At 30.3% G+C, this 57671-nt stretch carries 55 protein-coding genes, 1 pseudogene and 1 riboswitch (1 of these 57 running past the window's edge); of the genes and pseudogenes, 5 read left to right on the top strand and 51 right to left on the bottom strand.

Going from position 1 to position 57671, the window contains the following annotated elements:
• The 24 genes and pseudogenes from eno to BET03_RS12070 all read right to left on the bottom strand — a co-directional run.
• On the bottom strand, window positions 1-783 hold the 5' portion of the coding sequence (eno, locus tag BET03_RS12185) for a phosphopyruvate hydratase (RefSeq protein ID WP_120170576.1). It extends 507 nt beyond the left edge of the window; the window shows 783 of its 1290 coding nt (coding positions 1-783); the start codon lies at window positions 781-783; its stop codon lies off the left edge, out of view.
• A 77-nt stretch (window positions 784-860) separates the two neighbouring features.
• Window positions 861-2393: a 2,3-bisphosphoglycerate-independent phosphoglycerate mutase gene (gpmI, locus tag BET03_RS12180; protein WP_120170575.1), complete on the bottom strand. Its 1533-nt coding sequence runs from the start codon at window positions 2391-2393 to the stop codon at window positions 861-863.
• A gap of 16 nt (window positions 2394-2409) precedes the next feature.
• Window positions 2410-3156, bottom strand: coding sequence for a triose-phosphate isomerase (gene tpiA / locus BET03_RS12175; RefSeq protein WP_120170574.1), 747 nt, complete (start codon window positions 3154-3156; stop codon window positions 2410-2412).
• A gap of 13 nt (window positions 3157-3169) precedes the next feature.
• Window positions 3170-4363, bottom strand: a complete 1194-nt coding sequence (locus BET03_RS12170) for a phosphoglycerate kinase (protein WP_120170573.1) — start codon at window positions 4361-4363, stop codon at window positions 3170-3172.
• Between the two features lie 87 nt (window positions 4364-4450).
• Window positions 4451-5464 (bottom strand): type I glyceraldehyde-3-phosphate dehydrogenase, encoded by a 1014-nt coding sequence (gene gap, locus BET03_RS12165; protein ID WP_120170572.1) that lies wholly within the window; start codon window positions 5462-5464, stop codon window positions 4451-4453.
• 44 nt (window positions 5465-5508) lie between these two features.
• Complete coding sequence (locus tag BET03_RS12160; protein WP_120170571.1) at window positions 5509-6534, bottom strand: sugar-binding transcriptional regulator; 1026 nt, start codon at window positions 6532-6534, stop codon at window positions 5509-5511.
• 238 nt (window positions 6535-6772) lie between these two features.
• Window positions 6773-8103, bottom strand: a pseudogene (gene rpoN / locus BET03_RS12155) (RNA polymerase factor sigma-54).
• A gap of 220 nt (window positions 8104-8323) precedes the next feature.
• Window positions 8324-9268 carry an ABC transporter permease gene (locus BET03_RS12150; protein WP_183108856.1) on the bottom strand — a complete coding sequence of 315 codons (945 nt, stop codon included), beginning with the start codon at window positions 9266-9268 and terminating at the stop codon, window positions 8324-8326.
• Window positions 9258-10394, bottom strand: coding sequence for an ABC transporter permease (locus tag BET03_RS12145; RefSeq protein ID WP_120170569.1), 1137 nt, complete (start codon window positions 10392-10394; stop codon window positions 9258-9260). Before BET03_RS12145 ends, BET03_RS12150 begins: the two co-directional genes overlap by 11 nt.
• Entirely contained in the window at window positions 10384-11892 is a 1509-nt protein-coding gene (locus BET03_RS12140) for an ABC transporter ATP-binding protein (protein ID WP_120170620.1), read from the bottom strand. Before BET03_RS12140 ends, BET03_RS12145 begins: the two co-directional genes overlap by 11 nt.
• A gap of 132 nt (window positions 11893-12024) precedes the next feature.
• Complete coding sequence (locus BET03_RS12135) at window positions 12025-13065, bottom strand: BMP family lipoprotein (protein WP_120170568.1); 1041 nt, start codon at window positions 13063-13065, stop codon at window positions 12025-12027.
• Between the two features lie 190 nt (window positions 13066-13255).
• Window positions 13256-14440 (bottom strand): glycine/sarcosine/betaine reductase complex component C subunit alpha, encoded by a 1185-nt coding sequence (gene grdD, locus BET03_RS12130; RefSeq protein WP_120170567.1) that lies wholly within the window; start codon window positions 14438-14440, stop codon window positions 13256-13258.
• 11 nt (window positions 14441-14451) lie between these two features.
• On the bottom strand, window positions 14452-15990 hold the full coding sequence (gene grdC / locus BET03_RS12125) for a glycine/sarcosine/betaine reductase complex component C subunit beta (protein ID WP_120170566.1): 1539 nt from the start codon (window positions 15988-15990) through the stop codon (window positions 14452-14454).
• 87 nt (window positions 15991-16077) lie between these two features.
• Window positions 16078-17388 (bottom strand): glycine reductase complex selenoprotein B, encoded by a 1311-nt coding sequence (grdB, locus tag BET03_RS12120; RefSeq protein ID WP_120170565.1) that lies wholly within the window; start codon window positions 17386-17388, stop codon window positions 16078-16080.
• Window positions 17389-17421: 33 nt separating this feature from the next.
• Window positions 17422-17898 (bottom strand): glycine/sarcosine/betaine reductase complex selenoprotein A, encoded by a 477-nt coding sequence (gene grdA / locus BET03_RS12115; protein ID WP_120170564.1) that lies wholly within the window; start codon window positions 17896-17898, stop codon window positions 17422-17424.
• A gap of 28 nt (window positions 17899-17926) precedes the next feature.
• Window positions 17927-19213, bottom strand: coding sequence for a glycine/sarcosine/betaine reductase component B subunit (locus tag BET03_RS12110; RefSeq protein ID WP_120170563.1), 1287 nt, complete (start codon window positions 19211-19213; stop codon window positions 17927-17929).
• A 116-nt stretch (window positions 19214-19329) separates the two neighbouring features.
• Window positions 19330-19647 carry a thioredoxin TrxA gene (gene trxA / locus BET03_RS12105; RefSeq protein WP_120170562.1) on the bottom strand — a complete coding sequence of 106 codons (318 nt, stop codon included), beginning with the start codon at window positions 19645-19647 and terminating at the stop codon, window positions 19330-19332.
• 13 nt (window positions 19648-19660) lie between these two features.
• Window positions 19661-20611 carry a thioredoxin-disulfide reductase gene (gene trxB / locus BET03_RS12100; protein WP_120170561.1) on the bottom strand — a complete coding sequence of 317 codons (951 nt, stop codon included), beginning with the start codon at window positions 20609-20611 and terminating at the stop codon, window positions 19661-19663.
• Between the two features lie 105 nt (window positions 20612-20716).
• Window positions 20717-21091, bottom strand: coding sequence for a GrdX family protein (locus tag BET03_RS12095; protein WP_120170560.1), 375 nt, complete (start codon window positions 21089-21091; stop codon window positions 20717-20719).
• A 148-nt stretch (window positions 21092-21239) separates the two neighbouring features.
• Window positions 21240-21348: riboswitch (glycine riboswitch) on the bottom strand.
• 110 nt (window positions 21349-21458) lie between these two features.
• Entirely contained in the window at window positions 21459-22571 is a 1113-nt protein-coding gene (locus BET03_RS12090; protein ID WP_120170559.1) for a DUF362 domain-containing protein, read from the bottom strand.
• Window positions 22572-22628: 57 nt separating this feature from the next.
• The gene (locus BET03_RS12085) at window positions 22629-23483 is read right to left on the bottom strand and encodes a DegV family protein (protein WP_120170558.1); all 855 of its coding nucleotides are present in this window, start codon (window positions 23481-23483) and stop codon (window positions 22629-22631) included.
• Window positions 23484-23583: 100 nt separating this feature from the next.
• Window positions 23584-25188, bottom strand: a complete 1605-nt coding sequence (locus tag BET03_RS12080; protein ID WP_120170557.1) for a Na/Pi cotransporter family protein — start codon at window positions 25186-25188, stop codon at window positions 23584-23586.
• 134 nt (window positions 25189-25322) lie between these two features.
• On the bottom strand, window positions 25323-25793 hold the full coding sequence (gene trmL, locus BET03_RS12075) for a tRNA (uridine(34)/cytosine(34)/5-carboxymethylaminomethyluridine(34)-2'-O)-methyltransferase TrmL (protein ID WP_120170556.1): 471 nt from the start codon (window positions 25791-25793) through the stop codon (window positions 25323-25325).
• Window positions 25794-25916: 123 nt separating this feature from the next.
• Window positions 25917-26846, bottom strand: a complete 930-nt coding sequence (locus BET03_RS12070; RefSeq protein WP_120170555.1) for a DUF362 domain-containing protein — start codon at window positions 26844-26846, stop codon at window positions 25917-25919.
• Window positions 26847-27031: 185 nt separating this feature from the next.
• Here BET03_RS12070 and BET03_RS12065 point away from each other — a divergent pair, with 185 nt between their 5' ends.
• Entirely contained in the window at window positions 27032-27541 is a 510-nt protein-coding gene (locus tag BET03_RS12065; RefSeq protein WP_279230402.1) for a superoxide dismutase family protein, read from the top strand.
• An 85-nt stretch (window positions 27542-27626) separates the two neighbouring features.
• Here BET03_RS12065 and BET03_RS12060 read toward each other — a convergent pair whose 3' ends face one another.
• The 7 genes from BET03_RS12060 to BET03_RS12030 form a co-directional block, all read right to left on the bottom strand.
• Window positions 27627-28448, bottom strand: coding sequence for a Cof-type HAD-IIB family hydrolase (locus tag BET03_RS12060; RefSeq protein ID WP_120170554.1), 822 nt, complete (start codon window positions 28446-28448; stop codon window positions 27627-27629).
• Between the two features lie 13 nt (window positions 28449-28461).
• On the bottom strand, window positions 28462-29727 hold the full coding sequence (locus tag BET03_RS12055; RefSeq protein WP_120170553.1) for an ABC transporter ATP-binding protein: 1266 nt from the start codon (window positions 29725-29727) through the stop codon (window positions 28462-28464).
• A 16-nt stretch (window positions 29728-29743) separates the two neighbouring features.
• A complete protein-coding gene (locus tag BET03_RS12050) occupies window positions 29744-30802 on the bottom strand; it encodes a FecCD family ABC transporter permease (RefSeq protein WP_120170552.1) in 1059 nt (352 codons plus the stop codon).
• A 19-nt stretch (window positions 30803-30821) separates the two neighbouring features.
• Window positions 30822-31781, bottom strand: a complete 960-nt coding sequence (locus BET03_RS12045; protein WP_120170551.1) for an ABC transporter substrate-binding protein — start codon at window positions 31779-31781, stop codon at window positions 30822-30824.
• 16 nt (window positions 31782-31797) lie between these two features.
• On the bottom strand, window positions 31798-32340 hold the full coding sequence (locus BET03_RS12040) for a cob(I)yrinic acid a,c-diamide adenosyltransferase (RefSeq protein ID WP_120170550.1): 543 nt from the start codon (window positions 32338-32340) through the stop codon (window positions 31798-31800).
• A 138-nt stretch (window positions 32341-32478) separates the two neighbouring features.
• Window positions 32479-33780, bottom strand: coding sequence for an esterase/lipase family protein (locus BET03_RS12035; RefSeq protein ID WP_183108855.1), 1302 nt, complete (start codon window positions 33778-33780; stop codon window positions 32479-32481).
• Window positions 33781-33900: 120 nt separating this feature from the next.
• On the bottom strand, window positions 33901-35238 hold the full coding sequence (locus tag BET03_RS12030) for a nucleobase:cation symporter-2 family protein (RefSeq protein WP_120170548.1): 1338 nt from the start codon (window positions 35236-35238) through the stop codon (window positions 33901-33903).
• A 407-nt stretch (window positions 35239-35645) separates the two neighbouring features.
• Between BET03_RS12030 and BET03_RS13725 the strand changes: the two genes are divergently transcribed.
• Window positions 35646-35783: a hypothetical protein gene (locus BET03_RS13725; protein WP_183108854.1), complete on the top strand. Its 138-nt coding sequence runs from the start codon at window positions 35646-35648 to the stop codon at window positions 35781-35783.
• 79 nt (window positions 35784-35862) lie between these two features.
• On the opposite strand, the gene BET03_RS12025 is transcribed toward BET03_RS13725, so the two are convergent.
• From BET03_RS12025 to lepB, 13 genes are all read right to left on the bottom strand, one after another.
• Window positions 35863-36480: a cyclase family protein gene (locus BET03_RS12025; RefSeq protein WP_120170547.1), complete on the bottom strand. Its 618-nt coding sequence runs from the start codon at window positions 36478-36480 to the stop codon at window positions 35863-35865.
• The gene (locus BET03_RS14085) at window positions 36473-36652 is read right to left on the bottom strand and encodes a hypothetical protein (protein WP_243096936.1); all 180 of its coding nucleotides are present in this window, start codon (window positions 36650-36652) and stop codon (window positions 36473-36475) included. Before BET03_RS14085 ends, BET03_RS12025 begins: the two co-directional genes overlap by 8 nt.
• Before the next feature lie 544 nt (window positions 36653-37196).
• Window positions 37197-37715: a methylated-DNA--[protein]-cysteine S-methyltransferase gene (locus tag BET03_RS12015; RefSeq protein WP_120170545.1), complete on the bottom strand. Its 519-nt coding sequence runs from the start codon at window positions 37713-37715 to the stop codon at window positions 37197-37199.
• Window positions 37716-38390 carry a DUF2225 domain-containing protein gene (locus tag BET03_RS12010; protein ID WP_120170544.1) on the bottom strand — a complete coding sequence of 225 codons (675 nt, stop codon included), beginning with the start codon at window positions 38388-38390 and terminating at the stop codon, window positions 37716-37718.
• A 24-nt stretch (window positions 38391-38414) separates the two neighbouring features.
• Window positions 38415-39788, bottom strand: coding sequence for a VanW family protein (locus BET03_RS12005; protein WP_243096935.1), 1374 nt, complete (start codon window positions 39786-39788; stop codon window positions 38415-38417).
• A gap of 102 nt (window positions 39789-39890) precedes the next feature.
• Window positions 39891-41909, bottom strand: coding sequence for a cell division protein FtsA (locus BET03_RS12000; RefSeq protein WP_120170543.1), 2019 nt, complete (start codon window positions 41907-41909; stop codon window positions 39891-39893).
• Window positions 41910-42032: 123 nt separating this feature from the next.
• Window positions 42033-42680: an endonuclease III gene (gene nth / locus BET03_RS11995; protein WP_120170542.1), complete on the bottom strand. Its 648-nt coding sequence runs from the start codon at window positions 42678-42680 to the stop codon at window positions 42033-42035.
• A gap of 16 nt (window positions 42681-42696) precedes the next feature.
• Window positions 42697-43005 carry a DUF503 domain-containing protein gene (locus BET03_RS11990; RefSeq protein ID WP_341466510.1) on the bottom strand — a complete coding sequence of 103 codons (309 nt, stop codon included), beginning with the start codon at window positions 43003-43005 and terminating at the stop codon, window positions 42697-42699.
• Window positions 42998-43933, bottom strand: a complete 936-nt coding sequence (locus tag BET03_RS11985) for a DMT family transporter (RefSeq protein WP_120170540.1) — start codon at window positions 43931-43933, stop codon at window positions 42998-43000. The genes BET03_RS11990 and BET03_RS11985 overlap by 8 nt, the downstream gene beginning before the upstream one ends.
• A gap of 472 nt (window positions 43934-44405) precedes the next feature.
• Window positions 44406-45596 carry a glycine C-acetyltransferase gene (locus BET03_RS11980; protein WP_120170539.1) on the bottom strand — a complete coding sequence of 397 codons (1191 nt, stop codon included), beginning with the start codon at window positions 45594-45596 and terminating at the stop codon, window positions 44406-44408.
• 160 nt (window positions 45597-45756) lie between these two features.
• Window positions 45757-46254: a metallophosphoesterase family protein gene (locus BET03_RS11975; RefSeq protein ID WP_183108853.1), complete on the bottom strand. Its 498-nt coding sequence runs from the start codon at window positions 46252-46254 to the stop codon at window positions 45757-45759.
• Complete coding sequence (gene queG / locus BET03_RS11970; protein WP_120170538.1) at window positions 46232-47368, bottom strand: tRNA epoxyqueuosine(34) reductase QueG; 1137 nt, start codon at window positions 47366-47368, stop codon at window positions 46232-46234. Before queG ends, BET03_RS11975 begins: the two co-directional genes overlap by 23 nt.
• A 12-nt stretch (window positions 47369-47380) precedes the next feature.
• Window positions 47381-47950 carry a signal peptidase I gene (lepB, locus tag BET03_RS11965; protein WP_120170537.1) on the bottom strand — a complete coding sequence of 190 codons (570 nt, stop codon included), beginning with the start codon at window positions 47948-47950 and terminating at the stop codon, window positions 47381-47383.
• Between the two features lie 75 nt (window positions 47951-48025).
• Here lepB and BET03_RS11960 point away from each other — a divergent pair, with 75 nt between their 5' ends.
• Window positions 48026-48751, top strand: coding sequence for a tRNA lysidine(34) synthetase (locus BET03_RS11960; RefSeq protein ID WP_120170536.1), 726 nt, complete (start codon window positions 48026-48028; stop codon window positions 48749-48751).
• Here the strand turns inward: BET03_RS11960 and BET03_RS11955 are convergent, their stop codons facing one another.
• The 6 genes from BET03_RS11955 to BET03_RS11930 all read right to left on the bottom strand — a co-directional run bounded on the left by BET03_RS11955 (window position 48752) and on the right by BET03_RS11930 (window position 54129).
• Entirely contained in the window at window positions 48752-49486 is a 735-nt protein-coding gene (locus tag BET03_RS11955; protein ID WP_120170535.1) for a ZIP family metal transporter, read from the bottom strand.
• A 167-nt stretch (window positions 49487-49653) separates the two neighbouring features.
• Window positions 49654-50388, bottom strand: a complete 735-nt coding sequence (locus BET03_RS11950; protein ID WP_120170534.1) for an ABC transporter permease — start codon at window positions 50386-50388, stop codon at window positions 49654-49656.
• Window positions 50381-51301 (bottom strand): ABC transporter ATP-binding protein, encoded by a 921-nt coding sequence (locus BET03_RS11945; protein WP_120170533.1) that lies wholly within the window; start codon window positions 51299-51301, stop codon window positions 50381-50383. Before BET03_RS11945 ends, BET03_RS11950 begins: the two co-directional genes overlap by 8 nt.
• A gap of 109 nt (window positions 51302-51410) precedes the next feature.
• Window positions 51411-52433, bottom strand: a complete 1023-nt coding sequence (locus BET03_RS11940) for a sensor histidine kinase (protein ID WP_207666074.1) — start codon at window positions 52431-52433, stop codon at window positions 51411-51413.
• Window positions 52430-53137, bottom strand: coding sequence for a response regulator transcription factor (locus BET03_RS11935; protein ID WP_120170532.1), 708 nt, complete (start codon window positions 53135-53137; stop codon window positions 52430-52432). The genes BET03_RS11940 and BET03_RS11935 overlap by 4 nt, the downstream gene beginning before the upstream one ends.
• 167 nt (window positions 53138-53304) lie before the next feature.
• Window positions 53305-54129 (bottom strand): deoxyribonuclease IV, encoded by an 825-nt coding sequence (locus BET03_RS11930; RefSeq protein ID WP_120170531.1) that lies wholly within the window; start codon window positions 54127-54129, stop codon window positions 53305-53307.
• 160 nt (window positions 54130-54289) lie between these two features.
• Here BET03_RS11930 and BET03_RS11925 point away from each other — a divergent pair, with 160 nt between their 5' ends.
• Together BET03_RS11925 and rodA are read left to right on the top strand one after the other, a co-directional pair.
• A complete protein-coding gene (locus BET03_RS11925; protein ID WP_120170530.1) occupies window positions 54290-55702 on the top strand; it encodes an aminotransferase class V-fold PLP-dependent enzyme in 1413 nt (470 codons plus the stop codon).
• A gap of 54 nt (window positions 55703-55756) precedes the next feature.
• Window positions 55757-56869 carry a rod shape-determining protein RodA gene (rodA, locus tag BET03_RS11920; RefSeq protein ID WP_120170529.1) on the top strand — a complete coding sequence of 371 codons (1113 nt, stop codon included), beginning with the start codon at window positions 55757-55759 and terminating at the stop codon, window positions 56867-56869.
• Between the two features lie 87 nt (window positions 56870-56956).
• On the opposite strand, the gene BET03_RS11915 is transcribed toward rodA, so the two are convergent.
• Complete coding sequence (locus BET03_RS11915; protein ID WP_120170528.1) at window positions 56957-57535, bottom strand: GerMN domain-containing protein; 579 nt, start codon at window positions 57533-57535, stop codon at window positions 56957-56959.
• Window positions 57536-57671 lie beyond the last annotated feature (136 nt).

Below are 57671 nucleotides of genomic sequence, written 5' to 3'. Positions count from 1 at the left end.
TTCACCTTCTAGTTTATATACATTTTCTTCTTTGTCATATAATTCTGTAGAAGCAACGTCTAATGCAAGAAGAACTTCTTCACCTGGCTTATAACCAGCTTTTTCTATAGCTTCTACAATTGTGGATAATGCTTCTTCATTAGAGCTTAAGTTTGGTGCAAATCCACCTTCATCACCAACAGCTGTATTTAAGCCTTTTCCTTTTAATACTTTCTTAAGATTATGGAATATTTCAGCACCCATTCTTAAAGCTTCTTTAAAGCTTTTAGCTCCTACTGGCATTACCATAAACTCTTGAATATCAACGTTGTTATCTGCATGCTTACCACCATTTAAGATGTTCATCATTGGAACTGGAAGAGTTCTTGCACTAACTCCACCTATGTATTGATATAATGGCATTCCTAATGCATTTGCAGCAGCTTTAGCAACTGCTAGTGAAACACCTAAAATAGCATTAGCCCCTAATTTTCCTTTATTATCTGTACCATCTAGTTCTATCATTTTTTTATCTATACCCACTTGATCTAATGCATCCATACCAATAATTTCTGGTGCAATTACATTATTTACATTTCCTACAGCCTTAGTAACACCTTTTCCTAAATATCTGTTTTCATCCTTATCTCTTAATTCTACTGCTTCAAAAGCTCCTGTTGAAGCACCTGATGGTACTGCAGCTCTTCCTAATGCACCACTTTCAGTCCATACTTCCACTTCTACAGTAGGGTTTCCTCTTGAATCTAATATTTCTCTAGCATAAACATCAGCAATTATTGTCATCATAATCTCCTCCTTGTTATTTTCTAAATTGTATATTAAGGGTAATTAGCTAGTATATACTAGCTAACTAGCCAATATTATCTTGTTATTAAAGACTTACCAGTCATTTCTTCTGGGATTTGTGCACCCATCATATCTAATATGGTAGGTGCTACATCTGCAAGGATTCCTTCCCTTAACTTTACATTTCCTTCACCAATTATTATACACGGCACTTTATTTGTTGTATGGGCAGTTAAAGTTTTTCCTGAATGTTGATCTATCATTAACTCTGAGTTTCCATGGTCAGCAGTAATTAACACTTTTCCATTAACTTTTTGTATTTCTTCTACAATCTCACCTAAGCATGAATCAACTGTTTCGATTGCCTTTATTGCTGCATCTAATTTTCCAGTATGACCTACCATATCTGGATTAGCAAAATTTAATACAATTAAACCATAATTTTCTTCTCTAATTCTTTTAATAACCTCATCCTTAACTTCTATAGCACTCATTTCTGGTTTTAAGTCATATGTTGCAACTTTTGGAGAAGGAATCAATACTCTATCTTCACCTTCATTTGGCTCTTCTACTCCACCATTAAAGAAGAATGTCACATGGGCATACTTCTCTGTTTCTGCAATTCTTAATTGCTTAACCCCTAAGCTACTTACATATTCTCCTAAGGTATTCTCATGTTTCTGAGGTTTATATGCTATATTCATATTTTCAATAGTTTTATCATACTGGGTCATACCTACAAAATGTACATTTACTTTCTTATCTCTATCAAACCCTTCAAAATTTTCATCTACAAAAGCCCTTGTTATTTGTCTAGCTCTATCTGGTCTAAAGTTAAAGAATATTATAGAATCACTGTCATCTACAGTTGTTACTGGTTTTCCATTTTTAGTTACAACTGATGGAATGACAAATTCATCTGTTACATCTTCACTATAAGACCTATTTACTGCTTCAATAGCTGTTGCAACTTCTATACCCTTACCTAATACTAATGCATTATATGCCTTTTCAGTTCTGTCCCATCTCTTATCTCTATCCATTGCATAGTATCTACCAGCAACTGTTGCTATTTCACCAATGCCAATTTCATTTAACTTTTCTTCTAACTCTTCAATATATTTTTTAGCACTTTTCGGTGGAACATCTCTACCATCTAAAAAGCAATGTACATATACTTTTTCAATTCCATGCTTTTTAGCTAGATTTAAAAGTGAGTATAGATGTGTATTATGACTGTGAACTCCGCCATCTGATAGTAACCCCATAATATGAAGCTTAGAGTCCTTTTCCTTTACATTATTAATTGCTTTAAGGAACTCTTTATTTTCATAAAATTGACCATTGTCTATTGACTTATTTATCCTAGTGTAATCTTGATAAACTATTCTTCCAGCACCTATATTTAGATGGCCAACTTCAGAATTTCCCATTTGTCCTTCTGGCAATCCTACGTTTAGTCCACTTGCTTCTAAAGTAGTATTAGGATAATTTTTAATTAATCTATCAAAATTTGGTGTGTTAGCTTTACTTATAGCGTTTCCTTCGTATTCTTCGCCTATTCCCCAACCGTCTAAAACTATTAGAGCTACTAATTTGTCAAACATTTTTTTCCTCCTTGTTTTAGAAATTTACTATTTCTGTAAAGGCATCTGCTTTAAGGCTTGCTCCACCTACTAGAGCTCCATCAATATCTGCTTGATTCATAATATCTGTTACATTATGAGGCTTTACACTACCTCCATATTGAATTCTAACCCTTTCTGATACATCTATACCGTATTTTTCTTCTATAGTCTTTCTGATAAATGCACACATTTCATTAGCATCTTCACTTGAAGCAGTTTTTCCAGTACCAATAGCCCAAATTGGTTCATAGGCAATAACTATCTTAGTAACATCATCTTTTTCTACTCCATCGAAAGCCTTAAGGACTTGGTTTTTCACTATATCCTTCTCAATACCTTTTTCTCTTTCTTCTAGTGTCTCACCAACACAAACTATTGGGTTTATTTCATGTTTTAATGCAGATTTTATCTTTTTATTTACTGTTTCATCAGTTTCATTAAAATATTGTCTTCTCTCTGAGTGGCCTATAATAACATAATCTACTCCGATATCCTTAAGCATTACAGGTGATATTTCTCCAGTAAATGCACCACTTTCTTCCCAATGCATATTTTGTGCTCCAAGCTTTATTTTGCTATCTTTTATTTCTTCTTTAATATCTTTTAAAGCTATAAAAGGAACACATACAGCCACTTCTACATCTGTTTTTTCCGCTACTTCCTTAAGTTCTTTTACTAACACTAAACCTTCAGAAATAGTTTTATTCATTTTCCAGTTTCCAGCTATAAATGGTCTACGCATTATAAAATCCCCCTTATTTATCTTCAATAGCCGCTATGCCTGGTAATGTCTTTCCTTCAAAGAACTCTAATGATGCTCCTCCACCTGTAGATATGTGAGTCATCTTATCATTATATCCTGTTTTTTCAACAGCAGCAGCACTGTCTCCTCCACCTACAATTGTAACAGCACTTGACTCTGCCATAGCCTTTGCTATGCTCTCTGTACCTTTTGCAAAGTTTTCCATCTCAAATACACCCATTGGTCCGTTCCATACAACAGTTTTAGCATTCTTAATTTCTGCTTCAAATAACTCTATAGTTTCTTCGCCAATATCTAATCCCATCATATCTTCAGGAATTTCATCTACTTTTACTGTCTTAAATTCTGTATCATTTTTAAATTCCTTTGCAACTACAGTATCAACAGGTAGTAAAAGTTTTACACCTTTTTCCTCTGCCTTTTCCATTAATTTCTTTGCTAAATCTATTTTATCTTCTTCTAAAAGTGATTTTCCTATTTCATATCCCTTTGCCTTTAAGAAAGTATAAGCCATTCCGCCACCAATAAGTAATGTATCTACTTTTTCCATTAAATTCTCTATTACACCAATTTTATCAGATACTTTTGCTCCTCCTAAAATAGCAACAAATGGTCTCTCTGGGTTAGACATAGCTTTACCCATAACTTCTATTTCTTTCTTTATTAAGTATCCAGCAGCTGTTGGAAGATGCTCACTTACACCAACATTTGAAGCATGTGCCCTATGAGCAGTACCAAAAGCATCGTTTACAAAAACATCCGCTAATGAAGCTAACTCTTTAGCAAACTCTGGATTGTTTTTCTTTTCTTCTTTTCTAAATCTTGTGTTTTGAAGTAACACTACATCTCCTTCTTTCATATTTTCAACTGCTTTTTTAGCTTCATCCCCTACAACTGTATCCTCATCTGCAAAAGTTACTTCTTTTCCTAATAATTCTGCTAATCTCTTTGCAACTGGCTCAAGGCTTAATTCTGGCTTAGGCTCTCCCTTTGGTCTACCTAAGTGTGACATTAATATTACTTTTCCACCATTTTCTATTATATACTTTATAGTTGGTAATGCACTTTTTATTCTTCTATCATCAGTTATATTCCTATCATCATCCATAGGTACGTTAAAGTCACATCTTACAAGTACTTTTTTCCCTTTAACTTGAATATCTTCAACTGTCTTTTTATTTAACATGTTTTTCCCTCCTTCAGAAGATATTAAAATGTGATAAAAGGTTAAAGGCCGGTTTTGCAATAATACGCAAAACCGGTCTTCTGTCTATTATAGTCCTTTGCTTGCAATATATTTAGCTAGGTCAACTACTCTTGCTGAGTATCCCCACTCATTGTCATACCAAGATACTATCTTAACCATTTTATCTATAACCATTGTTGATAATCCATCTACAATTGATGAACGTGGGTCTTTTCTATAGTCTATTGATACAAGAGGCTCTTCTGAGTATCCAAGGATTCCTTTTAATTCTCCTTCTGCTGCTTCTTTTAATATTTTGTTTACTTCTTCAGCTGTAGTTTCTTTTTCTACCTCAAAAGTTACATCTACTACTGATACTGTTGGAGTTGGAACTCTCATTGCCATACCATTTAGCTTACCTTTTAGTTCAGGTAATACTAATGCAACAGCTTTAGCTGCTCCTGTTGTTGTTGGAATAATAGATTCAGCTGCAGCTCTTGCTCTTCTTAAGTCTTTTTGATGAGTTCCATCTAATATTCTTTGGTCATTTGTGTATGAGTGTACTGTAGTCATTAAACCTTTTTTAACACCTAATTTTTCAAGTACCACTTTTGCAACTGGTGCTAAACAGTTTGTTGTACATGAAGCGTTTGAAACAATGTGATGGTTAGCTGGATCATAATCTTCTTCATTTACTCCCATAACTACAGTTACATCTTCACCTTTAGCTGGAGCTGAAATAATTACTTTCTTTGCTCCTGCTTTAATATGTTTTGAAGCTCCTTCTCTGTCTCTGAAAACTCCAGTTGATTCAATAACAATGTCTACTCCTAAGTCTCCCCATGGTAAGTTTTCTGGATCCATTTCACTATAAACTCTTATTTTCTTTCCATTAACTACTATGTATTCACCTTCAGTATCTACTGTTCCTTCAAACTTTCCAAAGCATGAATCATACTTAAATAGGTGAGCTAACTCCTCTACCTTACCAGGGTTGTTAATTGCAACTACATCTAGCTCCTCTACTTTGTCTTCCATCATAACTCTTAAAACATTTCTACCAATTCTTCCAAAACCATTAATAGCTACTTTAACTGACATTTTATTACCTCCTTAGTTTATTTTTTAGCTACTTTATTAGTAGCCTAATTGACTATACTTAAGATTTTTTTTGCTGCTCCTTCATCTGTAATTAGAGTCATATCATTTCTTAATGTTGATATGGCAATTATAGCTTCTGCCTTAGTTGTACCACCTGCAACCCCTATAACTGTATCAATTTCTTTAAAATCACATAGAGAAAGTCCAACAGTACTAGACTCCCAAACTTTTTTTCCTTCAGTATTAAAATAGTATCCAAAGGCTTCAGCAACTGCTCCTCTTTCCATTAGCTTATCTATAACTTCCTTTCTTAGCTTTCTACGTTTTGCCATAACATCTGCTCTACCTATTCCGAAAACTAATACATTTATATTTTTTATTGTTTTTATAACATTATTAATTTCTGGTACCTGTAATAAAGTCTCTAGTGCTTCCTTTCCAATATTGTCTGGGACATGGAGTAGTTTATATTTACCTCCAAGCCTTTGTGCTAATTTTGCTGCAATATTATTAGACTGGGTTTCAACATATTTGCCAAGGCCTCCTCTTGCAGGGAGTACAAGAACATCTTTTTTATCCTTTAAAGGTGGGATTTCTTCTACAACATTAGCCATAGTAGTTCCACCAGTTACACCTATGATATTTCCATTTTTTACTATATCACTTATAAACTTTGCAGCTCTTTTTCCAATATCTTTTATAACATGCTCATCTTCATCATAACTACCAGGGACAATTATTACTTTTTTGATATTTAGTTTTTTCTCAAGTTTTTCTTCTAAGGTATTTAAATCCTTAAGGGCATGCATAAATTCTTTAAGTTGATCTATTAACTCTTTACCTTCTTCTGTTATATGCATTCCTGAAGATTTTATTTCCAAAAGTCCTTGTTTTTTTAATACATTTACTTCTGTTCTGACAACCCTTTCGCCAATATCTAATCTTGCAGCTATTGTTCTCCTTCCAATTGGTTCATTATAATATATACTCCTTAAGATATTATACCTCTTTTCGAGTATTTCAATCATTTCTGGTATAATCTTTTTTTGTAAGTTAACTATTTCTTTCATATAAAACTCTCCCTGTGGACACTTTGTGTCCATGTTGTCAGTTTCTGTCCCATATTATGTGTAGTTACTTTTAAATAATTATAAATACTATAGTATAGTTTACCCTTTAATAAGATATATATACGGGTCACATTCCATCCCATGTATATATTACGTGTCCCATACCCATAAAAAAAATATGAGCCTGATCACAATTTATATTATACTCAAGCTCATATAAAAATTCAAGGGATGAAAGCTAAAATCTTCTTCTTAAAGTAGAAGAAGGTATATTTAATTCATCACGATATTTGGCTACTGTTCTTCTTGATATTTTTATATTTTTTTCTTTCAATTTATTAACAATTTTTTGGTCACTTAAAGGCTTTTTAGGATCTTCACTTTCTATTAAATCTTTAATCATAGTTTTTATACTAGTTGTAGATATATCTCCATTTTTACTAGATATTCCGTTTGAAAAGAAAAATTTAAGTTCAAATATACCTCTGGGGGTCTGAATATATTTTCCATTTATTGCTCTACTTACTGTGGACTCATGTACATCTATATCATCTGCTACATCCTTAAGAGTAAGAGGTTTCAAGGCAATTTTTCCCTTAGTAAAAAAATCTTTTTGAAATTTAACAATGGAATTGGCAACTTTATAAAGGGTCATTCTTCTTTGTTCTATGCTTTTAATAATCCATAGGGCAGAATTCAACTTACTGTTTACATAGTCTGATATATTCCCATCTTTAGTTTTCTGTAATAGCTCCTTGTAAAATTTATTAACTTTAAGCCTAGGGGCAGTAGTATCTTTTACTTGTACTATAAATTCTCCGTCTACAATTTCTAATATAATATCTGGTACTATATACTTTAAATCGTCACTTTCATGTATGAATCCTCTCCCTGGCTTTGGTTCTAATGTTTTTATTAAATCACATACTTTCTGTGTTTCTTTCAAAGATATGTTTAACTTTTTAGATATTTTAGATAACTTATTTTTGCAATATCTTCTAAATGGTTCTCAACTATTTTGTAAACAATAGGATCATCAATTTTATTAGCTTTTAATTGAATAGTTAGACACTCTTTAATATTCCTAGCCCCTACTCCAACAGGATCAAAGGTCTGAATAATTTTTAAAACGTTTTCAACATCCTTTCTATCTACATCTAAAGACCTTTGGAATTCATCGATATCTGTAATTAGGTAACCATTCTTATCAATATTTTCAATTATTAGTCTACCAATTCTTTTATGTTCTTCTTTAAAAAGACTTAGGTTTAACTGAAACATCAAGTGCTCTTTTAATGAGGTTTTTGTGGAAACAAAGTTCTCATAGTTTATATCATCATTATTTTTATAACTAAAATTTCTATAACTAATATCATCATATTCACCTAAATACTCTTTCCAATCGATTTCATCTTGATTATTATCTTTATCTTTTAAACTTTCGTAAAGTCCTCCCTCAAAATCTATTTCTAATAGTGGGTTTATCTCTATTTGAGTATCTATATACTCTAGTAATTCTTGATTATTAAACTGGAGTATCTGTATAGCTTGTCTTAATTGGGGTGTCATGACTAATTTTTGAGTCTGTTCAAGTGTTAACTCAAATCCTAACTTCATTTTATTCACCTCGAATTTTACATTAATAGAGTGGAAACTTTGAAAATGAAGAGCATAATAAAGGTAGTATTTGTTTCTTTCTTTATTAAATATATATTACCTCTTATTTAGATTATACCAAAAAAAATACTTATAAAAAAAGTTCTTTAGCCATATGGCTAAAGAACTTTTTTTAATTACTATCTTTCTCATATGGTACACCATCAGCAGCTGGTGGTGTTGCTCTACCAACGAATCCCATTAATATAATTAGGGTTAATACATAAGGTATCATTGCTAATATTTCTGATGGTACCTGGAATTCAGTTCCACCTAAGAATACAACTAACCCTTGAGCTGCACCAAATAGAAGACATGCCAACATTGCTCCCTGTGGTTTCCACTTACCAAAAATCATAGCTGCAAGTGCAATAAACCCTTGCCCTGAAATTAATGTCGGTCTAAAATTTGAAACTACCGCTAAGCTCATTGCTGCTCCACCAAATCCCGCAAATACTCCAGATAGAAAAACACATAAATATCTTATATTATATACATTTATACCCAATGTATCAGCTGCTTTAGGATGTTCACCTACCGCTCTAATTCTTAATCCTAATTTAGTTTTGTAAAGAATAAACCAAATAATAGCCACTAATATAAAGGCTAAATACACCGTATCATATTGATTAAAAACTTTTTCTATAAAAGTTCCCTTAGTAAGTATTTTATCTAAACTTCTTGGTATTTTATCTTCTAAATCTATTGGTCTAGTCATTGTAGCTCCATCAAAAAACATTCTACTAAGAAACAAGGCAAGACCTGGTCCTAAAAAGTTTATTGCAATACCTGAGACCACTTGGTCTGCAGCAAATGTAACTGATGCTATTGCATGAAGAAGTGCTAAGGCTCCCCCTGCTAATCCTCCAACTAAAAAACCAAGCCAAGGGTTTCCACTATAATATCCAACAGTTGCACCAAAAAATGCCCCTATTGTCATCATACCTTCAAGTCCTATATTTACAACTCCAGAATTTTCAGATATAACTCCACCTAAGGCGGTATATATTAAAGGTGCTGAATACATTAGTGTAGTTCCTAGAATAAACGCTAAGCTCTCAAGTATATTATCCAACATTCTTTTCACCTCGTTTCTTGTTCATCAGCGAACCTAACATTCTAATAAATTTTGGTATTGCTACAAAGAAAACTATAGTACCGATAACTATGTTAACGACTTCTGAAGGCGCTCTTAAGAAGGGTTGTATTTTAGGTCCACCATATTTTAACATACCGAATAAAAGGCCTGAAAATATACTACCAAATGCTGTGTTGCTTCCTATAAGTGAAACAGCTATACCGTCAAATCCATATCCTTCCATGGCTGCTAAAATTGCAACACTTTTTGTAACACCAGTAACTTGTAGAGCACCAGCTATACCTGCAAGGGCACCTGCTATAAACATTGAAATAACCATACTTTTTTCTACATTAATTCCACCATATTCAGCTGCATGTCTATTAAAACCTACAGCCCTTAGCTCGTAACCTAAAGTAGTTTTATTTAATATATACCAAACCAAAATTGCAAGTAAAATAGCAATTAAGAACCCTAAATTTACAGGAGCTGCTAAGATATCTTTTAGTATTGGATAATTAGATAGCCATTCCCTTCCTACATCTGAGTATTTCCAGTTTTCTAAAATAGTAATACTAGCAGTATTTTGAATTTCATATGAAGTCTCACTTTGTGGTCTTTTAAAGCCTTCAAGCATTACAAAATAGTTATTTAAATAAAGAGCAATCCAGTTTAGCATTATAGTAGCAATTACTTCATGGACACCAAATTTTGCCTTAAGGTATCCTGCTATTGCTCCCCATAACCCTGCAGCTAGGGCAGCAGTTATGAAAACAAAAATAAAATGTATAACTGGAGGAAGCTTTAAAAAATATCCTATTGCAGTGGCAACTAAAGAACCGATTATATATTGACCTTCAGCACCTATATTAAATAATCCAGTTCTAAAAGCAAATGCCACAGAAAGTCCTGTAATAATTATAGGAGTAGCATATATAATAGTCCAAGATATATATTTAGGACGACTAAACACTCCTGATATCATAACACTATAAGCTTCCAAAGGATTAAAGCCAGCAATTAAAAGAACGATTGCACCAACTACAAAACCAATTACTATAGAGAAAAGAGTAAAACCAAGATTTCCTGAAAATAATTTTTCTTTAAGTTTTAACTTAGTTTTCATTTCTTTTTCCACCTCTCCCAGCCATTAATAATCCTAGGGTTTTTTCATCAGCCTCTTCAGCATCTATTATATCTACTATTTTTCCTTCGTATATTACAGCAATCCTATCTGACACATTTAAAACCTCATCTAGCTCCAAGGAAACTAATAAAACGGCTTTATTTTTATCTCTTTGTTCTACTAAAGATTTATGAACAAATTCTATAGCCCCAACATCTAAACCTCTAGTTGGCTGGGCTGCTATTAGTAAATCTGGATCATTAGAAACTTCCCTAGCAATAATTACCTTCTGTTGATTTCCTCCTGATAAGGCCTTTGCTTTTATTTTTTCATTATTAGGCCTTACATCAAACTTCTTTATTAAGTCTTTGGCATATTCCTTAATTTTGTTTTCATTTAATATTCCTTTTCTTGAAAATGGCTCTCTATCATAGTTCTCCAAAACAGTATTTTCTGCAATAGTAAACTCTAAAACTAATCCTCTTTTTTGACGGTCTTCAGGTATAGTTGATATACCACTATCAATTATTTCTCTAGGTGTTTTATTAGTAATATCTTTACTATTAAAATACACTTTTCCTGATTCCACTTCCCTTAAGCCAGTTATTGCTTCTATTAATTCGCTCTGTCCATTCCCATCTACACCTGCTATACCTAGTATTTCACCTGACTTTACTTCTAGTGATAGTCCATCTACAGCCTTAATATTTCTGTTATCCCTTACAACTAGATTATCTATTTTAAGAACAGTATCACCTGTTTCTCTTTCTTCCTTATCAACTTTAAAGCTGACTTCTCTACCTACCATTTTAGAAGCTAACTCTTCTTCTGTTGTTTCACTTACCTTTACTGTATCAATATATTTTCCTCTTCTTATAATAGTACAATAATCTGCTACCTGTTTAATCTCTTTTAATTTATGAGTAATAATTATTACAGTTTTTCCCTCATTAGTTAAATTTTTAATTATTTTTATTAAATCTTCAATCTCTTGGGGTGTTAAAACTGCAGTAGGCTCGTCCAAAATTAATATATCTGCTCCTCTATAAAGTGCCTTTAAAATCTCAACTCTTTGCTGCATACCAACTGTAATATCTTGTATTTTTGCATTTGGATCAACATATAAACCATACTGTTCTGAAAGCTTTTCCACATCTTCAATAGCCTTATCTCTGTCTAATACTCCAATACCTTTAGTTGTTTCCATACCTAATATAATATTCTCTGCAACAGTAAATGGTTCTACAAGCATAAAGTGCTGATGGACCATACCTATTCCATTTTCTATTGCAACATTGGGATTCTCTACATTTACCTTTTTACCTTTTATATATATTTCACCAGATGTAGGTTGATACAAACCATACAGTACATTCATTAATGTTGTTTTACCTGCTCCATTTTCACCTAACAAAGCATGTACTTCTCCTTTATGCACAGTTAGGTTTATGTTATCATTTGCTTTGAAGTCTCCAAACATCTTTGTTATGTTTTTCATTTCTACAACTTTTTCTTTGAAGTTTCTGCCATCCAAAGAAATAACCTCCTATCCCTCTAAAAAATGTTGAAACAGCTCAGACAAAGTCCGAGCTGTTTTCATTATAGGTCAAATCTTCAGTTAATTCAAATATTATTTAATATTTTCTGATATAAACTCATTATAAGTTTCTTCATTAAATGGAACTACAATTTCTCCATCAATGATTTTTTGCTTTAATTCTTCAACCTCTTCAAGTATATCAGCTGGTACATGCTTGCTTGTTGTAGGAGCTATATCAACTCCACCTTCTTTTAATCCATATACTACTGTTTGACCGCCTGGGAAATTTCCTTCTTTTAATTCTTTAGCCATATTAAACATAGCATTGTCTACTCTTTTCATAGCTGAAGTAATAACATTGTCTGGTGCCAAGTAATTTTGGTCTCTGTCAACACCTATAGCATATTTTCCTTGTTCTTTAGCTGCTTCTATAACGCCATCACCAACTGCCCCTGCAGCATGGAACACTATGTCTGCTCCATTTTGGAACATGTTAGTTGCTATAGCTTTACCCTTTGCTGAATCAGTAAATGATTCTGCATATTGTCTTATAATTTCTACATCAGGGTTTGCATATTTAACACCAGCATGGAAGCCATAATCAAATCCATCTATAACTGCACTTTTTATTCCACCAACAAAACCAACTTTTCCTGTTTCAGTCATTTTACCAGCAATGTATCCTACTAGGAAAGATGGTTGTTCAGCTTTAAACACTACTCCAACTAAGTTATCAGGTGTATCCTCATATGCATAATCTATAATAGCATATTTTTGATCTGGATTCTGTTTTGCAGCTTCTAATATAGCATTACCCATCTTATATCCAATACCCCAAATTAAGTCGTTATTAGCATCTAAAAGAGTTTCAAGATTTGGTATGTAATCTGCATCTTGATTTGACTCTAAGTATGATACCTCGATACCTAATTCCTCTTCAGCTCTTTGTAAACCTTCCCATGCTGATTGATTGAATGATTGGTCGTTAACTCCTCCGACGTCAGTAACCATTGCAATTTTTACTTTGTCTTCATTTTCACCAGTATCATTCTGTCCACCAGCACCACATCCAACTGCTAGCGTTAGAATAAATACACTAACCATAAGTAACGAAAGAACCTTTTTAAACATTATAATACCTCCCTATTATAAAATGTTAATTCTGCGTTAAATAATTCTACTTTAATAATACCATAAAAGTATATTACTTTTCTATAAAAAATATATTTAAATATTCTTTAAAAAATACTTAAAATTAAAATTTTTAATATCTTTAAACAGTGTTGGCTAACAAAAGCCCTAGGCTAACCTAGGGCTTTTGTTAGCATGGGTCTGATTCTTTTGTAGTATATCCTGCCTTAGTTAAAACTTCTAAAGCTTTATTAAGTTTATCTTCACTTACCATTACAACAGGTCCAGTACAGCCCATTCCGCTTTCTGCATATATTCCGTTTTTCCATAAAGTTCTAACTGCATTTTCTAATTCAATAATATCGATACCTGAAATAGAGCCTGTTACAACTTCTTTAGAGGGCGGAGTTATTTCTTCTGTATCTTCTGAAGTGCCTTTATCTTTATTTTTAAGATTTTTTAATATTTCATCTAATTTAGCTTTTTTAGCTTTATTAAATTCTTCTTTAGCAGTTTGAACAATATTTCCCTTTGCTAAGTCTGCTGCATACTGGATTGCATTAGCTACTACAGGTACTCCTGAGGCCCTTGATAAAATTATAATCGTTCTTTCATAACCTTCACCTATACCAGGACCATAACCATATCCCATTGCTTCATAGCTGCCTCCAGTAGTAAATGATGAAAATATTTTCATTAACAAGTTACCGGTAAGCGTATCAGTTATCATAACATCTGGAGTCCCTACAAGTAAATCGTTTCCTCGCATAACTGAACCGCCATCAGCCCTTATTGATTCTGTAAAATTAATTTCATAACCATTCTCATTTAACTCTTTTAAGGCACTTTCAACTTTTCTTGCACCATCAACATTTAATATACCAACCGAAGGATTCTTAATTCCCATAGCTTTTGCTGTAATTATACCGTATATCCCGTTTTTAATCATTGCTTCTACTCTATGGGGAGATGATGTACCTGTTGTAGTAGCAATAAACATTTCCTTACCCTTTCCTGGTGTAACAACTCTTCCAACAGTTGATACTCCTATTGGGAAATTATAATGCATTGTAACTGCACTTTGTATATCCCCATCATCTAATAACTTTTCCATTTTTTTATGAGCTTCTTCCTCATTGTTTGCTTCTACAATTTCTAGATTTGTATCAACTTTGGGACCTATTAAAACTACTTCCATTGATTTATCCTTCTCTTGGGCTAATTCAGCCCCTTTAACAATGTTATCAACTCCATGTTCACTTCCTAACGTTGTTATACCAACTCTAACCTTTCTGCCAAACTGTCCTGTTTCAATTGCGTCAGCAATATCATTAAAAACTTTTCCCAACATTTTTTTAACATTATTATCTGCCATACTTATCACCTCTAATCCTTCAGTAAGTGTGACGCAAATTCTCTTAATGCTTCTCCAACCATTTTTTTAACTTCTTCTTCTGATAAACCTTTTTCTTCTCGAAGTTTACCAGTATTCCTTTCTATAACTATAGATACACCATCAAAAAGATTTGTCATACGTCCTAGGAATAAACTACCTTTTCCAACAATCATAGCTCTATCTATTTCATTATTTAGCATTGCCTCTCTTGCAAATCCTACATAAGGTACACCAGATGGAATATGTCCTTGAGTTGGCGCCCAACCTGGCATACCATGAGTTTTTACAAAATTCATTAATTCTTTTCTTTCAAGCTCTTTTCTTTTTACTCCTAAAGCACCTATCATCTTATAATTTGAAGTTGGTACATCTCCTGCCCCTGATGGTTTTGTTATATCTGGATTTTGCATTTCTACTGAATATTTATCTATATCAGTAATCTTTAAATCCCCTTTATCTAGTGGTGTAGTTACTAGAGAAGTAATAACAGCCTGTGGTGATGAACCTGTACCAACTGTATGTCTACCTACTAGGTCTGTTCTTAATATTGGATTTACTCCATCATTTTTACTTACCAAAATAGCAAATCCACCTAAAGTATCCTCTAATACAGGCATACCTTTTTTAACGTGATCTTTACCATTCATACCTAACTTTGCAGTTGCTCCACCTGCTACAATAACTACGTTTTCATATACTCCAGCTTTTACTAATGCAGCTGCTTCTATTAAAGCATGTGTAGGAGCTGCACAGAAGCCTCTTGTATCAGAACCAGTTGCATTGTTACATCCAGCAATTTCAGCTATTGATTTTGCAAAGTTTCCTCCACCTCTTTGATTCATATCTCCACATGCTTCTTCAGAGCACTCAATTACATACTCAATATCATCTGGATTTATATCCTGTTTTTCAAAAAGATTTAATAACGCTAAAACTCCTGATGCTTTAGTTACTAAGTTTTCAAACAAAACATGAGAGCTTAGATTAACATCAATTTCATGTGCTCTTTTTACACAACCAACTAAATTTCCGTTATGATAAATACCCTCTGCATGCTGCTCATTAATATATTTATCTATTTCTTGTTGGTCATCTCCATCCTTTAGCTTTGCTATTAATTCTTCACTAATTAGAGGATGCTTTTCTAATTTTTCTTTTACTTTTTTTGTAAACTCTTTATTTAACTTAACTAAATCGAAAACATCTACTATTTTCATTAAGCCTATAAACTCATCTTGTGGCATAATCTCTCCGAATTTTCCAAATCTATCTGCATTCTCCACTTTTTTATCATACCAAGGCATGTCATAATTTCTTAAATCTTCTGGTGTAATATTTCCTATGTAAGCTTGATTTGGTGGATAATGCACAGCTTCATCAAAACTACGAAGATGTTCTGGAAGCTTCTTTAGATACTCTGAATCAGGATTAACTAGTCTTTCTGAAGTTTGAGTAGTTCCGTTATGAATAACCATATCTGGCGCATGTACCAATACATATCCTGTACCTTTAATAATAGCTTGGGTCATATTTACACCTCCAAATTATTATGGGCTATTTGTTTATTAAAATGGGTGATGAATAATCATCACCCATTTTTAGACTTATTTTTACTTTTAGTCTTCAAATACTGTTTGACCATCAACTTCAGTCTGAAGAGCTTTTAAAGCTTTTTCAACTAATTTTCTTCTCACTTGTTTTTCAGCATCTTTGTCTAGATTTGGATTGCCTAATGGGTGTGGTATTGCCACTGCTGGAACTATCCTGTTAGCACCTACAGTTAATGAAATAGGTACTACAGTACATACGTGAACTACTGGAATTCCAGCCCTTTCTATTTCTTTTACCATCGTTGCACCGCAACGTGTACAAGTACCTCAGGTTGATGTTAATATAACTGCATCCACACCATCATTTTTTAATTCCTTTGCAAATTCAGCAGCAAACTTCTTTGCACTTGATACTGCTGTACCATTACCCACAGTTGCGTAATAGTATCTATGAAGTTCTCCAATTACACCTTCTTTTTCTAGATCCCTCAATACATCTACAGGTAAAACTCTATCAGGATCATCATTAGCATAAACTGGGTCATATCCTCCATGGGCAGTTTCATGGTCTTCACTAGTTAAATCATTAAAGTCTGCAATATCGTATTTACCATATCTTGAAGCACTTGAAGACTCTATATGATCTGGATTGCCCTTTGGAACAATACCACCTGAAGTTACTAAAGCGATTTTAGCATTTGCTAAATCCTTAACTGCAGGATTTGGTTCTACTCTATCAAAGTCTGGCATTGGATATTCGGTAGTAAAGTCTTCATCTTTTAACTTCTTAATTAGCATATCTACAGCTCTCTTAGATCCTCTCTCTTGAGCAAAATAGTTCTTCCTAATTCCCCTTGGCATATATCCTTCTTCTTCAGGAGTTCCGATTTCTTCTCCTTTAGCAAGTTTTAATGCTAGTTTTGTCATAGATTTAACAGCTTTTCTCATACCTGCCGCACTATTTTTTGTTTCAACAATATATACACTTTTCTTAAACATATCAGCGCCAGGGTTTTCAATGTACATTCCTGTTAAAACAGGGATTTGAAGTTCATCATTAACAGCTTTAGTTATAGTACCACAAGCAACTCCATATCTACCAGCATTAAAAGCTGGTCCTGCTATAAATATGTCTGGATTATATTTTTTAACCATTTCTAATATTTTCTTCTTAGCATCTTCTGTATTTTCATTGAAATAAGTATCTCCACATATTACAGTAGCAACTATTTCAGCTTCACCTTTAAATCTTTTGTTAAACTCCATTCCTGGACCAACAGCACCTTCTCTAACCTCTGGCTTGTGGTCTGCTTTTTCCTCTCCACCTATTCCGGCAAAAAACTGATTTATATAGTGAACAACTTTAATTTTACTCATTCTTTCCCCCCTCTCATCACGGGTATTATTTAATTAGTCATCAAATTTACAATATTCTTCTCTAATATCTTTCATTTCTTCAATAATTTCATCAACATCAAGAACCATTTCCATCATACCTATTTGTTCATCATATACTTCAGGATCTACTTCGTTTTTGAATTCTGGTTCTACAGCATGATATACTCTGAGTCCTAACTGGACTCCTGCTAATGGACCTGCAAAAGTTGGATCTCCAGCAGTTACTGTTTCAGCAGCTAATCCTGCAGCTTCTCCTTCCGCTGCACCTAATATTACTACTACATTTTCTGCTCCATGCTTTTCAGTTAAATCCTTAACTCTCTGCTGGTTTTCTAGGTCCATTGCTCCTGCTGCAGTTCAGACAAAGCATTCAGTTGATGAGAATACTACTTCAGCTTCTGTAGTTTTTAGGCACTCTTCAATAGCTGGCCCTGGGATTCCATCTCTATCGCCAATAATAATTACCTTTTTACCGTCAAATAATCCCATCATCACCCATCCTTTCTTTATTAGTTTATTAATATCCTTTTGCTGTTAATTTACTAAATCCTAATTCATTTGTAGCACCAGTTATAGCCTGTAGCTCAACCTCTATTGTGCCATCTTCATTTAAACTTCCATCAAATCCACCAGCAATTGTATTAGCTGGTTCTACGTGTCCTATTACTTTATCCATTGCTGGTAGTTTTATAATTTCATTAGCATTACCTGCAGTTACTACTGCATTTGCTAATGGGTCAGCATCTGCTAATGATTGTGAAGCTCCATCTCTACCAGCATATTCATCTGTAACAATTACAGTCTTAATACCTTTTTTCTCAATTTTAGTACAGTTCATTATTAAGTCAGTATCTGGATTTCCAAATCCTTCTTGAGAAATAATTACTCCATCTACTCCAAGGTATTCAGCTAATTTCGCTGACCAATTTGAAGATCTTTGTTTATCTGCTAGGTAAACATTTTCATTAGTTATAATAACCCCTACAAAATTTAATTCTTTACCGTGTTTTTCAAATAAATCTTCAACTATTGGGTTATTTAGATGATGATAAGTTGTGTTCTTATCACAAGCTGAAACACAGTTTCCACTTATAATAGCACCATCCATCAATTCTGTTGGATACATTATTGATGGTACAATCTGCTTAGCGTCTACACCATAAACATAAGTATCATGTAATAATCCTTGACTCTGAAGCATTAGAACATATGCTACTTTTGGTAAATTTGGATACTTGTTTACACTCTCTAATAGAGATAATGATTCATAAGTTTTTACCTCATCTGGCTCTACATTCTTAGCTGCTTCACCTAAATATTTAGCAGCCTTTAATCCTGCTAATCTAACAGCTGCCTCATGCTCATGTTGTTTTAGTCCATCTTTAGGCTCACATACTAAAACAACATTATTTAGCTTAGAAAATGGTGTGTAATCTGCTCCAGGGCCACTCATGTCAATAATACCCTCTTGGAACCCAACTATCTTACCTGTTGTAACTACTGCAGCACCCTTTAATACATTTGTTCTTCCAGTACCTACAGTATCCACCTTTGATAAAACACCTGGGAAAATTCCACCTGGCCCTTCAACCTTAACTCTAGGTTCAATTACGTCCTTTACTGGCATAATTCTTACACTTTCGCCAGGTTTAGCTAATTCTACATCTACACTTTTTAAGTTTTCATCTTCACTAATAAGTGTAATAAGTTCTTCTTTGTTGACGTATAAAACGCCATTCTCCACCTTTGTTTCACTTCCAAACTGAACATCCTTAATGTTAATCTTACCTAACTCAAGACGCATACAGTTCACCTCCTTAAACTTTCGGTTAATACTTTTAATGCTGGTATTCCAGCATATATCTTATTTTTACCAATATTGGCATAGCCAATATCGGTAAAAATAATAGGCAAGTTTAATTAAACATATTTTTTAATCATTTCTTCTATATTTTCTTTAGTAGCATCATCTTTAGTCAACTCTTCAAGTTTTTCTCCATCTTTATATATTGCTATTGTTGGTAATCCTAACACTTTTTGCTTAATAGCAAGTCTTCTAGCCTTTGAAGTATCTAATTTACAAAACTTCATCTTATCTCCATATTTTTTTTCTAATTCTTCAACATGTGGCATTAATGCCTTACAAGGTTCACAATTTCTTCCCCAGAAGTCAACCAAAATATATCCTTCGGCATTTAAAACCTCATCTTCAAAAGTTTTCTTATCAACTTCTAACATACCTATACCTCCTTTATTCTTCAAAATTATTTTCTATATATTTTTCTGCCTGAGTGGCAGCTATAGCCCCATCTGCACAAGCAGTAACAACTTGCCTTAATGATTTTTGTCTACAGTCTCCTGCCGAAAACACACCACTTATATTAGTCTTCATATCACTGTCTGTTATAATATAACCTCTCTCATCCATATCAATAATATCTTTAAATAACTCTGTCTGAGGTAAGTATCCTATAAAAATGAATATTCCAAATGTTCCGTCTTCTTCATCCGCTTCAATTAAAGTCTCTTCTCCCGTTTCCCTGTTTCTTAATACCATAGATTCAACTACACCGTCACCTTTAATTTCTTTAACTTCTGAATTCCATATAAAATCTATTTTATTGTTATTGAAAGCTTTTTCTTGGATTGATTTTGCTGCTCTTAATTTATCTCTTCTGTGAACTATAGTTACTTTTCGAGCAAATTTAGATAGATATAAAGCCTCTTCTACTGCAGAATCTCCTCCACCAATAACATATACTTCAAAATCAGTGAAAAAGTCAGCATCACAAGTAGCACAGTATGATACACCTTTTCCTGTTAATTCTTTTTCTCCTGGAACATTTAGCTTTCTTGGCTGTGCCCCTGTTGCTATTATTACTGCTTTAGCTTTGTATTCACTTTTTTCTCCTTTTAACACTTTTATCTTATCTTCTAGTTTTACCTCTTTAATTGCATCTGATTTCCTTTCTACTCCAAACTCTTCAGCCTGATCTACCATTCTTGCAATTAGTGATGGTCCTGTTGCATTTTCAATTGATCCAGGATAGTTTGCTACTTCCTCTGTTGTTACTATTTGTCCCCCAGTCTTCTCTTTTTCTAAAAGCAATGTTTTAAGCCTAGCCCTACCTGAATATATACCTGCAGCTAGCCCAGCAGGTCCTGCTCCTATTATGGCTACATCATAAATAGTATCTGCCATTTTTCTCACTCCTTTATTTATTGTTTATAAATTTTTATAATAACTAAAACCTAATTAAAATATTGCCACTTTTTCTCTAGTTTTATACCTAGAATAGAAATACCCTTATAATTCTTTGACAAGTTGTTCAATAAGTGAAATGTCGATAACTTGGAAATCTTTAAGGATTTTTTCATTCCAATTAGGAGTGTTTTTATCTTTTATGAACTTCTCAGCAGTTTGTATGCTGCTTTCAATTATCATTAATGACTCCATATCTAACTTATCATTATTATGACCTATAATAATCGACTTATACGGAGTTTCGTTTGGTTTTAAACTTCCCGATAGTGGATGTGTTAATAATTTATATCCTTTATGTACTTTATCTCTAACCTTTTTTAAAATATCTAAATATGTAATATCAAAATAATTAATTTCAATATATTCAGAAAGTTTTTCTTTAACTAGAGGATTGTTGGTTATTACAAATTTCTTCAATTATTCCACTCCTTGAATAGGAAAATGTTTTCTTAATAGAAAAGAGCAAAAAACACCCCTCACTTGGGTGCCCTTTGCTCTGTATTTAACCTGAGAGATTCTTCTTAAAAGAATTGCCCCTTCGGTGCCCTAAGGCTTTCCAGAGGACTGTCAAAATGCGGTCCTTTTGCCTGAGAGTTTCATTATAGAACGGCACTACATTCTATAACTTACCCCTTCGGCTCTAGCTCAAAGCTAGCATCTCCCGCATTTGTCATCCAGCAAATTTTTTTGTTTTTTTATTAACATCCTACTTTTATTATAATATACAAAATTATCTTGTACAACCTCTTTTTTCACTTAATTGGTTAATTAAGGCAAAAAATTTCTATTTAACTTCTATTAACTTATAATTTCTGCTACCTAAACCTAATTTTTCAGCATACTCTAATATGTTCTTACTATTAATGTTTGGATGTACCCCTTTAAACTTATCTTTTCCTGGTTCAAAATTAACTTTTAATTCACTATCCTTATTTCCAATTTGTTTATCAATTAAATCGGTACTTGCTTGGTCTATAGCAACTGGATCGAATGATGCAAGTATTCCAACATCACCTACAATCGGAGCATCACTCCATGGTACACAGTCACATAAAGGTGTTACATTCATAACAAAGTTAAAATACGCTACTTTACCTTTCTTGTTTTCAACTGCCCCATAGGCATATTCTGCCATTTTTTCTAAGAAAACATCAGGATCTGTCTTCCATTGAACCTGAATAGCCCTCTTTGGACATATTGATATACATTCACCACACCCAATACATTTTTCTTTATCTATTTTGGCCTTTTCATCCTGAATACTTATAGAATCGGCAGGACAATTATTAATACATATTTTACATGCTATACATTTTTTTCTTTTTACTTTCGGCTTAGAATCAGAATGTTGAATTTGTTTTCCCGGAGCACTAGCACAACCCATTGCTAGATTTTTTATAGCTCCTCCAAAACCTGCTAATTCATGACCTTTAACATGGCTTAGAACAATCATTGAATTAGCATAATATATATCAGAAGCAATTTTTACTTTATCAAAATGTTTTTTATTAATCTCTACTTCAATAGAATTTTTGCTATATATTCCATCTGCTATAATAATTGGAGCATTTACTACAGCATATGCAAATCCATTTTCTATAGCTGTTTGTATATGATCAACACTATTTGATCTACTACCAGTGTAAAGGGTATTTGTATCTGTTAAAAATGGCTTTGCACCGCTTTCTTTAGTCTTATCGACTATTTGTCTTACAAAAACAGGATGAATAAAAGCATTTGTCCCCTTTTCTCCAAAGTGTAGCTTAATAGCAGTAATGTCATTTTGTGCTAGTATATTTTTTACTTCTAGTTTATCATAAAGTCTTCTAAGTTTATTTTGTATATTATCCTTTTTACTTGTAGCTCTAAGATTAATAAAGAAAACTTCACTACTCACATTATCACTTCCTTTTCACATTTTTAGTATAGTAAACTTAGCAAAAAAGGTTTTATTTTAGTATATATCATTTTGAAAATGTATAGCAATAGCACCAGTTCCAGCATATACTCCAACCGTACAACCCACTTCTCCAAAAACTATTTCTTTTACATCAAAATTTTCTTTAACTTTTTCCATCAAATCTTTAGCCATATCTTCTGCCATTGCATGGTTTATACCTATTGTTTTATTTGAAAAATCAATACTCTTTTTCTTAAGTGTTTTTATTATCCATTTAATAATTTTTTTCCTGCCTCTTATCTTATCCATTACTATTATATTACCGTTATCCATTGTTAGTACAGGTTTTATCTTAAGCTTTTCTCCAATAAAGGCTTTAGTTGATGATATTCTACCTCCTTTTTTTAAGTTTTCTAAAGTATCAACAACTATAATATATTCTAATCTATCAATCATCTGATTTATTCTATTTATAATATCTTCTTTATTTTTTCCATTACTAGCCATTCTAGCAGCCTCTATTACCAATAAACCCTGTCCAAGTGTAATTCCTTTAGAATCTATTACTGTAACTTTTTCACTTATTCCTTCAATTTGAGAAGCCGTAACTGCAGATTGATACGTTCCACTTAGTTTTGAAGACATCGTAATAACAATAAGATGGTCATAGCTGTCTATAAATTTTTTATATGTATCTATAAACTCTACAGGTGTTATCTGGGAAGTTGTTGGTAAATCCTCACTTTCTTCTACCATCTTATAAAATTCTTCTATTGAAATATCAACCTTATCTTTATAACTTTTAGATCCAAAATTTATTGTAAGTGGTACAACTTCTATATCATACTTTTTTATATATTCACTAGGTATATCTGATACACTATCTGTTATTATTTTTATTCTTTCCAATCTTTTTCCCCCTCACTTAAAACATACTATTCTTCTACCTACATTATATAATTAATATGATAGTCCCTCAAGAAAATTAAAATAGAGCCTAAAATAGGCTCTATTTAAGTGCATCAAGTATTGATAAAGCAATATTAGAAGAATGATCAGCTACCCTTTCTAGATTACTAATTAAATCTAAAAATACAATACCTGAACTTGGTTTACAAAGCTGTATGTTAAGTCTTTCAATATGATTTGCCCTATATTGTTTTTCAAATAAATCTATTTCTTCTTCTGCTTTTACTACCTCTTCTGCAATTTCTTTACTAGCTGTTTTAAAAGCATCTAAAGTTTTTCTATATGAATTTTCAACCTTTTCAAACATATTTCCTAGCTCATTTAATGCCTCATCTGAAAAATCAAGTTTATTATCTATAGCATATAATGAAAGTTCTGCAATATTGTCTGCATGATCTCCTACTCTTTCTAAATCATTTATTGTATTTAATAGAGTTGTTACTTTTGTTTGATTTTCTTCTGTCAATGAAGTTTGAGTAAGTTGAGCTAAATATTTTGTAATTTCCTTTTCCATTAAATTAATTTTCTTTTCTTCTTCAAACACCTTATATGCTAATTCAGAATCCTTATCAAAGAAAGATTTTTTAGCATTTTCAAAATTATTTAATACTATTTTTCCCATTCTTAATACTTCTTTTGAAGCTTGTCCTACAGCTATTGATGGTGTTTCTTGAATGATTCTAGGGTCAAGATATTTTAATCCCTGAGGTTCTTGCTCTTTTCCTCGTACTAATTTCTTAGCAGCCGTAACTATAAATCCAGCAAATGGGAATTGAATTATCACATTAGTAATATTAAAAAATGTATGAGCATTAGCTATTTGTCTACCTACATCATTAGGTGATAACCTAGTTACAAGTATTTGTATAGGATAACTTAGCACTAACATAAATATTATAGTACCAATAATATTAAATAGTAAGTGCATTACTGCAGCTCTTTTAGCAGTAGTACTAGCTCCTATACTTGAAAGAAGGGCTGTTACACATGTTCCAATATTATCACCGAATAAAATAGGTAATGCCATATCTATTGTTATAAGACCTTGACTTGCTAATGCAATCAATAATCCAATAGAAGCACTACTACTTTGCACTATTGTTGTTAATCCAAAACCAACTATTATACCTAGATAAGGATTTTTTAAACTTATAAGTATGTCTTTAAAGGTTTGAGATTTACTTAAAGGTTTTAAGTAACTTTTCATAAAGTCCATTCCAATAAATAGTATACCGAAACCAATAAGTATCTCTGCTATTTCCTTATGTTTCTTATTTGAACTAAATAACCACATTGCAACACCTATTGCAATAGCAAGTGGGGCAATATCAGTAAGTTTAAAGGCAACTAGTTGTGCAGTTACAGTGGTACCTATATTGGCACCCATTATTATTCCTATAGCTTGATTAAGTGACATTAGACCTGCATTTACAAAACCTACTGTCATAACCGTTGTAGCACTACTACTTTGAATTATCATAGTTACTACAGTTCCAACTAAAAGCCCCATAAATCTGTTTTTAGTTAAAATTTCAATTAATTTTTTTAACCTTTCACCTGCTGTTTTCTGTAGGCCTGTCCCCATCACATTTATACCATATAGAAACAAGCCTAAACCACCAAGTACACCAAATGCTATCTCCATACCCAATCCTCCTATCTAAAAATATAATGCATACGTATATATAATATAATAAAATTTGTCGACTTTTGTTAAATTTATGTTAAATATATTAGTGTTTTGTTAACTATGTAAATTTCCTGTTAATTATATCCTTATTATATTAAATTAGGAAAATCTATTTGTCTTAAAGCCTCATATAGAATAATTGATACTGAATTTGCTAAATTTAACGATCTTGCCCTATTGTCCTTTAACATAGGCACCCTTATACACCTTTCTTTATTGGCATCTAAAAGGTCTTTTGGAAGCCCTGCTGTCTCTTTCCCAAATACTAAGAAACAATCATCAAAATATTTTACATCAGTATGTCTTTTATTTGCCTTTGTTGTAGCATAAAAGAATTTATCCCTTCCATATTTATCAACTAATTCATCAAAACTATCGTAATAGTAAATATCAAGTAAATGCCAATAATCTAAGCCTGCCCTTTTTAAATGTTTATTATCCACAGAAAATCCAAGGGGCTTAACTAGATGTAGTTTTGTATCTGTAGCTGCACAAGTTCTAGCTATATTTCCAGTATTTTGTGGTATTTCAGGTTCTACTAAAACAATATTTAAAGCCATGATTAGACCCCCTTTATTGATTGTCTTTTATATTACTTTTACACAAAGGGTATGGAAAGAAAATATATTTTATTACATATTTCATTATAATATAATTTCCATAAAAATTATATCACAAAACATCTACTGATTACCATGAATTGGTTTTATTCTTTTATTGTCTAATACAGTCTCTTTATTATATGCAGCCTTTGTAAACAATCTTTCTGCTTCTTCTAGTAGAATTCCTTTAATATTAACCTTTTCAAGGTCAGCTTCTCCTAATCCCTTTTTATACAATTCATATAAATAATGGACTGCTTGAGGTAAAAAGCCTAAAAGTCTAGCTCCTACAACGTCACATGCTACAGGATCAGTACCAGAGATAATAAGACCTGGGGTATCTACCGGTTTACCATCTGATGGCCCTGTTCCAATCATTGCCTTATCTGCGCTAATTATAGTTAAATCTATAGGCATTTTTTCAATCATTGCTACTATAAAATGGTGTAAATCTTCATGTATTCCTAAAGCTTTTTTGGGAAATCCATGTATTTCTGCCGGTGGCCATCCTAACGCAATATTTTTTATTCCGGCACTTATAGTTGCTTCCTCATGCATCTTAAGTTGGGTAAATGATATTAACACATCCATTTCTTCATATAGTTTATTTAATTTTGTAGATGGAGGATAATCATGATTTAAGTTAATTTCTACATAAGGACCATAATTTAAATCTACAAAATCTACACCATTTTCTTCTATTACCTTATCATAACCTACATGCTTCATCACCTTATCTGTTGGATCTCCCCCCGAACCAGTTGCAATTACAATAGATCTCGGTTTAAACTTTTTTATAATTTTAATAAGTTTATCCAAAGTTGCTGGTCCTACAACTGTACCAGAAGAGGGCTCCTTTGCTTTTACCCAATTAGGAGTTATTACTACTTTATCACCTTTTCTAATTATCCTTTCCATAGGTAAATTATTAAGGTTTTCTTCAAGTGAATTAGCCTCATTAGAATTTTTAGTAATTGATACAATAGGTTCCTTAATCCTTCTCTGTCTCATAGTTATTCCTCCAGACTTTTTTATTTTAATTATTTATCTAATTCCTTTTATTTTCCAAAAATAATTAAATTTATTTATAAAACTAGTATTTTAAACGAAAAACATAATTATTCAACTTCATGGTATTTTGAAGATTTATTAATTAACATAAATAAAATTACTAACATAAGTTAATATGAAGGGAGGTGATTCATATTAGAACAAAGATACCTTGTTCATTTGCAGTAGCCTATATTAGGGGAGGTCCCTTAGCCCCACAATTAAGAGGAGTAGTCTATTTTAGAGATGTTCCCGGAGGAGCAATGGTTTATGTGAATGTAGCTGGTCTTCCACCCTATCAACCTGCTAGTGATGATGAAGATCCTATAGGACCACACGGGTTTCATATACACGAATTTGGAAACTGTAATGTAGGAGACCCAGAGGAGCCTTTCAAAGATGCTGGAGAACACTTTAACCCAACAAATCAGCCCCACGGTAATCACGTTGGTGATTTCCCTGTACTCTTCTCAAACAATGGGAGAGCAATTATGAGTTTCTTTACAAATGCATTTAAAGTTTCTGACATAGTAGGTAAGTCAATAATAATCCATAAAAATCCAGATGACTATAGAACACAACCTGCTGGAGATGCTGGAAAAAGACTGGCATGTGGAATAATTAGATGTATACCCCCAAATATACCTTGTTACTAATCTCTTATTTTAATTAAAAGTAAAAACGCTGATGGATTATAAATCCACCAGCGTTTTTATTAAATAATTTCAACTTATTATGTACTTAAAACACTAATTCTTTTAAAGCCTTAGCTACTCCATCATTATCATTTGTATCTGTTATGTATTTTGCTTTTTTCTTAATCTCATCTTCTGCATTTCCCATTGCAATACCTGTACCTGCAAACTCTATCATAGAAAGGTCATTTTGATGATCTCCTATAGCTATAACTTCTTCCCTTTTTATGTTAAATATTTTACACAATTCTTTTAGTGCTGACCCCTTTGATACTCCTTTATTCATTACCTCTACATTATTACTCCAAGAACTAACAATTTCAATATTATCATTTATACTTAGTTTCTGCCTAATATATTTTAATTTATCTTGATTCTCATCAATAACAACCAATTTGTATATATCAGGGTCTTTTTCTTCTATAAAATTTAAAGGATTCTCTAAAACTTCAATATTAATTTTATCACCTGGCTTCTGTTCTTTATTCCATTCATATAACTCCTTAGATGTGTAGTCTAATTCTTTTGTATAAAAAGTATCATTCCCGTAAAAATGATAGTACATTCCCTCTTCTTCAATATCTTTTATTACTTCCTTTAATTCATAATTTCTAATGGGATTTTCATATAAAACATTATTTCTATGGTATTCACATATGTAAGCACCATTATTAGATATGATAGGTGTTATTAATCCTAATAATTTTGCATAATACCTAGCAGATGTAAAAATCCTCCCTGTAGTTATAACTACTTGTATACCTTTTTCTGTTGCAACTTTTAATGCATTTTTATTTTTTGATGATACTTCCTTGTTACTATTAAGAAGTGTACCATCCATATCAACTGCAATTAGCTTATATGCCATCAAATCACCTTCTTTATACATGTTTTTTTAACATTAATAATAATTCATCAACAGAGTTAACTAGTTTAAGGCCTTTTTTCTTCATGTCATCCAAAATTTTCTTTGCTTTGCCATTAACATAATCGAATCTTTTATACTTTTGATAATTGTCTATAAGATATACAGGTTTCCCTTTCTCTAAAGCCTTATATGCAGCTTCAAGATTTTTAAAGTTACCTTTACCATATGGAACACTTGTTAATACTACTACATCACTTTTTTCCATAGTGGCAACATTTTTTTTATAGGCTTTGTCCGTTATACCTGTAAATGGCATTTCTTCAATTAATTCTGCTGATAATTTCTTGCCAAGTTGCCAGTCTGAATCTCCAATGTTTATAACTCCTACAGAAAATCTATAACCAAATAGGTCAAGTTTATTAAGTACTTCCCCACCAGTACCTCCACCACAGATTACATGAACTTTCTTGTTAATCTTTCTATAGTTGTTTTTTTCTTTAGATGTAAGAGGAATAATATAGGGACTATTTGTATAGGGATTATCGGTTATAATCATATCTAAATTATAAGTATTTTCTAGGTTATTATAGTTTATAACCTCTTTAGGATTACCAATACTTAATACTTCTCCTTTATTTAGTAATATAATCTTATTGCTAAACCGTGCAGCAAGGTTAATATCATGTATTACTACAACAATAGTCATTTCCTTTTCTTTATTAAGTTTTTGTAATAATGATAATATATCTATTTGATGATTAATATCTAAATGTGAAGTAGGTTCATCTAATAATAGTATCTTGGGCTGTTGAGCAAGGGCCCTAGATATTATTACTCTCTGTCTTTCACCACCACTTATATTATTAATTCCCTTATCTTTTAGATGAAGGGTATCTGTTAATTTTAAAGACTCTTTGGCTATTTGAAAATCTTTATCAGTTTCTCTTTCAAATCTTTTTAAATATGGATTTCTCCCCATTAAAACAATATCAAATACATTAAACTCATATGCAATATGGGTATCTTGGGGAACTAATGCTATTTTTTTTGCTAATTCTTTAACACTATAGTCTATAATATTCTTTCCATCTACTTCTATTATTCCCTTTTCAGGTTTTAATATATTTGCGATATTCTTTAGTAATGTAGATTTTCCAGAACCATTAGGCCCTATAATACTTACAAAGTCACCTTTCTTAATTGTAAAGTTAATATCCTTTAAAACATGATTGTCTCCATATCCAAAATATAGTGATTTAACCTTGATAGCTTCAGTCATTAAATTCACTCCTATATTAAACAGACCTTTTCTTTTTACGTAGAAGGTATATGAAAAAAGGGCCTCCAAATAACGAGGTAATTATTCCAACTGGTATTTCTGTAGGTGCTATTATAGTCCTTGCAATTGTATCTGCAAAAATCATAAATATACCACCAAATAATGCTGAAGCTGGAATAAGTATCCGATGATCAGGACCCACTATTAATCTTACAATATGTGGTACAATTAATCCTACAAATCCTATTATTCCGCTTACAGACACTGCCATTGCAGTAATTAAGGCACATATTATTAAAATTAAAATTTTTATTTTTTCTACATCAATACCCATATTTTGAGCAGATTCCTCTCCCGTCAACATAACATTCAAATCTCTTGCAAAAAAGTTTAAAACCACAATGGAAAAAAAAACGGGCAAAATAATAGGTAAAAGTTCATTCCATCCCTTTCCTGAAAAACTTCCTAAAGTCCAAAAGATAATCCTAGTAAGGTCATTGCTATGTAATACCATTAAAAATGACATTATAGCAGTAAAAAATTGACCTACTGCTATTCCTGAAAGTAATAATACTGTAATGGGAACTCGCTTTTTTACCCTTGATATTACATATACTATAAAGGTTGAAGCTATTGCACCTATAAATGCTCCTAAAGAAACACTCCTAATACCAAAAATAGTTGCATTCAGTCCTGTAATTATTATTAAAGAAGCTCCTAAAGCAGCTCCTGATGATATGCCAATAATATATGGATCTGCCATAGGATTTTTGAACATTCCTTGAAAAGCAGCCCCAACACAAGAAAGGGCTGCCCCTACTAAAACTCCTAACAATACTCTAGGTATTCTAAGCTTTAATATTATAAATTGATGTGAGTCAGGTATACTACTTTTATCAACATATTTATTTATAAAAGGAAGTTTTGATGATACTATTTTTATTGTCTCATTTAAAGTTATATCAGCACTTCCCATTGTTGCAAAAAAACTAATACTTAACAATAATAAAAGCACTAATAATATTAATACTACGTTCCATCTTTTTCTACTTATAAAGCTTTTATCCACTTTCATATTAACCCTACTTTTCTATTTATTTAAATAGTTCAGGATGAATAGTCTTGGCCATAATTTCTAATCCATCAACTATTCTAGGTCCTGGTCTTGAAATAATATTAGGCTCTAAGAGATATACTCTATCATTTTTAATAGCATCAATAATTTCATATCCTTCCCTTGTTTTAATTTGTTCTACAGTTTTACCTTCCTCCTTTGCTCCTAAATATACTTGAGGATTCCTTTCAATCAACTTTTCTAAACTAAATTGTGGATATTTTCCCTTTGCATCCTTAGCAATATTTTCTCCACCAGCTAATGTTATAAGCTCATCTATAAATGAACCAGGGCCTGCTGCCATAAGAGGATCATCCCATACTTCGTAAAAAACCTTAGGTTTTTTAGCATCTTTTACTTTTTCAATTATGTAATCTCTTTTACTAGTCATTTCAATAGTAGTTAATTCAGCAGCTCTTTGAGCACCAGTTATTTTTCCTATCTCTTTTATAAGATCAATTACCTCTTGTATTGATTCTGGTTCATAACTTAATAGTGCTATTCCAGCTTGTCTAATCTGATTATTTATCTCTTCTTTACCTTCTCCATATTGAATTACCAAGTCAGGTTCTAGCTCAATTATTTTTTCCACATTAATATTCATTAAATCACCAATTTTTTCTTTTTCCTTAGCTTCTTTTGGAAAATCACAATAGTTTGTAACACCAACAACCCTATCTCCTAATCCGAGTTTGAAAAGTATTTCTGTGTGACTTGGTGCCAGTGAAATTATCCTCATAGGTAATTTTTCAATCTTAACTTCATTTCCAAAATCATCTTTTACTGTCATTGGATAATTTACTTCAGCTTCAGTATCATTTGAATCACTTATCTTTTCATTTTGATTTTCTTTTTTTCTAATACATCCTGATAAAATTGAAAATGTTAATACAAAAACCATTAATAGAGTTATAGTTTTTAGGATTTTTTTGTTCTTCATAATACCCCTCCATTTCTTAGTATTCTATTCCTTTTCTTGCAGGAATTCCTTTAGAAAAAGGATGCTTTATCATCTTCATTTCAGTTACTAAATCAGCTATATCTAGTATTTGATTAGGTACGTTCCTTCCAGTTAAAATTATTTCAACATTTTCTGGTTTGTTTTTTAAAATATCAATAACTTTTTCAATAGAAACTAAATTATTATTAATTACAGCCATAATCTCATCTAGAATTAAAATATCATACTCATCCTTATTAATACTTTCTTCAATGTACTCAAAAGCATTATTTATTTTGTTCTTTAATTCATTCTTTTCTTCCTCATTCATATTCCAAAAAAATTTTCTTGTCCTATCAAATCTCAATATTTTAAAATTAGGCTCTAGTTTTTTTATACTTTCAACCTCTCCAGAATCACGTCCTTTTAAAAATTGTACCATAGTAACTCTATAACCATGGCCTGCTGCCCTTAAGCCTTGTCCAATGGCTGCTGTTGTTTTCCCTTTCCCATCCCCTGTATAGACTTGTACTATTCCCTTTATTTTCTTTTCCTCCATTTAAAAACCCCTTTCTCTTCAATTAGGTATAAAAATTTTTGCTACTAACTGATAATTAATAATTGTATATAAGTTTTCAAACTAATTAAATAATAACAAATACAGTATAGTTTGTTCAAGTTGGTAATTCAAAACATTTCATGTATTTAATGTAAATTTTTTGTCTTTACTAATATTTCTTATTTTTTTAATTCCTTTTCTCTTTCCACCACTACATACAACTATACTACCTTTTTTATTCTTTAGGGGAGTAAATGATATTCTTAATCCTTTTTTTCCCCTTTGCTTTACTAAAACCCACAGATTATTTTTTCCCACCCGTTTTGCAGTTACTTCCCCGTCTTCTAAATCTTCACTTATATATCTGCCTTTATTACTCTGCATAATCTCTATATTTGAAACATCTTTTGCTAATATACTATGTATATAATTAACCTCTTCTCTTTTATGTTTTTTATATTCAATTCTTCTATTAAATATATTTGTTAAAACAGATTTACTCTCTTTTAAGATGTCTACATGGTCTCCTTTTAGAAAATATCTTTTTCCATATATACCATATGCACTACTATTGGTAACTGTCCCATCTCCTAATAAAGTTGTCACGTTATAAAATGGTTTCCCATCAATCCATAAATTTTTATATCTATTATTCCTATCAACGCAAATAAACTTATTAGTTTTATATCCTTTACTAGATATTAGATACACTCTAACTCCCCTTAAATAAATTTGATATTTTCTTCTATTTAAAGTATTTAAAAACTCATTTTTTACTTCCATCCGTTGAATTGGAATAAAGTGTTTTGTTCGATTAGAGCTTTCATAAAAAATATAATCTCCATAATCATAACTTGGAAGTAATTGTTTTATGGAAGGAAAATAGTTATGAAGTAGTTTTAATTCATTTTTCTCTCCATACAATAATTTAAAAAAATATACAAATCCTTCCCATAAAATTTGATATAGAAAATTAAAAGTTTTTTCTTTTTCCGGATAATTACCTCCTTCCCAAAAATAGTATGCATCAACTGATCCTCTATTTGGTGTTCCAAACAAAATAAGCTTATCTACATCATAAGCATATAGATAGCTTTGTATATATGCCCTTGCCACTAATCCCCCTAGGCTATGGCAAACTAAATTTACTTTTTTAGCGCCTGTAATTTCTTTTACTTTAGTTATGGTAGGAATCAGATATTTTTGAGTACAATAGAAAATATCTTTTCTCCAATCATAAAATGCTATAAACAAATCTTTATCCTTTTTATATCCTAGCTCTTCTAGGTTGTCGATGATTGGTCTATATACATGTTCAGCTAACCCAAAGCTAAACTTTCCTGTTCCTGGTAAAATTTCATCTCCTAAAGAACCAAAAAGTCCTGGTATAAAAACTATTGGTTTTTTATCAGGGATACTAAATAATCTTTTTATAACCAAAAAAATCCCCCCTTTTTACTTAATATATATTCTAATGATGTGTAAAAAGACACAAAAAAAAGTGAGGCAAGGAAGTAAATTCCTTGCCTCAAAACTTTCAATCATAGTCTATATTTGTTTTTAAATTTTTTTAGGTAAAATTAGATTTAGTATCAATGCTGATATTGTACCTGTTGTTATTCCTGATTCTAAAATAGTTCTTATACCTTGTGGAAAATGCTCTAATATCCCAGGTCTTACTACTACAGCTAACCCCAATCCAATTGATATTGCAACTACAAGACTATTTCTTCTTGTAAAGTTTACTTGCTTTAATATTTTTATTCCTCCAACAGCAATCATTCCAAACATCATAATCCCTGCCCCCCCTAAAACTGGTTGAGGCATAATTGCTATTAGAGCACCTAATTTAGGGAAAATTCCTGAAAGCATTAGTATTATACCAGCTATTACAACAACAAATCTACTTGCTACACCTGTTATAGGTATAATACCTACATTCTGACTAAAAGAGGTATTTGGACCTGCATTAAATATACCAGCTAAAAAGCTTCCAACACCATCAGCTAATATACCACGTGATAATTCATCACTAGATAATTTATGATTACTAGCTTGACCTACTGCTATTAAGTCACCTACACTTTCAATAGTAGTAACTAAATAGGCAGGTATAAAGGCAAGTATTGCAGTTAGACTAAATTTAATTCCAAATTTAAACGGAGTCGGGAATGATAGCCACGATGCCTCCTTTACAGGGGTTGTATCTAATAACCCCATAGGTATAGATATGATATACCCGCATATAATACCTATTAGTATAGAACCTGCACTAATAAAACCTTTTCCCCATTGATTTAAAATCATAATAATTATCATTACAGTTAATGCTAAGAAAACGTTTCTTAGACTCCCATAATCTGGAGAACCAACTCCACCTGCTGCCCAATCTACTGATACAGGAAGGATAGTTAAACCTATAAGCGTGACCACTGTACCAGTTACTACAGGTGGAAAAATCTTCATAAGTGGTCTAATAAATCTACTTAATATTATTTCAACAAATGATGCTATCAATGTAGCGCCAAATATACCGGGTAATCCCATTGAACTTCCTACTGCTATAGAAGGACCAACAAAGGTAAAATCTGTACCCATTACACATGGCAACCTTGCTCCTACAGGACCTACACCATAGGCCTGAATAAAGGTTGCTACTCCAGCCATAAAAAGTGTTGAGTTTACTAAAAAAGCCATCTCTGCTACTGAAAGACCTAAAGCTCCCCCTACCACTAATGGTACTGCAACTATACCACTAAATGCTGCTACAATATTTTGTATTGCCAGTGGAATTGCAACTTTTACTGGTGGTCTGTCATCTATTTTGTACCTTAGTTCATCTTTCACAACTTTACATTCGTCCTTGGTTTTAACTGATTCTACTTTCCCACTTCCCATATTATCCCCCCAAATATATTATTTATATTTATTATATTAGCAAAATTCTCTTTTTAATTAGCATAACCTTTGTTGGTAATTTATAAATATTTATTAATTTAAAATAAAATTAAATTTATTATATATAGAATTTAATCCTATTAATTACAGTTAATTATTAATGATTTGTAAACCTTCCACAAATAAGGGGGAATATACTAACTAATCAGAACTATTTTATTGTTTAATATTAATAATTGTAAAATTTATACAATATTCCTAGTAACTTTCATAATTTTCTGAAAAAGTCAACCCTGAAATATTAATCTTAAATTAGCAAACTACCATCAAAGTATACTTTATTAGAATGTATAGGTTAATATTATATGAGTTATAATAAAAGTAAAATTCCTAGGAGGAATTAATTTATGGAATTTAAAAATAGACTAAATCAAGTACCATTAGCTGACCTTAATGATAAGGAATTGCAAGAAATAAAGAATTTAGAAGAAAAATTTAAAGATAAATATTTTCTAATAGCTTTTAAAAAGCAAGATTTTAAATAAATAATGAAAATAATCCTAACATTAGGTATGACATCTTAATTTAATAGGTGTCATGCCTTTATTAATGTAGCATATTATATTAGATTCTTGCTACAACTCTAGTCATAGATGCTTCTGCTTTTATTTTTAAAGGAAACGCTATAATTTCAAAGCTATCATAAGATAATAATTTTGATAAATTGGTCATATTTTCTATTATAAATATATCGTTATCAAAAAGTATTTTGTGTATCTTAAATGGATACTTGTCTGGTGATGGCAAATCCATTCCTAACATTTTTATCTTTTTTTCTACAAAAAATTCTGCTAGTTCCTCATCAACAATTGGGTGGTTTATAAAATATTCCCTTGTTCCATATTTCTCATCATGATTTGTAAATAACAAAACAATATCATTTTCATTTACAATATTAGAATATTTTTCCTTGTATTTAATTACACTCTCATTTCTAACATCAAGTAAACATCCATTCCCTATAAATCTGTCTAATGAAATTTCATTTACGAATGTCTTCCTATTAGTCAAATGCATGGGAGTATCAATATGAGTACCTGCATGCATTCCAATTTCCAATCTATAGTTATTATATTTATCCTCTTGTAAAAATTTATTTTGATAAAGCTTAACTACATCATCATATGGATGTACAGTCATATTGTTAACAATATCATGATTTAAATCAATAAGCTTAGTCATTATTTTTTCCACTCCTATTTATTAATTCATCTACTATTTCACATACAATATCTGCCACTTGTTCAGGAGATTTTTGTGTTGTATTAATAGAGTAATGAGATTCCAATTTTTTTATTTGATTATTACATTCAAGTGCACGTTTAATACTAACTAATTTTTGAGTATTCCTCATTTTTATTCTTTTTTTAAGTACACTTGATTCACACGTTAGGGTTATATGATAAACAGCATTTCCTTCCTTTATAAGCAATTTAGCTAATCTTTCAAGACGTTCCTGACTGGGAAAAACAAAAGAGACAATTAAAGTGTTTATATTATAATCTTTAAAATTTTTTGCACATGCAATAATATTATCTTGAATTAAGTTTAACCAATCTATTGAAAGGTTTAATGGAATTGTCCGCCCTACATCATCTCCATCTATTATTGCATAACCATTAGATAATTTGTCTTCAAGTAATTTTAGTAATGTTGTTTTTCCTACTCCAGGTGCTGAATTTATAATAACAGTATTGATAATTTCACCTCCCTAGTAAAATCATTTTTTATTTAATTATTAATTCCATTATATTCCTTTTGATGAATCAGCTCAAGTAACTCTCCTATCTGTGATAATATCTGTAATTTTTATTAATGTTTTTTACAGTTTTTAGTTTGTTTCAATCAGCTTTTTCCACTATAGTAAATAAGCGCAGACTAAAGTCTGCGCTTATTTACTATTTTGAAATTATTTTATCAGAAAACTTAACTCCTTCTAATCTAAGAAGTTTAGCTTTAAGATCAAGACCTCCTCCATAACCTATTAACCTTTTGTTAGTTCCAATAACCCTGTGACAAGGTACAATTATTGGGATTGGATTTTTATTATTTGCATTTCCTACTGCTCTGTAACCTTTTGTTTTATTTATAGCTTCAGCTATATATTTATAAGTTCTAACTTCACCATAGGGAATTTTTAAAAGTTCTCTCCAAACCCTTTTCTGAAAATCTGTACCATATAACTTTATTGGAATATCAATTTTTTTTATTTTCCCTTCTAAATATCTGTTAATCTTCCAATCAATCTCTTTATTGTCACCTCTATATTCCTTTAAGTCGTTAAAATATCTCTTAAGCCAGTCAAAAAAATCTTTCTCCTTTTCAGTGGGAAGTGAAAGCTTTACTATCCCTTCATTTGTAAATGCAGCTTTAAATTTTCCTAGTTTAGTATTAAAGCTATAATAAAATACCTTCATCTAAGCACCTGCCCTTTTCTGCTCCTTTGCTACATACCATTGTTCTCTAGCTAATTTTTCAATCCTTGGCTTTTGCTTTACTAAAGGATTAGAAACAACTGTCCCAAACCAAGATATTGCTTTATCAATTTCACCAATACGTCTATATAATTCACCTATAAGATAACCTAAAGTAATTTCATCAAAGCCTTCTTTAGAAAATCTTTCATTATAATAACCTTCTTCAAACATACTTAAACTATAATTTAAAAATCTTTCCTCTTCATCATCACCTTTAATTCTGTAAAGCCAAGATATTCTTAAACATATATTTCCTAATTGTACCCTTTTTAAATCTATTAGTTGCCCACAATATAAAGCCAGTTTATAGTATTCAATTGCATCATCTATGCTTCTTTTTAATGGTAACTCTCTTTTATTCCATTTTGATGAAACTTTTTCCCTAATTATATTTTTATCTTTTTCCTTTATCTTGTTGAAAATATTTTCCATAGCTGCATAGCCACACTCTGGACAGACAAAAACACTATATTTTATTGGATTTTCCCCTTTATAATATGCAAGTAGATCAGAATCCCTTTTTTCTATTCTCATTTTAGATCTTCTTACTTTACTTGTCTTAAATTTATTGCTGCATATTGGACATACAACCTCTTTTGCATATAATTCATCCAATAGAATTCCCTCCTAACATACTATCTACTGCAATAAATTTAGCAACCCATTATTTTCTACATTTTCTTTTAATTGAGGGCCTACTTTTATAATTTTGTTTCTTGGTTTATAGTAATCAGTTGATACTAATTCTCTATTTACTTCCTTACCGTTTTTTAATATTACTTTATAAGTTTTTACCCTATATCCATACCTTCCTTTTTGGACTGTTAAAGTTTCTCCTGGTTTAAGAGAATCATCTACAATCTTTTTAATCTTAGGATTTATAGTTTCAGTAATAATCGACTTAATTTTGATATTATTAGATTTATCTTCCGTGTTACCAAAAATACTTATAGATATTTTATTATTTATAGCTTCAGTATGAATATATATAGGAAATTCTGTATTGTTTTTAAACTTTAAATCTAAGTAGTTATAAGCAACTGTAGCATCTCTACCCTTTGAAACATAGGCAGAGGGTATTGAATGGGGATGTCTTTCAACTACCTCTAAATCTGATAACAATACAGCATTGTACAATGTAGTTGATACCTGACAAACACCACCACCTACACCATCTGTTAAATCACCATCTATAACCACTTTAGCCTTTTTATATCCTGCTTCTGCATCCCGTGGTCCAGTAGTCTTATTAAAGGAAAATATTTTACCTGGAAGAATAACTTTACCATTAATTGACCGTGCCGCAAGTTTTATATTGTGTATCCTTCCCTGACTACTACCAGAATAATATGTAGTAAAGGAGCCTAATGGCCCATTTATCTTTTTAAGCATCTTTTCAGTAATTGAAGGTTTCTCATATTCTACAGGGATAGATACATAACCTGTATTTAATAAATTGTTTACTATTTTTTCTTTAAGTAAAGCCTTATTTACCCTTCTTCCTCTTACTTCAGGAATAATAGTTAATTTTCCGTTTTGATAAAATATTTTAGCATTTTTAGTTTCTAAATCTAAATCCCTGGCTATAATATTTACAACTCTATCTAACTTATCTTCTTGTACTTTATAATCCATATACATTTCATATCCCTTAACACCAATTCTTATTATTTCACCTATTCTTTTAATTAGATTACCTTCCCTTCCTAATTTATATGCTTTATCCACAGCAGTATAGTAATCATATGAAACTCCTATTTTATCATATGAAAAAGAATAAGTCGTATTTTGATACTTTAGCTTTAACACCCTTTTTTCCAAGTCCTCATCTAACTTTTCCTTTAGATATTCTACAGCCTCACTCCTACTTAAACCTTCAACTGGTACAGTATTTATTTTTACACCTTTATGGATAGTTGTCTTATTTAATACAATAAACATAAAAATTCCCACAGAAATTACTAATATCAATAATAAAGCTGACAAGATAATAATAGCTTTTTTATTAGTCACGCTATTTTCCCCCTTAAATGGCTTATTCAATTTTCTTTATTAAATTGTATTAGTAATTAAAGTAATATATGATTTTTAGCAAGCCATCTAAAGGGATACAACTTATTTTCTCTTCCAATATATATTTATCCTATCCCCATCCCTTAATTCTTGAATATATTCTGCTCTATTTCCATTAACTTCTAACATAAGAATTCCTTTGGGCTTTGATAAATCAAAATCTATATAGTCAAATATGTCTATAAAGATAAACTTGTCCTTATTATGTCTAATTGTTTTTTCTTTACCATTAATAATAAGTCTTATTTTATTTCTCCCAGAAATTTTGTTTTTCGATTTTACTTTATGAGTTGGTTTTAATTCCTTTAGTTTTGATTCAATTATATCTTTATCCTTTATAATTTCATTATCTTTAGCAAGATTTCCATTTTTATAGATTAAATATTCATTAGTATTTAACCCTAAATAATCAAATAATTCTTTAACTGTTTTTAATTCTAAGGTCTCTATCTTATCATTTTCTTTAATTAGAATATTTTCATTTTCTATATCTCCATTAACTTTAATATAGCCAATCAGATTGATTTCTCTTCCGTTAAATATAATTTTTTTATCAATATCAATACAGTCATAAAGACGGGGCTTAGGTTTTCTACCTTGAGTAGCTTCCTTAACTTCTACTTTATCTCCAGTTCTTAACTTATATTCTAAGTTTGCTTTTTTATTATTTACATAAATCTCTGCTGGGTTTCCTATTTCTCCTTTAATTACTTTTTCCTCTTCATTCAGATAATACTTGAAATTTTCTCCCCTTCTAGGTATAAGCTTTTTAGGGTTAAAACCTATTAAAACTAATGCATCGGATACTTTAATAGATTTAGAATTAAAAAGCTTTATTTTTTGCCCATTTACCGTTACCTCTAGAAAATCTTTTGATTTATCTTTAATAGCTTTTATTCCAATACCTATAGGGGTAATGGCATGTGGTCCAATAAGTTCATCAGGAATTTCTTCAACATCATCTATAGAGTCAATTCCCTTAATTACAACTCTTTCTTTTGGTAATTTAACATACTTACTTATATATTCTGGCAATTTAGGAATTTGACTTCCTCCACCTATTAGGAATACAGCACTTGGAGCTTTTTCATTATATTCTAATATTTTATATGCTATTTCCTTTGCTAAATAATCAATACTTTCTTCTATATTTTGAAGTATCTCTTCTGTTTTTAGTCTATGTTCAATCCCAACTATATCCTGAAAAACATGTTCATTTTGTTTATTTAGACACACTTTGAGTTTTTCAGCTGTATCATAATCCAAAAGATAGGTTTTAGCAATCTTTTCTGTTATCTCATCACCTGCAACTGATACCATTGCATATGCTACAATAGTACCATCTTTTGTTATTGCTATATCAGATGTTCCTGCTCCTATATCAACTAAAGCTAAATTAAGTAACCTTAAGTTCTTTTTAATAGCAACATTTATTGCTGCTATAGGCTCTAATGTCATGTTTATAACTTCCAAGCCAACCCTGTTCATAACTGTATATAGGCTATCTACAACAACATGAGGTAAAAATGTAGCTATAACATCTACACCGATATTGTTTCCTCTATGGCCTTCAAGATTCTCAATAAAATTACCATCTAGATAATAATTAACAACAGTATATCCGACACAATAATATTTGGCTTCACTCTGCTTCCTTTCTTTATCTAATAACTCTTGGGCTTTTTGAATAGCTTCCATTTCTAAGCTTTCAACAATTCTTTTATCAATTTCTCTATTTATATCTATTTCCCTTTCTACACTAACTCTATATGTTTTTAATGCTCTACCTGCAGCAGCAATAGCTACTTTTTCAAGTTTTACTCCTATGGTTTTTTCTAGGTTTTCCTTTATTCTTTTTACTATTTTTGTAACCCCATTAATATCATGAATTTGTCCATCATACATATACCTTTCTTTATGTTCCTCTACTTCTGTAGCCAATATCTTAAATTTATCATCTTTATCTAAAATTCCCACAATACCTATAACTGTCCTTGTACCAATATCTAGCGAGAATATTAACTGTTCCTTTTCTATATTTACTAATTGGTTCTTTTCCATTATTCCCACCTCATTTTAATAACTTCATTTTACCTATTCAACATAAAGTGTCATAATTCCTCTTTATTTGATAAATTAAAGTGCAAACTAAAAAGCAGCCCTTGGCTGCCTTTAATTCCTTATTTATTTTATTTGATTTTTATAATACAGACAGTACTTAGTTAAAGGACACTCTTCACACTTTGGTCTTCTTGCTTTACATACCCTTCTTCCGTGAAAAATTAACCAATGATGAGCATCAGACCAGTCTTTCTTAGGAATATTATTCATTAAATCCTTTTCTGTATCAAATACATCATTACTATTTGCTAAACCTATCCTATTGGATACTCTAAAAACATGGGTGTCAACTGCTATTGCATCTTGATTAAATGCATTGCTTATTACAACATTGGCTGTTTTTCTTCCTACTCCTGGTAGTTTCATAAGTTCCTCTCTACTGTTTGGTACTTTTCCCCCATATTTCTCCACAAGTATTTTACAGGTTTTTAATATATTTTTACTCTTGTTTCTATAAAAGCCACAACTTTTTATTTTCTTCCCTAGTTCTTCTTCACTAAGTTCTAAATAATCTTCTGGTTTTTTATATTTTTTAAATAAGTCTTTAGTTATCATGTTTACTCTTTTATCTGTACATTGTGCTGCTAATATAGTAGCTATTAATAGTTCGAATGGATTAGAATAATTTAGTTCAGATTTTGGATTAGGATAGAGTTTTTTTAGTATATCTAAAACCTCTTTGATTTCAGATTTATGAAGAATATCTTTCATATATTAACCACCTTTTTTAAAGAATCTCTATATTTATATTACTTACTTCAACTCTACTATCCCTTTCTATAAATTTTAACACATTGGAAACCATTTTATTAGCGTGTTTTGTATTATTAGTTACACAAGCAAACCCAATAATGGATCTTCTCCACTTATCATTAAAATCTATTTCAGCTATTGAGGTATTATAACGTGATTTTATTCTTTCTATTAAACTTTTAATAACCTGCCTCTTTTCCTTTAAAGAATTAGCTTCATATATTATTAACTCAACAGTACATGCACCAATTACCATATTATTCACCTCATAATATTTAAGCATCAGATAATTCTTTTTTCTTTTTCACACCATAATAGTTTGTACCCCATACACCCATTATTATCATTATACTTCCTACAATATGAAACCAATAAAAAGGCTCTTTCCTTATGAGTACACCTGCAACAATAGAAACTATTGTAGTTATGTTTGCAAAAACAGATGAGCGTGAGGCTTCAATTTTAGAAAGCATATAATTTAGCATAAAAAAAGCAACTACAGAAGATAACCCTCCTAAATATAATATAGAAATTAGTGCCTTTACATTTGTTAAAGGTATTAAATAATGATGTATATTCCCTTCAATAATATGTCTAGTAATTGATATTAGGTTAAAAACAATTGCTCCTATTAAAAGCATTATATATGTAATTTCTACTGGTTTAAAATGAAGTGATGATTTTCTTGAAAGAATATTAAATACTCCAGCAGAGATTACTGCACCTAAAAGTACAAAAATTCCTACAATATTACCATTTGTATTTAGATTATCCTTCATTACAGTAATAAATATAACACCAAAAACAGAAATTATAACAAAAAATAATTGCTTTTTAGTTGGTTTTTCATTAAGAAAAATAGCAGCTAATATTGTTACAAATACAGGTATTAAAGCAATCATCATACCTGCTTCTGATGATGAAGTCATATTTACACCTGTAACTTCAAATATAAAATAAAGTACTGGTTGAAATAAGGCTAAAAATAATAATATTTTTATCCTTTTCCCTTTATAATTTATCTTAATAATTCCAAAAATCCTTAAAATAGTTAATAATAATGTTGCAAAAGTAAATCTAAATGCTAATAATTGAAAGGGCTTAAGTACATCTAATCCTTCCTTTGTAAATAAAAAAGAGAAACCAAATATTATTGAGACAGTAAGTCCTGCAAGCATAGGCAAATATTCTTCATGAAATTTTGGGTTCATTTATTCTTCATCTCCTTTTATTTAGATACACAAAATAATTTTAGCCTAAAAAAATTTTTTCTTCAATGTTAAATATAATTTAAAAGCTAATCCATAATTATGATTTAGAAGTTAATAGCAACTTGAAAGTTATTAAAAAAATTTAAGAACGATTTCTATAGGATATTATAAACAGCATTACAAAAAAGATTATATAACCTATTAAGATAATTCGCCATACCCAAAGAAATAAAAACAAAAAAATGTCATGGGAAAATATAAAATCAAAAATACTTTTAAGGATAAATGTAATAATAAAAGATAGGTTTTCTAAAAATTTAAATAAAGAAAAAAGATCCATGTTATCACTACTTTTTAAAATTATTAGCTAACTAAATTATATCATATGTAATATGTAGAGAATAAAGGTAGAAAAATACAATAAACTTTATATTTAAGCAAATTTAAAGCAGCCTAAAAGGCTGCTTTGATATTATTTTAATATATTCATTTCTTTACCAACTTTTTCGAAGATATCTACTGCTCTATCCAATTGCTCTTTTGTATGTCCAGCTGTTACCATACATCTTACTCTTCCTGTTCCCTTTGGTACAGTTGGATATACTATACCAGATACGAATACTCCCTTTTCAAATAATTTTCTACTAAATTCCATTGTTTTAGCTTCGTCACCAATAATTACTGGTGTAATTGGAGTCTGACTATTCCCTGTATCGAAGCCTAATTTACCAAGCTTTTCTTTGAAATATTTAGCATTATCCCACAATCTATCTGTAAATTCTGTAGTTTCCATAAGCATTTTTATTGCTTCAATTATAGCTCCTACAGCGGCTGGTGGTAATGAAGTACTAAAAAGTATTGGTCTTCCTCTATGATTTAACCATTCTTGCATTGTCTTACTACCAGCTACATATCCACCGATAACACCAATTGCCTTAGATAGAGTACCAATGCTGAAATCAACTCTTCCATGTAATCCAAAATGGTCAACAGTTCCTCTACCACTTTCACCTAAAACTCCAGAGCCATGGGCATCATCAACATATGTCATAGCTTCATATTTTTCTGCTAATTCAACTATTTCTGGTAATTTAGCTATATCACCATCCATACTAAAAACACCGTCAGTAATTATAAGTATGTTCTTGTATTTATCTCTATTTTCCTTTAAAACTTTTTCAAGATGATTCATATCTGAATGTTTATATATTGTCTTATCAGCTTTACTTAATCTTGCTCCATCTATAATACTTGCATGATTTAATTCATCTGAAACTATTAAGTCTCCCTTTTGTGTAATAGCTTGAATAGTTCCAGCATTACAGTTAAATCCAGATTGAAATACCATGGCTGCTTCTTCTCTTTTAAACTTAGCTAATATTTCTTCTAATTCTTCATGTATATCCATATTACCAACTATTGTTCTTACTGCACCTGCACCAACACCATATTTTTCAACTGCCTCTTTAGCAGCCTTTTTAAGTCTTGGGTGATTTGCAAACCCTAAGTAGTTATTTGATGAAAGGTTTATTACTTTTTTGCCATCAAGTATAATTTCAGCTTCGTTTGCACCCTCAAGAACAGGAAGTTTTCTGTATACTCCTTGTTCCTTTAACTCATTAATCTTCTCTTTTAAGAAATTTAGTTCATGTACACTACTCATAATATGTACCTCCTTTTATTTTACAATCTCTAAAATTAAGTATTACATACCTAGACAATACAACGTTTTCCTATCCCTTCACTAATAAATATACTACAAGAGATTACCATATTCCTCCTTAAGTTAATTATTTTTAATATATGTTAAATTTTAAGAATATTTATAAATCATCAAAAAAATTTATTTCTACATTAAAATTATTCCTTTTAATATTTAATATAATATATGAAAACCACCTTTCCCTTCTTTTATTTATTAAAGACCCTGGATTTAACATTAGAGTTTTTTTCATAGTTTTTACTATAGGTTGATGGCTGTGCCCAAATATTATTATGTCCACATTATCATCAATAAATTGGTTATATGACCTTTCAATTGTAGTTCCTTTCTTGCCATGACCATGATATATTCCTATTCTATATCCCTCTATTGATATTATTTCCCTTTCATTTAAAAGACTTTTAATAGAATTACAATCTACATTTCCATAAACTCCAATAAAATCTTTACTTTTTTTTAAATATTCTACAACCTCTATATCTTTATAATCACCTGCATGTATTAATAAATCAATATCTCCAAAACAACTTTCCATAATTCCATCTAATTTAGAAACCTTTTTTGATATATGTGTATCAGACATTATACCTATTTTCAATAATACCACCTTCAAAATACTCTAATAACTTTTTCATTTCATTTTTAACATTATCATCCTTCTCTATTTTAAGGTGTTCTTTGATAACTTTTTTCCCCTCATTAGGTTCTATTTTTAATAATGCCCATGCAGTATATTCCCTTATCATTGGGCTTGGATCTTTAAGGGTTTGTTTTAAAAGATCTAAATATGTTTTATCCTTCATGTTGCCAATGGCTATAATACAGTTTCTTTTTAAAACATTTTTTCCTCTCCAGCTTCCTGCCATATGGCCATACTTTTTCTTAAACTCTTTATTAGAAAGATTAAATAATTCTTCTATTTCAATATAACCTCTTGTTTTTTCTGGGAGAAAACTTTCACAGTTTCCTTTATTTACTCCTTTATTTTTAGGGCAAACTAGTTGGCAGGTATCACACCCATATATCTTTATCCCCATCTTATCCCTTAAATCATAGGGAATTTTCCTTTTAGTTTGGGTTAAATATGATATACATCTTGTTGCATTTATTTTATAATTTTCTTCTAAAGCATTAGTAGGACATGCCCTAATACAAAGGTCACAGGTTTTACATTTTTCTTCTAAAGGGCTATTTTCTTCTAAATCTAAATTAGTAATCATATATCCAATAAAAATAAATGAACCATATTTATCATTAATTATAGAACAATTTTTCCCATACCATCCTATACCAGCCCTTTTTGCTATCTCCCTATCGATTAATGGTCCTGTATCAACAAAAATTTTATAATCAAACTCCTTTACTTTCTTAATAGCATCTGCAAGTTCTTCTAATTTGTTTTTCAATACAGTATGATAATCTCTTCCCCATGACGACTTAGAAAGCCTACCCCTTGCATTAAATTTTTTACTACTTTTATAATGAAGATTATAAGATACTCCGATAACAATTATACTTTTACTATTAGGCATAACCTTTTTAGGATTATATCTTAATTCTATATCATTCTCCTCAAATTCAGTTTCATATCCTTTGTCTCTTCTTTCTTTTAACAACTTTTTCATATTTTCAAAAGGCTTAACCCCTGTAAAACCTATAATATCTATTCCAATCTTTTCTGCTTCTTTTATGATATAGTCTTTTATGTTCATTTTAATCATCCTTTAATCTTTTATTCCATTACCATCCTTAGGATATTTAGCAGAAAAAGTCTTTATTTCATTTAATGGCCATATTTTAGTAACTACCTTTCCCTTAATATTTTTTACAGGAACATAACCAAATGTTCTACTATCATTACTGTTATTTCTATTATCTCCCATTACAAATACATATCCCTTAGGCACAACACCTTCTAAATAAGCATAATTTCTAGGAACAAACTTATAATCCTTTATGTAATTTTCTTTTAATACCTCTCCATTTATGTATATTTTATTTTTATGTATGCAAAATCTGTCCCCTTCAACTGCTATAATCCTTTTTACAAACAATTCATCATTTCTCCCTTTTATAGGTGGGTTAAATATTATTATATCTCCTCTTTTAGGTTTATTAAAGAGGTAGCATATTTTATTTATAAATAATCGGTCATTATCTTTAAGGGTAAGCTCCATAGATTCTCCATCTACTATTGATATACTTATAATAAATTTATCAATAATAATTGATATAAGTATTGCTATTAGTATTAGTTTTACCCATTCAAGAATCTCTTTTTTAAGTCTTTCCACTTCACCACTTCCTATTTTGAATTTATTTGATTTTTAGTTTTTTATAACTATAATATTTTTAGAGGAGGTATTAGAATGAAAAAATGGTACAACAAATTATTTTTAAATAATATCCGTAAAGCTGTAGACAATTTTAGTTTAATTCAAAATGGAGATAAAATTCTAGTTGGTTTGTCTGGAGGTAAAGACAGTATTTTTCTTTTATATTCATTAAACCTTTTAAAAAACAGATCTTATCTGGATTTTGATATTTTAGGTGCTCATATTGATTTAAACTTAGGAGTTAATGTAACTCCGATAAAAGATTTTTGTAATGAACTAAATATTCCCTTTATAGTTGAAAAAACTGATATAGGGCAAAGAATATTTAATAGTGATAAAAGCCCTTGCTATCTATGTTCAAAGCTTAAACGTGGTGCCATATCTAGAATAGCTAAAAAGTATAATTGTAATAAAATAGCCTTTGGACACCATTTAACTGATGTAGTAGAAACTTTTCTGTTAAATCTTATATATACTGGAAAAATAGGAACATTTAAACCTAATACCTACAACACTAAAAAGGATTTAACTTTAATAAGACCTTTAATATATGTAAATGAAGAAACAATAGAAAAAGTAGTAAAAATGGAGTCACTTCCATTAGCCAAAGGCTCTAAATGTCCTATGGATAAACAGACAAAACGTGAAGAAATGAAAACACTTGTCAAAAACTTAAAAAATCTATATCCAGATTTTGAAGAAAAGGTAATTAGTGGCATCCAAAATATTGATTTAGATAAACTCTGGATTAAAAGATAGTTATCCATCAATAAAGGTTTTAAAAATTATCATCAGGATTAATCCTCCCATAAATCCATAGGTAGCTACTATTTCATTATTATTACAATGGCTTTCTGGTATAAGTTCATGGGATACTACATAAAACATAGCTCCAGCTGCAAATGAAAAAATAAAAGGCAATAAATTAGAAATTATTTTAACTGTGTATAGTCCTATTATAGCTGCAATAGGTTCACCAATGCCAGTTAAAAATGAAAATAAAATTACCTTAGACTTAGAATAACCTGCATCTATTAAAGGGGCTGCTACCACTAGACCTTCTGGAATATTTTGAATTCCTATTGCTAAAGCTAGGTTTATTCCTGTTACAACATTACCTGAACCATAACCAACACCTACTGCAAATCCTTCTGGTATGTTGTGAATTGCTACTGCTACTGCCAATAAAAAGTTTTTTTTAATATTAGTTTTATTACTCTTATGGTAATCCTCTGCATGGGTATGTGGAACAAAATATTCAATAAAAGTTAAAACAAATGCACCAACTACTATTCCACCTACTATGTTAAATATGTCTCCATCTTTCATAGCAGTTTCTAATAAATTAAAGGAGCTTGCAAAAATCATTATTCCAGCAGCAAATCCTAAAAGTCCATCTTTTATAGCTAAAGGTACCTTTTTTACAAACAAAAAAGGTAATGCTCCAATTCCAGTACATGCCCCAACTAAGAAACTTACCAGTATCCCATTCATTGTTTACCATCCTTTATAATTTTCTGTATTTAGTATCTTTTATTATTTGTGCTATTATTCATATATACTTTTTTTGCAATAAAAAACAGACCATCACGGTCTGTTTTTTTATTATCTATGAATTTATTAATTCTAAACTATATTATAGTTAGTATTAATTTTCCTAACTAGTTTAAATCTTTTTTATTAAAATATATAAAAGAAGCTATTAATGATAATGTGAAAACTGAAATTATAGATATACATGAGTATATTAATGGATATTTTAGATTTATTCCATCTATAGTAATAGCAGCTGGTACAGTCCAAGGATAAATGCTTATATATTCTGAATTACCAATTATTATTCCAGCTACTGTTACTACAATGTTAAAGGCTATTGCAGGTACGTAATCCTTAAATATTAAAGCAATTAAAATTACAGGAGGAGTTAATGTAAACAATAGGACCCCAGTAAATATATACTCTTTTAAATACTCAATAAAAATATTAAAGTTAAAATCTGTAAAATTAGCTATAAAACCTAAAACAGTACATACAATTAATGAAAATATCATTAAAAAGATTATCCACATGAATAGTATCATTAATTTATTAATTATTAACATGTTTCTTCCAATTGGAATTGTTAATAGATTTTTCATAGTATCTTCTTGATATTCCCTGTTAAATATGAAAGTAGCAATTAAACCAAACAATAATGTACCTATAATAAAAGCGATAAATAAATTCGTTTGTTGAAAATAATCTGAAAATGTATAAGATCCATTAGGTCTTCTAGCCCTCATACTTATAAACAAAAAGAAATTTAATATAGGAGCAACTGTTGAACCTGCAAGACTCACTATAAACATTTTTGAACGCTTTAATTTTAATATCTCTGTATATATTAAATCAGTCAATGGAAATCCCTCCAGTTAACTTGGTAAAATAATCTTCAAGATTATCCTCACTTAAACAAAGTTTAGTTACAAGTACTTGATTTTCAATAAGGGTTTTATTTATTTCTCCAACCTTATCATAATGGGAATATATCCTTATTTCATTTTCTCCATGGACTTCATAATCAGATATATTTAATTTCCTTTCTAATATCATTGTAGCTTTGCTATCATTAGATACTTTTAATGATATATATTTTCTATTCTTTTTTCTCAATTTTTCAAAAGAAATTTCTTCTAGCAGTTTCCCTTCATGGATGATTCCAACAGTAGTAGCTAACTGCTCTACTTCACTAAGTATATGACTAGACATAAAAATTGTTATATCCCTTTTTTCTGCCAAACTCTTTATTAATCTTCTAGTATCTTTTATTCCTACAGGGTCTAAACCATTAGTTGGTTCATCTAAAATTAGCAGTTCTGGCTTATGAAGGATTGCCCTTGCTATACCTAAACGCTGTTTCATTCCTAGAGAAAAATTCTTTACCAACTTATTCTTTTCTTCTAACAATCCAACTGTTTCTAGTGCTTCATCTATTGCACTATTTTTTTGTATTCCTATTAATTTTGCATTTATTTTTAAATTTTCATATGCAGTTAAATTTGGATAAAATCCAGGTGCTTCAATTGTAGAACCAATTCTCTTTAGTATATCTTTCTTTGACCTTTTTAAATTTTGACCAAAACATTCTATTTCTCCTTCAGTAGGTTCTACTAGTCCTAGTAACATTTTTATGGTAGTAGTCTTTCCAGCACCATTTCTTCCTAAAAAACAATAAATCTCTCCACTTCTTACTGTTATGTCTATACTATTAACTGCAAGTTGATTTCCATATTTCTTTGTGAGATTATGTGTTTTTAAAATTGCATTCATTTTTTTCCTCCTTTCTTTTGTTAACTATATAATACAAAAGAAAACTTACATTACTTTTAATTAAATCTTACAAATTTCTTAAAAAAAGCAACACCCTATGGTGTTGCTTCTAAAACTTAGGTAATGTAAATATAAACTCCGTTTTTTCATAAGGAATACTATTTGCCCATATTTTGCCTTCATGTTTTTCTAAAAGTTTTTTTACTATTGCTAAACCTAGTCCACTTCTTTTAGATTGGTTATTTCTAGAAATATCAGTAATATATAGACGGTCAAATATGTAAGGTAAATGCTCATTGGCAATTCCTGGTCCTTTATCCCAAATAGTAACTTTGTATTCTTTATCTAAAGAAATAACATCAATTCCTAATACTTTTCCTTTCCCTCCATAAGTTAAACTATTGTTAATAAGATTACTTATAACTCTATTTAAACTTAACTTATCAACGTATACTAACATTTTCTCATCAGGAATATTAACTTTTAAAGCAATATTATTTTTATTAATTTGTGGTAAAAACTCAATTATACATTCCCTTAATATTTCTCCTAAATCATAACTTTTAAAATTTAACGGTATGTCATCTGAATCTAATTTTGCCATATAAAAAATTTCATCAATTAATTTCTTTAAATTCTTAGCCTTATATGACACTATATCTAAATATTCTTTTCTCTCCTTTTCATTAACTGCAACGCCATCTTTTAACGCATCAATATACCCTATAATTGAGGTTAAAGGTGTTCTTAAATCATGGGAAATATTTGATAATAATTTTTTTCTAGACTCCTCAACAATTTTTTGTTTTTCTGCATTTCTAGCTAAGGTTTCTGAAAAATCATTAATAATCTTTCCAAACTCAGAAAATATTTTACTTCCTTTTATGTATATTTTAGTATTAAAATTTCCTTTAAGTATTTTATTAGATGTAATGACTAACTTTTTAAGCAATTTATTCTGTTTTATCTGATAGTATGCTAAATATATAAATATTAAAAAATTAATCATATTTGCAATTATGTTTAAGGTTAAAAATTTATTATATCTTAAATATTCATTTATTAATAAAAAGAAAGTAGAAAGTATTCCTATGTAATACAATATTAGATTTTTTTTCTTTATTTTTATCATTCTTTTTCAACTCCTGTAAATTTATACCCTATTCCCCATACTGTTTGTATATATTGTGGTTTCTTTGGATTATCTTCTATCTTTTTTCTTAATCTTCTAATATGTACCATTACTGTATTATCATCTTCAAGATACTCATTTTTCCAAACCTGTCTAAAAATTTGTCTTTTAGTAAAAACCTGTTCATGATTACTAGCTAAAAACTTTAACAACTCAAATTCCTTAGCTGTAAGCTGAATTTCTTTATTATTTTTAAATACCCTATAACTTTTTAAATCTATTATTAAGTTGCCAAAACTTAATTCCTTTGAAATTTTTGAGTCTTGATTACTTAAAATAAAATATCTTCTTAAATGAGCCTTAACCCTTGCAATTAATTCATTTATACTAAATGGCTTAGTAATATAATCATCTGCCCCAATACTTAAACCTATTACCTTATCAACTTCACTATCCTTAGCAGTAAGCATTATAATAGGTATATTGGTTTTATTTCTTAATAGTCTACATGTTTCTATACCATCAATTTCAGGCATCATTAAATCTAAAATTATTAAATGGTACTTATTGTTATTAAATTTTTCTAATACATCTTTTCCATCTGAAGCAGTATCAACTTCATAACCTTCCCTTTGTAAGTATTTTTTCAATAGTAATTGTATCTCCTTTTCATCATCAGCAACTAAAATTCTTGATTTCCCCATATTTTTCACCTACCCTAATTACTATTGTTACAATTTATTATAATTTAATAAATCTATAAAAACAATATTTATGTAATATTTTCCCACAAAAGCTATAATAAGGCACCTATTAAGTAGGTGCCTTATGTAATCTCTATCGTTTATTTTGTAAGTTATAAATTAAGTAATTATTTTAATTCTTTTAATAACTTTATCTCACTTTCATAACCATCAACATCATTAGGAGTCTCTAATAGGAAAGGTACATCTTTTAATTGAGGATGTTTTATTATATTCTTTATACCTTCAATTCCTATAGTCCCTTCACCTATCTTTTCATGTCTATCCTTTTTACTATTAAAATCTTTCATGCTGTCATTTAAATGTATAGCCTTTAATTTATCGATACCAATAATATTATCAAATTCTTCTAAAACATTGTCTAAATCATTTACTATATCATATCCTGCTGAATATATATGACAAGTATCTAGACAAACTCCTAATAATTCAGAATATTTAACTTTATCAATTACTCCCTTTATTTGTTCAAATTTATATCCAACTTCAGTTCCCTTACCAGACATTGTTTCTAATAATATCATAGTATTTTCATTCCCTGTTATTATCTCATTTAATCCTTCAGCTATCCTTTCTATTCCATACTCTATTCCTTTTCCTAGATGATTTCCTGGGTGGAAAACAAAATAGGGGCAAGGTATTTTTTCTAATCTATCCATATCTTCTTTTATTACTCGTTTGGCTAGTTCCCAAGTTTTACCTTTATGGGAAGCTAAGTTTAAAATATAAGGTGCATGGGCTACAATAGGTCCAAAATTATTTTCCTTTAAGAAGCTTCCTAGTTTTTCTACATCATCCATATCTAATTTTTTGGCCCTAGCTCCTCTAGGATTTCTAGAAAAGAACTGAAAGGTATTGGCTCCTATATCTAAAGCTGTTTTGGCAGCTTTGTAATACCCTTTAGAAATAGATAAATGACATCCTAAGTACATATTATCACCTCTTAATCTTTATGTTTTTTAACCCTATCTATACTTATATACCCTTATATTTTATTTTAAACTAAATTCCTATACAAACTAAATAGATTTTGTGTCATTTTTTTGAATTATACATATTATGGTATTGATAATCTTTTTAGGGGGAGTAAATATGTTTTTTAAGAAAAAATATTCGATTAAAAATATTAGAAAGTATACAGTTGGCATAGACAAAAAAGTTTTATTGCATAACAATAAAAGAGTAAATTATATTAATTTTGATAATGCTGCAAGTACCCCCACACTTGTCCCTGTATTAGATAAAATGAATGAGTTTCTTGAATGGTATTCTAATATACACAGAGGGACAGGCTATAAATCAAAAATATCAACTATTGCCTATGAAGAAGCACATGATATAGTTGCAGACTTTGTGGGTTCAGATAAAAATAAAAATACTGTCATATTTGTAAAAAATACAACGGAGGCTATAAACAAACTTTCTTATAGATTTCCATTAAATAAGGATGATATAGTAATTACTACTATCATGGAACATCACTCTAATGACCTTCCTTGGAGAAGAAAAGCAAAACTTTTACATACTAATATCTGTCAAGATGGAAGGTTAGATTTAGAAGACCTAGAAAATAAATTAAAAAAATATAAAGGTAAGGTTAAACTAGTTACAGTAACTGGAGCATCAAATGTAACAGGTTATATAAATAATATTCATTACATTGCATCTTTAGCTCATAGATATGGTGCTAAAATAATGGTCGATGGTGCTCAATTAGTTCCTCATAGAAAGGTAAATATGTCCGGCTATAAAGATGACGATTATATTGATTTTCTAGTTTTTTCAGCCCACAAAATGTATGCTCCCTTTGGAACGGGTGTTTTAATTGGACCAAAAAAATTTTTCCAAAGAGGAGATCCAGAATATGTTGGTGGAGGAACTATAATTAGTGTTACTCAGTATAACAGCTATTGGGCAGATTTACCTGATAAAGATGAGGCTGGAACCCCAAATATTGTTGGAGGAATAGCCTTAGCTAAAGTAATTAAAATACTTAATGAAATAGGTATGGATAATATAAAAAAACATGAAAAAAAACTAACAGAACATATTATAAAAAAGCTAAAAGAGATTCCTAGTGTAAATATATATTCATCTATAAATGAAAATATAGAAGATATGGTTGGAGTAATCTCATTTAATGTAAATGGAATTCCTCATAACCTTTTAGCTTCTGTACTTGCATATGAAGGTGGAATAGGAGTTAGAAATGGCTGTTTTTGCGCCCATCCATACATTCATAAGTTATTAAATCTATCTTCTAGAGAAATATCTAGATTACAGAAAGATTTAATTATGGGAAATACTAAAAATATTCCAGGACTTGTTAGAGTAAGTTTTGGCATGTATAATACTATTGAAGAAGTAAATAAATTTATAAAAGTATTAAATTTATTAGTTTCTAATAAGAAAAATATGCTAAAAAAATATAAGTATAATAAAATCACCGGTGAATATGAACCTAGTAAATTACCAAAAAAGATGTTCTCAGAATTCTCCATTTAGATTTAATTGTATATATGTTATAATTTTAATATCTTAAAGAGAAAGGGTATCTATATGATAAATTTCGAAAGAAAACTTCTAAAGAAGTTTGATTATATCCTTCTTATAGTAACTATTTTACTTTGTTTTTATGGCTTTTTAGTAATATATAGTGCTACTATGAATACAGAGATAGGCAGTATGCATTTTTTAAAAACTCAAATAGCAGCATTTGTTTTAGGTTTAATAGCTATAGTTGTTCTTATACTAATTGATTACGAAACTTTAGGCGAGTTATATCTCCTTATTTATGGATTTTGTAATCTATTACTGGTTGCTGTTTTGCTGTTTGGTTTTGGTGAAGAACAATGGGGAGCAAGAAGCTGGATTGCCATCGGTGGATTTAGCTTTCAACCCTCTGAAATTGTTAAGTTAGGTGTTATTATTTGTGTAGCAAAGTTTATTGATAAAAACAAAGAAAGAATAAATGAGTTGAAAACTTTAATCAAAATATTCCTCTTTTGTTCTGTTCCAATAGGTTTAATAGCTCTACAGCCTGATTATGGAACAGCCTTTGTGTTTATATTTTTTATCTCTATAATGCTATTTATAGCTGGATTGGACTATAGATATATTTTTTACGCTATAGGAGCTGGACTAGTAAGTTTACCAATTTTTTGGCTTAACTTAGAAAAGTATCAAAAAGAAAGAATATTAGTGTTTTTAAATCCTGAACGTGATGCTATGGGATCAGGATATCAAGTTACTCAGTCTAAAATAGCAATAGGTTCTGGAAAAATATTTGGAAGGGGCCTCTTTGATGGAGTTCAAACACAGTATGGATTTTTACCTGAGAAGCAAACAGATTTCATATTTGCTGTAATTGGTGAAGAATTAGGCTTTGTAGGTGGACTAGCCCTAATCCTATTGTTTTTTTTATTGCTTTATAAATTTATTAAGATAGCTAAAAATGCAAAGGATTTATACGGTTCTCTAATAGTAATAGGGGTAACCTCTATGATGGCATTTCATATAATAGAAAATATAGGTATGACAATGGGACTAGTTCCTGTTACAGGTATACCACTTCCCTTTATTAGCTATGGAGGAACCTTTTTATTAACAAATATGATTAGTGTTGGATTAGTATTAAGTGTTGGTCTAAGAAAAGATAAAATTAATTTTTAAAGTGACCTATTATGGGTCACTTATTTATTGCCTATAGAGGAATATTAATTAAATAAAGAATAAGATAGCGGCCAAATGGCTGCTATCTTATTCTTTGGTATTTACAAATTGTTCTACTTCTTCACTGGTAAACGGATCTTTAATCATTATGTGGCCCATTAAAGTTTCTCTTTTCTTTCCATCTACAAGAAATTGCACTTTATCAATATAATCAATTTCTGTTAGTGATTTAACTATACTTGCTATTAAGAATGTCTCCATTGTTGAACCACCGTGTAAATTTTTACTTGATAAATTTACAAAAGCTGTATTGTCAACTACTTCCACACTTATTATTTCAACTTGACTTGGTATTGTTTTAATTAACTCTTCAGATTCTGGGCCTTCTTTAAGCTTTTCTAAAACTACTTCTTCTAAGGTTTTATTTCCTAGTTCTACTTTAACTTTACTTTTTACAAGATTCATAGCTTGGTCATCAGCAAAATATAACACTATTTCCTCTAAATTTTCTTCTGGTTCAGGATTTACAATATCATTATTATTTTCTTCATTTTGTTGTTCTCCATTTTCCTCTGGTACATTATTTTCAACATCATTTCCTGTACATGCTACAAATGATATAATTAAAACTAAACTTAGTATAATTACAATACTTTTTCTTAACATAATATCCCTCCTAAATAATTTCTTATCCTTTGTCTTTAGTATAATATATACTTTTTAACAAGTTCTAAAGTTTTGTTAAGAAATTATTAAGTATATCTAAAAAATTACTTAATTTCAATAATAAATTTAGTAAACT

The organism is Thermohalobacter berrensis, from assembly GCF_003609645.1.
Taxonomy (GTDB): domain Bacteria; phylum Bacillota; class Clostridia; order Tissierellales; family Thermohalobacteraceae; genus Thermohalobacter; species Thermohalobacter berrensis.
The sequence above is the reverse complement of the archived record's forward strand: the minus strand, read 5'-3'. Positions and strand labels throughout refer to the sequence as shown.

Coding starts and splice junctions, on each gene's coding strand:
- gpmI (WP_120170575.1), bottom strand. CDS start 2,393: ATGTTTGACAAATTAGTAGCTCTAATAGTTTTAGACGGTTGGGGAATA.
- tpiA (WP_120170574.1), bottom strand. CDS start 3,156: ATGCGTAGACCATTTATAGCTGGAAACTGGAAAATGAATAAAACTATT.
- BET03_RS12170 (WP_120170573.1), bottom strand. CDS start 4,363: ATGTTAAATAAAAAGACAGTTGAAGATATTCAAGTTAAAGGGAAAAAA.
- gap (WP_120170572.1), bottom strand. CDS start 5,464: ATGTCAGTTAAAGTAGCTATTAATGGTTTTGGAAGAATTGGTAGAAAT.
- BET03_RS12160 (WP_120170571.1), bottom strand. CDS start 6,534: ATGAAAGAAATAGTTAACTTACAAAAAAAGATTATACCAGAAATGATT.
- BET03_RS12150 (WP_183108856.1), bottom strand. CDS start 9,268: ATGTTGGATAATATACTTGAGAGCTTAGCGTTTATTCTAGGAACTACA.
- BET03_RS12145 (WP_120170569.1), bottom strand. CDS start 10,394: ATGAAAACTAAGTTAAAACTTAAAGAAAAATTATTTTCAGGAAATCTT.
- BET03_RS12140 (WP_120170620.1), bottom strand. CDS start 11,892: ATGAAAAACATAACAAAGATGTTTGGAGACTTCAAAGCAAATGATAAC.
- BET03_RS12135 (WP_120170568.1), bottom strand. CDS start 13,065: ATGTTTAAAAAGGTTCTTTCGTTACTTATGGTTAGTGTATTTATTCTA.
- grdD (WP_120170567.1), bottom strand. CDS start 14,440: ATGGCAGATAATAATGTTAAAAAAATGTTGGGAAAAGTTTTTAATGAT.
- grdC (WP_120170566.1), bottom strand. CDS start 15,990: ATGACCCAAGCTATTATTAAAGGTACAGGATATGTATTGGTACATGCG.
- BET03_RS12110 (WP_120170563.1), bottom strand. CDS start 19,213: ATGCGTCTTGAGTTAGGTAAGATTAACATTAAGGATGTTCAGTTTGGA.
- trxA (WP_120170562.1), bottom strand. CDS start 19,647: ATGTTAGAAGTTGATAAGAAAACTTTTGAAGATGAGGTTTTAAATGCC.
- trxB (WP_120170561.1), bottom strand. CDS start 20,611: ATGGCAGATACTATTTATGATGTAGCCATAATAGGAGCAGGACCTGCT.
- BET03_RS12080 (WP_120170557.1), bottom strand. CDS start 25,188: ATGGAGATAGCATTTGGTGTACTTGGTGGTTTAGGCTTGTTTCTATAT.
- trmL (WP_120170556.1), bottom strand. CDS start 25,793: ATGGCTTTAAATATTGTTTTAGTAGAACCTGAAATACCACAAAATACT.
- BET03_RS12070 (WP_120170555.1), bottom strand. CDS start 26,846: ATGAGACAGAGAAGGATTAAGGAACCTATTGTATCAATTACTAAAAAT.
- BET03_RS12060 (WP_120170554.1), bottom strand. CDS start 28,448: ATGGCATATAAGCTAATTGCAGTTGATATGGATGGTACACTTCTTAAT.
- BET03_RS12055 (WP_120170553.1), bottom strand. CDS start 29,727: ATGACTGAAGCTATCAAGGTTAAATCACTATATTTTGGATATGGAGAC.
- BET03_RS12050 (WP_120170552.1), bottom strand. CDS start 30,802: ATGAAAGTGGATAAAAGCTTTATAAGTAGAAAAAGATGGAACGTAGTA.
- BET03_RS12045 (WP_120170551.1), bottom strand. CDS start 31,781: ATGAAGAACAAAAAAATCCTAAAAACTATAACTCTATTAATGGTTTTT.
- BET03_RS12040 (WP_120170550.1), bottom strand. CDS start 32,340: ATGGAGGAAAAGAAAATAAAGGGAATAGTACAAGTCTATACAGGGGAT.
- BET03_RS12030 (WP_120170548.1), bottom strand. CDS start 35,238: ATGGGAAGTGGGAAAGTAGAATCAGTTAAAACCAAGGACGAATGTAAA.
- BET03_RS13725 (WP_183108854.1), top strand. CDS start 35,646: ATGGAATTTAAAAATAGACTAAATCAAGTACCATTAGCTGACCTTAAT.
- BET03_RS12025 (WP_120170547.1), bottom strand. CDS start 36,480: ATGACTAAGCTTATTGATTTAAATCATGATATTGTTAACAATATGACT.
- BET03_RS14085 (WP_243096936.1), bottom strand. CDS start 36,652: ATGAGGAATACTCAAAAATTAGTTAGTATTAAACGTGCACTTGAATGT.
- BET03_RS12015 (WP_120170545.1), bottom strand. CDS start 37,715: ATGAAGGTATTTTATTATAGCTTTAATACTAAACTAGGAAAATTTAAA.
- BET03_RS12000 (WP_120170543.1), bottom strand. CDS start 41,909: ATGGAAAAGAACCAATTAGTAAATATAGAAAAGGAACAGTTAATATTC.
- nth (WP_120170542.1), bottom strand. CDS start 42,680: ATGAAAGATATTCTTCATAAATCTGAAATCAAAGAGGTTTTAGATATA.
- BET03_RS11990 (WP_341466510.1), bottom strand. CDS start 43,005: ATGCTTAAATATTATGAGGTGAATAATATGGTAATTGGTGCATGTACT.
- BET03_RS11985 (WP_120170540.1), bottom strand. CDS start 43,933: ATGAACCCAAAATTTCATGAAGAATATTTGCCTATGCTTGCAGGACTT.
- BET03_RS11980 (WP_120170539.1), bottom strand. CDS start 45,596: ATGAGTAGTGTACATGAACTAAATTTCTTAAAAGAGAAGATTAATGAG.
- queG (WP_120170538.1), bottom strand. CDS start 47,368: ATGAACATAAAAGACTATATCATAAAAGAAGCAGAAAAGATTGGAATA.
- BET03_RS11960 (WP_120170536.1), top strand. CDS start 48,026: ATGAAAAAATGGTACAACAAATTATTTTTAAATAATATCCGTAAAGCT.
- BET03_RS11955 (WP_120170535.1), bottom strand. CDS start 49,486: ATGAATGGGATACTGGTAAGTTTCTTAGTTGGGGCATGTACTGGAATT.
- BET03_RS11945 (WP_120170533.1), bottom strand. CDS start 51,301: ATGAATGCAATTTTAAAAACACATAATCTCACAAAGAAATATGGAAAT.
- BET03_RS11940 (WP_207666074.1), bottom strand. CDS start 52,433: ATGATAAAAATAAAGAAAAAAAATCTAATATTGTATTACATAGGAATA.
- BET03_RS11935 (WP_120170532.1), bottom strand. CDS start 53,137: ATGGGGAAATCAAGAATTTTAGTTGCTGATGATGAAAAGGAGATACAA.
- BET03_RS11930 (WP_120170531.1), bottom strand. CDS start 54,129: ATGTACTTAGGATGTCATTTATCTATTTCTAAAGGGTATTACAAAGCT.
- BET03_RS11925 (WP_120170530.1), top strand. CDS start 54,290: ATGTTTTTTAAGAAAAAATATTCGATTAAAAATATTAGAAAGTATACA.
- rodA (WP_120170529.1), top strand. CDS start 55,757: ATGATAAATTTCGAAAGAAAACTTCTAAAGAAGTTTGATTATATCCTT.
- BET03_RS11915 (WP_120170528.1), bottom strand. CDS start 57,535: ATGTTAAGAAAAAGTATTGTAATTATACTAAGTTTAGTTTTAATTATA.